Genomic DNA, 57,671 nt, shown 5'->3' with positions numbered 1-57,671 from the left:
GTCCAATCGGTGCAAGAAAAATCGGATGCGGAAATTTCTGTCCAAAGATTTCAATCTCGGTAGAACCTTGCGTCAGGTCATTGAGCAATCTTGGAACGAGTTGAATATTTTGAAATTGTTGTAAATTATTTCTGACACTCTGTTCATCCATTGCACCGCCTTGTAGATAGTGCCATACCATATCAGGCAAATGCTTTTGTGCTTGAATTTCATAATCTGCAATGGTTTGTAAATACGCAGGGATCTGTGTCAATGGCGCGAGGATTTGCTGTGCTTCAGCCATGTTTATAAATCTCCCCATTGACGAAGCAAATTATGATAATGGCTAGTCAAACTCACCACTTCTTCATTGTCACCTAACTGTTGGCGTAGTTTGATAATCGTCATATCTAGATTAAACAACATGGTGCGTTGCCAATCATCTTTGACCATGCTTTGCATCCATGTAAATGCCGCGATACGTTTTCCTGAAGTGACAGGTTCAACACGATGTAAACTGGTCGCAGGGTAGAGGATCGCATCACCTGCATCGAGTTTAACTTCATGACAACCATAGTTATCTTCGACGATCAGTTCACCACCTTCGTATTCTTCAGGATCAGATAAAAAAACAGTCATCGACACATCGGTACGAATCATTTGCCCTGTGAGTGATGAAAATTGCACTGCATTATCTACATGATTACCGTAGTTTCCACTGTCCTGATAGCAATTTAACATCGGTTGTAAAATGTGTTTAGGCAGTCCTGCTGATTGTACCAAAAGATTGTTTTTGAGCGCTTTTAAAACTTGAGTTGAGATCTCTTGGTAGACTTCGTGATGAACATCAACTTGTAAATTATTCTTAATCCGTTGAGCTTGTGAGCCTGCACTTAATTTGCCATTGAGCCAAAGTTTTTCATCTTGTAACTGTGCTCGAAACTCAGCGACTTGTTGTTTTGTTAATACTGCTGGAATATGTAACATCATTGGCTTGGATCACTCTTTGAAACAATATTTTGTACAAATAATAAAGTAGTACACTCGCTAAGAATGTACTACTTTTTGACATTCAACTAAATGTAAATTTAGGAGAATTTGAACTTTTAGAACTTGTAGTTTACCGATAATGCAGCAGAACGAGGTTGTCCAATAGAAACACGACTACCTCCATTATTCAGTGTATTGAGGTACTCTTTATCTGCAAGGTTATAGACGTTTAAGTTCACTGAGGCATTTTTAAAGCTATAACCTGCTAGAGCGTCAAAAACCACATAACCTGGAATAGAAGGCATTGCTGCTGGAGCTGTACTGTCGGTGATTACACGTTTTTGATCATCTACATATCGAGCACCTAGACCGATGTTAAACCCTTTGTATTTGTAAGTAGACCATAAACTTGCAGTCCATTCAGGTGACCAACGAACATTATCAGTTTTTGTCACTACTCCAGTTGTTGCATTGACACTGATTTGATCTTCTTGCTCAGTTTTCATGTGAGCAATACCCGCTGAGATGTTCCAAGCATCGGTTAGTTTACCTACAGCACTGAGTTCAACACCTTTAACGATAGTTTTACCTTCTTGCACAGATTCAAGGGTGATCGCATCTTGAGTAAATTGATTCTCATTGACAGTGTAATATGCCGCCGCATTGACCGCTAATTTGTCATTAAGCAAGTCCCACTTTGTGCCCACTTCATAGTTATGTGTTTCTTGCGGCTTCGCTGCTGAACTATTCGCTCCTGTTGCAGATAAGCTAAAGTTTGCACTGCCTGGAGGTGTCAATGATTTTGCATATGCAGCATAGACACTACTTTTTTCTGTTGGTTTAAACAGTGCGCCTAATTTCCAACTGACTAAAGTATCGTGAGCAGAAAAAGAACTGAGTACGTTGGTTGCGCTGAGTGAATCATAATCTGTGTCGTAATAATCAACACGAATGCCTGTGTTAAACTGTAAGCGGTTATCTAACATTTTTAAAGTATCAAATAAGAACACAGCCGCGGTATCCGTTTGACCATCATTTTTTGCACCTGTATGTGTAACTGGTGCAAATACGTCAGTTTTATAATTTGGTCTATAAAGATTTGCAGGCGTCGTCGTTGTACCTGTTGCAGCAGCCAGCGGTTTTGTGATTTGTTGCTCTTGTAAGAGTTCTAATCCAGCAACTACATTGTGTTCAATTGCCCCAGTTTTAACATTCCAGTTTAAGGTTGACTGGTTTGCTAAAATTTTATTGGTCTGATCTACCCCTTGTCTTGAACGTGTTAGTGTCCATTTTGAAGGATCTGTAGAATTGTTGCGATTGAGTGCACCAGTCCCTGTAAGTACTCGATCCATTTGGGTTTTGCCAAGGCTTGTTAAGTTCGTAAACTTTAAATTGTTGGCTAAATCACTTTCGATTTTTGCACTCACTAAATTAGAGTCAATATCTTCATAGTCATTTTTGCTACCATAATAATTTTCAAAATCTACTTTTGGTGCTGTCGCTAAAATAGAGTCTGCATTCCAGAAACCTTTATGCCCAACGGCAGGGATGCCACCATCTGGAATATTACGTTGACGCACATGTTGGGAATATAGATAGAAGCGTGTATCTGTATCTAAACCAAAGGCGATCGATGGTGCGATGGCATAGCTATTACTTTCTACGACATCACGACCTTCCACACCACCATCTTGTCCCATGACATTGAGACGAACAGCAGTACTTCCATTAATGGCTTGGTTTAAGTCAGCTGATAAACGACCATTTTCTGCGGTGTTATAGCGTGCTGAAACAGAACGGCTGTTAGTCAGAGAAGGGAGTTTACTCACAAGATTGATATAACCTGATGCTGAACCACGACCAGTTTCAGAGCCTGATGGTCCTTTTACAACTTCGATCTGTTCTAAGTTGAATACATCTCGGCTAATTGCACCTAAGTCGCGGATACCATCGAGATAAGTGGAAGTCTGGGTTGAAAAACCACGCATTTGGAACGTATCACCAGCACTGGTATTCCCATTTTCACCCAGCTGTAAAGTAATCCCTGGAGTGTTGCGCAAAGCTTCAACTAAAGAAGTTGCACCTTGTTCTTGAATAATTGCTTTTGAAATAATTGAAACTGTTTGAGGCGTATCAACCAAAGGCTGTGTGTATTTTGCTGAACTTACTTTATCTACTTTATAAGGATTCTCTTCTGTCTTTTCAGCTTTAACATCTATCGTAGGTAGCTGAGAAACATCAGTTTGCGCAGCATGTACAAATAAAGGCAACGATGCAGCAATTGCAATAAATGATGCAGATTTATTGAGTTTTCGGCTTTTGATTTGTGCCATGTTGGAATCCCTTAAAATAATAATTTATGTTCATAAGCACGTCACAACTGTTCTGAAATAAATTGTGCAGAGTTCATGAATACTTTGTTAAATAGTGTAACAATGGTGCGAATAATAATGAGAATGCTTATCAATAACAATGGTGATTATTCTTATTTATATTTGGAAATTATGTTTGATTTTTAAGTTTTGATTTATTAAAACAATAATGAAAACGATGAAATTATGTCTTTAACTATATGAATAATGATATTTTTTAATATTTGGTAAAATTTAACTACTTAAAGACAAGCATAAAAATAGCCCCTAAGAGTAGGGGCTATTTTATAGTTCGATCAGTGTATTGAAAACTTAGTATTTAAAGTTTAAAGATAATACTGCACTACGACCTTCAGCTTCTGTTGCATAATGTGAAGAATATGCTTTAGTGAAGTAGCGTTTGTCTGAAAGGTTGTTTAGGTTAAGTTGTAAATCAACATTTTTGTTTACATTATAACGTGCCATAGCATCGTAACGGACATAACCTGGTACAAATTTAGTATTTGCAGCATTGCCATAGACTTTATCCATTGCAATAGCACCAACACCTAAATTTAACTGTGGAAGTACTTGGTAAGTCGTCCAAAGAGTAGCTGAGTTTTTAGCAACGTTTTGAACTTGTTTACCATTATTGCTACTTGCTACATAGTTTGGTGCAGCTGTAGTTCCTTTATTCTCAAAACCGCCATCAACTAATTCACTGTCTAAATAAGTATATCCAGCTGATACAGCCCATTTGTCAGTAATGTTACCGTTTACACCAAGTTCAAGACCATCTACACGAGTTTCACCGATGTTGCTTGTTAAACCTGTGTCAGTCGTTGCTCGTGTATTGGTTTTTTCAGTACGGAAGATTGCTGCGGTTAAGTTGAGCTTTTCGTTTAGGACATCCCATTTTGTACCAAGTTCAATTGTACGAATTTCTTCGGGTTTTAAGTTTTTAATAGCTGCAGTAATACCTTCAGAACCATCACCACCATCTACACCAACTGGGTTAGATGAAGTTGCGTAGCTTGCATAAATTGAGCCATTCTCAGCAGGTTTAAATGTGATGCCAGCTTGCCAGTTAATAAAGTCTTTATCGTTTTCGATAGAAACTTGGTCACCTGCTTTTGCTGTTGGTTTTGCAGCAGTCACAGCACTATTAAGTGCACCATAAGTCATGGTTTGTTCGGTTTTGTATTTATCCCAACGAACACCTAAATCCAATAACCACTGTGGGTGTAGTTCAATATTGTCAAGGAAGTAAACTGAAGTATTTTTACTTTGAATATTATATGCGTCAGCACCTTCAGTACTGATCGTACCATTCCATGGACCACGGTTTGGGTTTTGAACTGATGTACACCAACCACTAGCAATAGAACCTGTAGGACATGCTTGAGTTGCACTACCAGTAGAATTTAATCCATCGATAATGTATTGAGTACGATCTGTTTCTTGATCAGAATATTCAGCTCCGATATTGAAACGATGTTTTAAAGCACCAGTATTGAACTTACCTGTTAATGATAATTGATCAGTAAAACCATCAGTATCAGCTACACGAGAGTTCGCACGAGCCCACACATTACCTGTAAGAGCGCCTGTTTTTTTATCGTAAAAATTACCTTTTGAATCATCAGGGTTTGTCCAGAGGTAATCATTTTTAGACTTATTATAAACAGCAGTATTACTAATGGTTAGGCTATCAGTTAAATCATGCTCTAATTTGATTGTACCAGATTGATTTTCTTGTTTTTGAAAATCACGCTCAGTCCAACCATAGTATGCACCTTGTTCAACATCAATAGGTTTACCATTTCCGTTCAAACCAGCATTTGCATTGGTTGCTGCAAATGGATTGTTGTAAGGAATACCTGAATCAGGAGTATCGTCAGTTCTTAAGTAATAATAGCTTAACGTCGCACGAGTTGATGTATCTAAACCAAAAGTAATACTTGGTGCAATACCTGCACGTTTGTATTCAGCGCCATCATCTTGACCTGCTTTTTCGTTATGGTGACCCATCACAGCAACACGTGCTGCAACGCCGTTACCAAAGTCTTTGTTACCATCTAAAGTAATACGTTGATAGTTATCTGTACCGCCTGCAACAGAACCTTCTAAAAAGTCACCTTTTTTAGCAACTTTAGAAATCATATTGATGCTACCACCTGAAGTACCAGCACCGCCCATAGCAGATGCAGAACCTTTGGTCACTTCAACTTGTTCTACAGCGAACATTTCACGGTTTTGTGAAGTTGAATTACGTACACCGTCAACATACATAGAGCTTTCAGAGTTATAACCGCGAATGAAAGGACGGTCACCATTTGGATTACCACCTTCACCTGCACCCAAAGTAATACCAGGAACTGTACGAAGTGCATCACTCAAAGTTGTAACCTGAGTATCTTCGATCAATTGTTTTGAGATCACAGAAACTGACTTAGGTGTATCTAGTAAAGGTGCAACAAATTTTTTATTGGCAGATTCATCTACTTTTAAACTTTGTTCAGCAGTCGCTTGTGCTTTAATTGTTGGAAGTTGTGTTGTTTCTTCTTGTGCAATCGCTGCTGTTGCAATAACAGAAAGAGAAGAGGCGATTGCGGTTGAAACAATCTTTTTGCGTGATTTGATAAAAGACATACGTGACTCACAAAGAGTAGTGTAAATTTGTATGCGAATAATAATGATTCTTGTTTTTTATTGCATCTGTTTTTTATTGAAATTGTCGATGGTTTTCTCATTAAAATTCGTCTAAATAAATTAAGGAAAAGATATTTTTAAAATAAAATATTGATATTTATTTAATTTTTTTCAAATTGAAATATTTCAAAATGTTAAAAAAAGGATGATTCATGGATGCTGTTTTATCATTAAGTAAGTTTGTTGAAGATTCAAACAGCTTTTTAAAATGAGGTTTGAGAGAATCTGGAACAATAAAAAATAAAATGGTTTTTTTGCTTTAAGTTATAGTTATTATTGCAAATAAATATAGCCCTGTATTAACAGGGCTATATTTAAAAAACAACTTGTTATTGATTATAGAGTCTTAAAAATCATAAGAAAGTGATAACCAGTAATTTCTACCTGGGAGGTAAGTACCAGACATACCAGAACCAATCACCATGTAATCATAATAAGAAGCAGGGTCACCATTAGCGTCTATATAACTACCATTCTTAGTAAAGTCTTTGTCTAACAAGTTATTTATAGCGCCTGTCACACGAATATTGTCAGAAATTGAATAATTTGCACCTAAATTAAATAAATTATAGCCTTTCAATTTATTTCCAGTCGCTTGATAAATGATGGCAGCATCACCAGAAGTTTGTTCTGTATTATAGCGTTTACGCTCAGACTTATATTCATGTTGTAACCAAAGGTCAAATGCATTGTTGATATGCCATGTTGATGTCATATTGAATGCATTTTTAGGCACATTACTTAAATATGAACCTTTGTTTTCCCCTTTAGTGATTTCAGACTCCATGTAAGTATAGGCAGCTTTAACATCCCATTCTGGAATAATGCTGTACTTCAAACTGAGTTCAACACCTTTAGTCTCTGCTTCATCTGCATTGATACTTTGGGAAAATGTATCTTGTGTGATGTGTGCACCATAGCTCACACAATTTGGTCTATTTGGTGTTGTAGTAAAGGAACAGTTTAATAGGTCTGGGCCATCTGTGATTAGATTCTTAATTTTATTAAAGAAAGCAGTGGTAGTTAGGTCTAAATTACCATTGTTATAGTTAAAGCCTAACTCATAGTTAATAGACTCTTCAGGTTTCAAATTTGGTGAACCAATTTGGAAATTTGCCCCTTGACCACTCACACCAATTACGCCGTCATGTAGTGCTTTTGGTGAGGGTGCTTTGTATCCTGTACTTACACCACCTTTTAGCGTCCACTCATCAGATGCATTCCATACAAAATACCCACGAGGACTAAATTGACCACCAAAACCTGAATGGTCTTCGTAGCGCCCACCGAAAGTAAATGCTAAGTTATCCATAAGATGCCATTCATCTTCTGCATAAAAAGAGTAGGAATCTTTGTCAAACTTAGCCCCCATACCTGCAAGATCATCGGCAACTTCTGCTTTTTTATATTCAGCACCAACTGTTAAGGTGTGATTAGCAATAGGTGCGATAATGTGAGTATCGGCAACAAGATCAGTATTTTTTAGGTGACGATCAGCACCTGCATATGCATTTTTAGCGAATGTACCTGTTGGTATTGTTCGACCTTTGGTTTCCGTTTCAGTCTGGCTAACATAAGAGTTCCATTTACCAAAAGCGTAGTTTCCTTCATGACCGAGTGAATATTGTTCTCGGTTAAATTCTAGCTCATCTTTATATCCACGGGCGCGACTAGCAGTATCTTGAGTTCCTAGACGATCTCCAGCATTACTATACGTTTGGCTTGATTGGAAACCATCAACCCAAAAATTATTCTGATCATTGAGTTTGAAATTAACCTTTCCACCGATATCGTAAACATCTGCTTCAGATGGGCGTGGATCACGTCCCGAAGTACCAGGAATACGCTCAGATTTTTGACGATCGAGGAAGCTACCACGTAACTGTAAACCTAAAACGTCATTAATTAATGGGCCATTCAGGACGAAGCTTGTTTTCCATGAGTCAGCTTCTTTATTATTTTCCATAACATTACCACTTAGAGTAACGTTACCACTCCACGTATCAGTCACTTTTTTGGTAATAATATTGATGACTCCACCCATAGCTTCTGAGCCATAGCGTGTAGCCATAGGGCCACGAATAACTTCAATACGTTCAATTGCTGCTAATGGCGGTAAAAAACCATTTGAAGATTCACCAAATCCATTTGGTGTAACATCTGATGAAGTCGTTTGACGACGCCCATCAATTAAAATAAGGCTATATTCATTGCCTAATCCACGCATTTTTATATTTAAACCAGATGTTTTACCAATACCATCTCGAATATCAATACCTGGAATATCTGAAAGTAAATCTGAAATGCTTGTTGCATTTTTCTTTTCAATATCATCCTTTGTCACAATACTAATACTTGCAGGCGCATTTTTAATATCTTGCTCAAACCCAGATGCAGTAACCACAATCGTAGAAAGTTGATGAGATGTCGTAGTGTTTTCAGGACTGGCTGTATTTGCAAATGCTGAACTTGCAGTAATGCTCAGGATCGCAAGTGCGAGTGGGCAGAGTGGGGATGTACTCATAAATAGAATTCCAAGTGGACGAGATAAATATATGAAAATAAATAAAATATAAAAAACAAACAAATGATAATGATAAAGTTTATCGTTTGCAATAAAAAATATACAAAAATGAGTAATTATTCTAAAACATTGAAAAAAATAATAATGACTAGAAAGCTAAGAAAAAAAACGATAGTTTCGTTATCCTGTTTTGTATATCCTTTAATGTTGTCATATAATGTGGCACTTTTTAAAAAACTGTAATTACTAAATTCTATCGAGGAAGCCATGCAAGTAACTTCTGAAGCGGTTTCGGGCGTTGCCCGTCGTTTAAATGTATCTGTACCGACGAGCCGTGTGAACGCGCAATTTGAAGCTCGCTTAAAACGCACTGCTAAAACTGCGAAAATCAATGGTTTCCGTCCAGGTAAAGTGCCATTAGACGTTGTACGTCGCGAATATGGTGCGGGTATTTATCAAGAAGTAGTGAACGATGTAATTCGTGACACTGTTTTTGAAGCGATTCAACAAGAAAAAATCAACGCTGTTGGTATGCCGAACATCGACAAAGTTGAAAACAAAGATGATGCTTTAGTTTATCAAGCAACTGTAGAAGTTTACCCTGAAGTTGAAGTTAAATTTGACGGTCTTGAAGTAACACGTAAATCATCTGAAGTGAATGACAAAGATGTAGACGTAATGCTTGAAAACCTTCAAAAGCAACGTGCTGAATGGACTGAAACTAAAGGCATGGCTAAAAAAGACATGCAAGTAACTTTCGACTTTGAAGGTACTGTTGACGGTGAAAAGTTTGAAGGCGGCGCTGCTGAAGACTTTAAACTTGTATTAGGTTCTGGTCGTATGATCCCTGGCTTCGAAGACGGTATCGTTGGTATGAAGAAAGGCGAAGAGAAAGTTATCGACGTAACTTTCCCAGAAGACTACCAAGCTGAAAACCTTGCAGGTAAAGCTGCTCAATTCAAAATCACTGTGAAGCTTGTTGAAAAACAAAAACTTCCTGAAATTGATGCTGAATTCTTAAAAATCTTTGGTTTAACTGAAGAAGAAGGCGTTGAAAAATTAAAAGCTGATGTTCGTAAAAACATGGAACGTGAAGTGAAAAACGGTCTTCGTAACCAAGTGAAAGGTGCAACTTTTGATGCGCTTGTTGCTGCAAACGAAGTTGAAGTTCCTGAGTCTATGTTAGCTCAAGAAATTGACCGTCAACGTCAACAAATGATTCAACAATTCACTCAACAGTTTGGTGCTCAAGGTGCAAAAGCATTTGACAGCAGCATGCTTCCAGATGAATTGTTCAAAGAACAAGCTGAAAAATCAGTTAAACTTGGCATCTTAGTAAGCAAAGTATTGGCTGATGCTAAACTTGAAGTGGATCAAACTCGTGTAGATGCTTATATCGAAGATATGGCTTCTTCTTATGAAGATCCAACTGAAGTGATCGAATACTTCAAAAATGACAAACAACAACGTGCTCAAATCGAAGGCGTTGTGTTAGAAGATCAAGTAGTTGATCACATTCTTGCTGCTGCAAAAGTGACTGATGAAGCTGTAAGCTACCAAGATTTGTTAAAAGAACAACAAGCGCGTCAACAAGGCTAAGTTGTTTGATCTAAAAAAGGCGCTTCGGCGCCTTTTTTTATGAAGTTGTAAATAAATTATTCGATTCATTCACAATACTTATGCAAAAAATATCTGATATTTAGTTGGGAATATTTTGCATTTTCAGCAATTATCCCGCATATTGTGAACATGAGTGCAGTTACAAGAATTCAGGAATAAATAACATATGTATGTTCCATCAATTGAAAACGCTTTAGTGCCAATGGTCGTTGAACAATCTTCTCGTGGTGAGCGTTCTTTCGATATTTTTTCACGTCTTTTACGTGAGCGTGTGATTTTTTTAACAGGTGAAGTTGAAGACAACATGGCCAACCTTATCGTTGCGCAAATGTTGTTTTTAGAAGCTGAAAATCCTGATAAAGATATTCATTTATATATCAACTCACCAGGTGGTTCGGTGACTGCGGGTATGGCGATTTACGATACCATGCAATTCATTAAGCCAGATGTTGTGACGTATTGTATGGGTCAAGCAGCATCTATGGGTGCATTCTTGTTGAATGCTGGTGCAAAAGGTAAGCGTTACTGTCTTGAAAATGCACGTGTTATGATTCACCAACCATTAGGTGGTTTCCGTGGTCAAGCATCTGATATTGAAATTCATGCACGTGAAATTCTATTTATCAAAGAACGTTTAAATCGTTTGATGGCTGAACACAGTGGTCAAGATTATGAGCGTGTTGCAAAAGATACAGATCGTGATAATTTCATGACAGCGCAACAAGCCAAAGAATATGGTTTAGTGGATCAGGTGTTAAGCAAACGCCCTCAAGACTAAACATTTAAAGATAAGATTTAAGAATTTGGAGTGAAAATGTCCGATCTTCCTCAAGGACAAAAGCATTGTTCATTTTGCGGTAAAACGCAGTCTGAAGTCGGTAAGCTGATTGCAGGCGAGGACGCGTATATTTGTAATGAATGCGTGGACGTATGCTTAGACTTAGTTCAAACAAGTCAGCAAGTGGAAACTGGTGATTGGGCATCACGTCCTTTACCAAAACCACATGAAATTCGTGCTGCGCTTGATCAATATGTGATTGGTCAAGACACTGCGAAAAAGACTTTATCTGTAGCGGTGTATAACCATTACAAGCGCTTAAAAGTCACTCAATCTGCAAATAAACCTAAAGATGCAATTGAACTTGCGAAGAGTAATATTTTGCTGATTGGACCAACAGGTTCGGGTAAAACTTTGCTTGCACAAACACTTGCACGCTTGCTTGATGTACCTTTTGCGATGGCAGATGCGACGACATTAACTGAAGCGGGTTATGTCGGTGAAGATGTTGAAAACATCATTCAAAAGCTGTTGCAAAAAGCGGATTATGATGTAGAAAAGGCACAAAAGGGCATTATCTATATCGATGAAATTGACAAGATTACGCGTAAATCTGAAAATCCATCAATCACTCGTGATGTGTCTGGTGAAGGTGTACAACAAGCATTGTTAAAAATGATTGAAGGTACAGTTGCATCAATTCCTCCTCAAGGCGGTCGTAAGCATCCACAGCAAGAGTTTATTCAAGTCGATACTTCGAATATCTTGTTTATTTGTGGTGGTGCTTTCGCAGGTTTAGAGAAAGTCGTGCAACAGCGCCAAGAAAAAGGCGGTATTGGTTTTACTGCTGCTGTGAAGAATAAAGATGATACCAAGAAAGTATCTGAATTATTCCGTCAGGTTGAAGCGACTGACCTTGTTAAATTTGGTTTAATTCCAGAGTTTATCGGTCGTTTGCCAGTCATCGCAACACTTGAAGAGCTTGATGAAGAAGCTTTGATGCAAATTTTGACTGAACCAAAAAATGCTTTAACGCGTCAATATCAATATCTCTTTGAGATGGAAGATGTAGATCTATTATTTGAAGATTCTGCATTGCGTGCAGTGGCGAAAAAGGCACTTGAGCGTAATACTGGTGCGCGTGGTCTACGTTCGATTCTGGAAAATGTATTGCTTGAAACTATGTATGACTTACCAAGCCGTACAGATGTGGGCACAGTTGTGATTAATGAAGCTGTGATCAATGATAAAGCTGCACCAGAATTTAAACCAGAACGTCAGCCAAAGCAGGATGATGTTGAAGTTGAAAAAGTGGATTTAAAAGTACTTGATACAAAATCAGCGTAAAAGTTGTTTTTGATCGAATTGACTTTGCAATTCATCCGAAACGTGTAATTAGCTTGACTATTTACACGTTTTTTTATTTTTAAAAAGTCATTGAAATGTTAAGCTGACTGTGGAAAATAGTGTTTATTCAAATTATTTTATTAAATAACGAAAATAAAAAATACGTGGTGAGGGAAAATCATGCGTTACTTAGGTCTAATCATTTTGGTCAGTTGTGGGTTAACAGCTTGCCAAAGTCATAAAGGAATTGAACAGCAATCCACGAAAGTTGTATCAACTTTAAATCCGATTGATTTTAAAAAAGAAGATTCATTTGTTCATGAAAAACTGGATCAATATAAAGTAGGTGGTTTTTCAGTTGGCTCTTGGGTAAATCAAACCCCAGGACAATATTTTAAACTGGTTAAACCTCAAAGTGCTCAAGCTGCTGTGGTTTATTTTTATCGTGCAGATAGTAAATGGAATCGCCAGGAAATTATTCCCACCAATTTCTTTTTAAATGGAAAACGTATTCCAAGTTTGATTAGTAATCATTATTACTGGATTGAGCTTGCACCAGGGGATTATAAGTTAAGTCTGAGTCGCCCTCTGGCTGTTTTCCATTTCCAAAAGCCTAAAGTTGCCTATTTTACTGTTGAAGAGGGTGGGCAGTATTTTGTGAAATATGAAGAAGAAAAATTCCGTGGTGGTCCAAATGGTGAAGCAGGTTTATTGCGTGTTGGACCTTTGATGCAAATGCCAACTCGCCAAGGTTTAAAAGAAATAGCGATGACTCAACTTAAATCACCTGGCTTAAACTTTGTTGCTGAAGTGACTGCTGATGGACGTGTGCTTAAACCGAAGCAAGAAATTAAAGGTGAACCATATAAAGTCAGTGATGATGTGCATTTGGCGACACCATTTAAATTATGGAACCCAATGACTTGGTGATGTGTTGAATAAAAAAAAGAGAGCGTAGCTCTCTTTTTTTATATTTATTTGTTCTTGGCAGCTTTTTTTAACGTATCTAGTTTTTTATTGATTTCCTTAAAATCATCTGCTGTTGTCTGCATACTCGACATCAATCTTGTATTCATAAGTGCCATGGTTTCTTGAGCGACTTGCGGTGTTTTTTTCAGAATAGATTGCCCTACGGTACTCGAATAAAACTCGATTTGTGCTTGAATTTCTTCTGCGCTGTAAACCTCTTTATAAATTTTTTGATAAAGTGGTTTCATTTGATCCCAAGACACGGTCTTCTGGCTTTGAGCGTAAAGTTTATCGGAAAGCTCATTGGCAACGATTTGTTCTTGTGGATTGAGCTGATCTTTCTTTACCGTCATTTTGACAATTTGATACGCCTGTTGATCCAACTGAGGGCGAATTTTTTGTATGGTCTCTTGCAAAAGTGTATCAAGATTCATGACATTGAGAAGCTGTTGTATTTGTTGATCAGATGCAGGTGCTGCAAAAGTTAGATTTGCTGTCAGACATGAACCGATTAAAAGAAGCTGTGGCAATAATTTCATAAAATACCTGAGTGATTGAACGTCATTTTGATTGAATTTACAAAGGTCTTAAGGTTGAGTTGGGAGAATTGGTTTGAGTATGGCTTCCATTTTGGCTTTGAGTACTTTTTGGTTTTCAGGCTTAAGCATTTGTTTCTGAGAGAATAAGGTTGTTTCCTGTAATATCTCAGTCATTAAACTATTCGTTTTATTATTGATGGATTGCCCTAGTGGCGTGCTTAAAAAAGCAATGTTGGCTTGGACTTCTTCCTCAGTAAAAGTCTTTTTGAACAAGGCTTTAAACATATCTGTAAATTCAGGATTGGTGACGAGATTTTGCTGTACTTCTGTATATAGCGCACTGATTTGTAAGACTGCATTTTGCTGTTCAATATTCAGTGTCTGAGCACCTGTAATTTGACGGACAAGGTCTTCAGCTTGCTCATCAAAGTAAGGTTGCATATCTCGAGTACTTTGTTTAAAAATTTCCGAGATATTAGAAAGTTGTATAAGTTTATCGACACTTTTATCGGTTGCAACTGTTGCAAAAGCCGTAGATTGAATTCCCCAGATGAAACATGTAAACAGCATTGGTGCGAAGATTCGTGTTATTTTCATTATTCAACTCAAAATAAAAAAGCACCCTAATCATAGGATGCTTTTTCATTAAGATACAAGTTGTATCTTTCTAAATCTCGGATTAGTTCGCAGCAGCATCAACCACTGGAATTTTTCCAATTTTTGCTTGCCAGATTTTAGGTGCAATGGCATGGATAGACGTACCATTGACATCCACAGCAACAGATACAGGCATGTCTTGTACTTTGAATTTGTAAATTGCTTCCATACCCAAGTCAGCAAAAGCAACGACTTCAGCTTCACGGATTGCTTTAGATACAAGGTAAGCCGCACCACCTACAGCCATCAAATAAGTTGCTTTGTTGTCTTTGATTGCTTCAACCGCAGCAGGACCACGATCCGCTTTACCAATCATACCGAACATACCGGTTGCTTCTAAGACTTGGCGAGTGAACTTATCCATACGCGTTGCAGTCGTAGGACCAGCAGGGCCAACAACTTCATCACCCACAGGATCTACTGGACCAACGTAGTAAATAAATTTACCTTTAAGGTCGACAGGAAGCTGTTCACCTTTATTCAACATATCAACCATACGTTTGTGTGCAGCGTCACGACCTGTATAGATTGTTCCGTTTAGAAGCAATGTATCACCTGGTTGCCAAGTGTTCATTTCTTCTTGAGTGATGTTGTCGAGGTCAACACGTTTAGATTGTGATGAATCCCAAGTTACTTCTGGATAGTCAGAAAGTTTAGGAGCTTGAATGTGTGCAACGCCAGAACCATCCAATTGGAAATGAGCGTGACGAGTAGCAGCACAGTTCGGGATCATACCGACTGGTTTACCCGCAGCGTGGCAAGGGTAGTCTTTGATTTTAATATCAAGAACTGTGGTTAAACCACCAAGACCTTGCGCACCAATACCCAGCGCATTCACTTTTTCGAAGATTTCAATACGAAGTTCTTCAAGTTTGCTTTGTGGACCACGGCGAAGTAATTCGTCCATATCCAACTCTTCCATCAATGCTTCTTTAGCAAGCATCATGGCCTTTTCAGCAGTACCACCAATACCGATACCCAACATACCAGGCGGACACCAACCTGCACCCATTGTTGGAACAGTTTTAAGTACCCAATCCACGATTGAGTCTGATGGGTTTAACATTGCAAGTTTAGATTTGTTTTCTGAACCACCACCCTTAGCAGCAACAGTAATATCAACTTTGTTACCAGGAACAAGTTTGTGATAGATCACTGCAGGCGTGTTATCTTTGGTATTCTTACGACCAAACGCTGGGTCTGCAAGAACAGATGCACGTAGAATATTTGAATTTTCTAGGTAACCTTGGCGGACACCTTCGTTAATCGCATCGTCTAAGCTCATGGTTAAATCAAATTTAACATCCATGCCCACTTCAACAAATACGTTCACAATACCAGTATCTTGACAGATTGGACGATGACCTTCTGCACACATACGTGAGTTAATTAAGATTTGTGCAATTGCATCCTTGGCAGCTTTGTTCTCTTCACGATCATAAGCACGGCTCATCGCTTGGATGAAGTCTTGTGGGTGATAGTAAGAAATGAACTGAAGCGCATCCTTGACCGATGTGATCAAGTCATCTTGCTTGATAATAGTTGTCATATCGAAAATCTCTTGAGCGGGCTGATAGCTAGCGGGCTAAATTATACGTGATAATCCAAGTTTTGTCGGCACTTTGCTTAAGATTTGGTCTAAAGTTTAATAAATTACATCAGACAATTTTTTGTCATATTTCAGCGTGAAAATCGTGAATGTCTGTCATATAAAAGCAGTTTTTTGAAATATTAATGATTTATTTTAGAAATAATTAATTTATAAGTATTTGAAATATATTGATTAGTTTTGTTGAACTAGAAATTTTTATAAATATGACATTGCTGTCATATATTTGTCATAAAACTTTCACATAATAAGCCTGTCCAAAAATGAGTAATGAAATATGACAATTTCGAGTATCTTAATGGTTGTGGGCTTTAGCGTTTATATTGCAGCAACTTGGATGTACGGTCAGAAAGAAGATCAAGCCTAACGCTTTATCTTCTTTTTTTATGTTTCAAACTTTTTAAATACAACAATAAATAATTTCCCCATTTATACTGATCATAAAAATTATTCCTCTATTTTTGACTATGACAGATCAAACTTATCTTTATGAAAATATTATTGAAATTTACAAAAAACATAGTCATGCATGGACTGAACTACGTGGAGAATATCTTTATGAGCGAGCATGGCTTGACCGATTTTTAGCTTTGCTTCCGCAAAAGTCTAATATTCTAGATTTAGGCTGTGGTTCAGGAAAACCGATTGCTCAATACTTTATTGAGAAAGGGTATGATTTGACAGGTGTGGATGCATCCGACTGTATGATCACAATGGCACAGCAGAATTTTCCACAACACTCTTTTCCAAATTTACATTGGATTCAGGCAGATATGCGAACGCTTGAACTTGATCAAAAGTTTCAAGGGATGATTGCTTGGGATAGTTTTTTTCATCTTAGATCCGATGATCAGCGTGCGATGTTCCAGCAATTTACAAAATTTTCAGAACAGGGCACAGCTTTAATGTTCACAAGTGGTCCTGCGCATGGTGAAGCAGTTGGTGATCTGTTTGGTGATGCTTTGTATCATGCCAGTTTGTCACTAGAAGAATATCGTGAATTATTCCAAATTTACGGTTTCGAGGAGGTGTTGATGATCGCGGAAGATCAAGACTGCACAGGGCATACGGTGTGGTTGGTGAGGAAAATAAGAGATTGACCATCGTGACTTGGCACTGTTAAATGTGGAAAGTATTTCATTAAAAGAATAAATCAATGCACTCGATTCCAATTATTGAACCTATTCAGCAGTTATTTGAACAGCATAATATTCCCTACGCAATGGAACAGGATTGGTTGGTTCCATATCAGGATTTCACACAGTATCCAGCAATTCGAGCTTTATGGTTTCCTTACACGGTAAATGGCTGTTTACAGATTGAAGTGTTACATCATGATAGTGAGTTGATGATTGAGTGCTTTGCAGGGATTGGAGAAGACAATGATGCTATTACGGATGCTTTGCAAAATTTTTGCTTAAATTCATTTCATGTATTTGCTGTTGCATTTTGGGATTTACCACAAGGTGATCAGGTCACCATTGAACAATGGGAAATCCAAGGGGTAACTTATCAGGCTTATTTGGGTGCGATGGGAACACGTTTAATGAGTAATGATGAATTCCCTACTTTACCTGAAAATTGGTTCGATAGTTTTTCCTCCGAGATCCAGAAAGAATCAAACTTAGATACTTTGGCGTGGTTTCGATTATTCATCGGAAATAATCAGGGAGATTTGACGGTTGAAGTATTGAGGAATAATGATGTTTGTGAAGAAATACAAAAAGTGATGCGTGAATTAGATTGGATAACATTGGATGGGTATTATAGTATTCGTCATTTTATGATTTTAAAAGCACAGTAAGATAGATAAGATATAAGAATAAGTTAGGTTTGTCTTAAAAGACTTATGTTATCTTGATGTTAATCTATTTAGCAACGATTCAAGGCTCTCTAATTTTGGTTCTGCTAATCGATGCTGTCGTTCTTTTAATCAAAACACCACAAATTATCAGCATTTTTCAACGATTCTTTTTTGTTTAATTCGGCAAAATAACAACAATCACTCTACCGAATATTGAAAATGCCTAATACAAAACAGTTTCTTATTGGTCAATACAAAAAATTAAATCTCAATATAGTGACTTGGGATGGTGTAACAGCAAAGGTGGATTTATCCTGCGGTTGTCTATTTGATCATGAGGTAGATCACGCACCTATACAAGGTGGGCTTGCGGATCTCAACCAAACTTTAAATGGAAAATTGCTACACATTCGGGAGCAAAAACTCTTTCAAGCAGTGCGTTTTGAAACTTTATTATTTGACCAAGCTCAGCCGAATATTCAGTCTGAAAAAGTCTTGTTAATTGGTATGGGAAGTCCAGAAGATTGGAGCACAGCCGATACCGCAAAAGCGGTACAAATCGCATTTAGAACTGCACAACAATTGGGTTTGGAAAGTGTGGCTTTTGCACCGAGTATTTTAGATACAGGCATACAGATCAAAGCAGATTTGAGCGCTGTATTAGTTCAGGCTTTGCTTGATGTTTATGATGCACATCTTCAATTGGAACAGTTGGGCTTAGTGAAGCCTTGCACTGTGCAAAATTGGTATTTTGATGCAGGTGATCATCAATTTGAAGAAAAAGCAAATAACTATATTCAAATATTTAAACAACTCACAACAAAATAATAGAGAGATTAAATATGAGTGACATTCAGCAAAAACTTAAGTTAAGAGAATTGGAAATTGTCGATGAGCATGATCAACCACGGATTCGGCTTAGTGTTGAACAAGGTTTAGCATCAATTCAATTGTTGAATTTACAAGGCGAAGTTGGCGCTCGTATTGAATTAGATCAAGCAGGATTTTCCAAGATTCAACTGGCTTCAATCACAGAGCCTTTGCTAAATGTCAAACTTGAAATAGATCCCAAAGGCTCACACATCAAATTTGATCATCAGAATGGTGCTTCCAATTATTTGTTTTTAAATAATCAAGGTGCTTCAGGTTTGGTGATGTTAGATGCACAGCAACAGCGTAAGTTTGCTGCGACGGTGAGTGAACAAGGTGTTTTAAAGATTGATCAATAGCGTGGATATTGTGGCATGAAGTAAAGGATTGCTGTTGAGTCAACGCCGAATGATTGTGTAGCGTCGTAATATGTCTTTGTACGCTATGGCGTACATGAATTGAAGGCGTTGTCCAATATACAGCACATCTATATTTTTTTATCATGGGGACATAGAGAGCAGGATACTCCGAAAATAAAAAGACAATACAGAACAAGGAATGTGAGGTAAGACAGGAGCCATACCTAAGCATCAAATACGGAAAAAGCCCGACAGGATGTCGGGCTTTTTTTATGTTCAAATTTTACTGATGCGATGTACATTAAAAGGAAGGGATCTTTTAAACTGTTTTAAAGCTTAGTTATCGTTTAGTGAACATCCTGTAACTTGATCCAGAGCATAGAAGTCGTATGGTTTTGTGTGGTGCGACCTGTTATTTGCAGTTGTGTCTTTGGGGGATTTAACTGACCACTGATTTTATATTGGTAACCATTGTCAGGATTTGTCCACAGACCATGGCTAAAGTGACTTTTGTTTGTATTTGAACTAAGCCCTTGTAATACCTCCATACCGATAACAGGTTGGTTTTTAAGGCTTCCAGTACATTTTTGACAGGTTTTTAAATTTTTTGAAGCACCATGCAATTGAGTAATCACGGCACTGTACTGTTGTGTTTTGGAGTTTTTGCGAATCACAATGTCGGAAATATATGCGTCTGTGCGATGATCAATGACTTTCCATGTCCCAATCAGTGGATCGAAAGTATAAGAAAAAGCAGAGCTGCTGAATAAGGCAAATGTGAATGCTGTAGATAAGGATTTAAAATTCATAAATAAAAAACAATCAAATAAAACGTGAATATTATACTTGTTGTGATCGCTATTATTTTTTAAATATTTGATTTAATGTGTCTTTGTTGATTTTAATTTAAAAAAAACCACCCAATTTTTCAATTGGATGGCTGAGTATCAACTTGAAAATCAGATGAAGTGATTAAGCTTCTTGTTGTGCAGATTGAATCGCAGTTAGGGCGATGGTGAATACAATATCATCCACCAAAGCACCACGAGACAAGTCATTGACTGGTTTATTCAAGCCTTGCAACATTGGTCCTACACTCACGACATTGGCAGAACGTTGTACCGCTTTATATGTGGTGTTTCCTGTATTTAAATCAGGGAAGATAAATACATTGGCACGCCCCGCAACTTTAGAATCAGGTGCTTTAGAACGACCAACACTTTCTACTGAAGCAGCATCGTACTGTAATGGACCATCGATCAATAAATCAGGGCGACGTTGTTTCGCAATCTCAGTGGCTTTCGCGACTTTCTCAACTTCGGCACCTGCGCCTGATGTTCCTGTTGAATAAGAAATCATGGCAATGCGTGGGTCGATACCAAACGCTTTTGCAGAATCTGCTGATTGAATGGCAATCTCAGCCAATTGTTCTGCATCTGGATCAGGGTTGATCGCACAGTCACCGTATACATAGACTTCATCAGGCAATAGCATGAAGAATACAGAAGACACCAGTGAATAATCAGGCGCTGTTTTAATCAGTTGGAACGCTGGGCGTACAGTATTCGCCGTCGTATGGACTGCACCAGAAACTAAGCCATCGACTTGATCAAGTGCTAGCATCATCGTACCGAGTACAACCGTGTCTTGTAGTTGTTCACGTGCTTGCAACTCATTGATTTTGCCTTTACGTAATTCAACCATTTTGGTCACATAGTTTTCACGGATCAAATCAGGATCAATGATTTCTAAGTCAAATGGCAATTCGATATTACGCGCTTTAGCAACTTCAAGAACCGCTTCTGGTTTTGCCAATAAAACACATTGTGCAATTCCACGAGATTGACAAATCGCAGCTGCTTGGATGGTACGTGGTTCATCACCTTCAGGAAGTACAATACGCTTTTTCGCCGCAATTGATTTTTGTACCAATTCATGACGGAATGCAGAAGGTGATAAACGTGGTTTGTAATCACCATTGAGCATTTGAATCAGCCATTCTTGATTGATATGACTTGAAACAAAACGTGTCACTTGATCCGCACGATCAGTATCATCCACTGGGATTTCATTGCTTAAATTCGCCAATTGTTGTGCAGTTTCAAAAGTGCTTAATGGTGTATGTAAAATTGGTAAACCATTTTTAATTGCAGACTGACAGAAATCTAGTACCAATGAATTTGGTTCATGGTGCTCAGTCAAAACAAGACCAGCCAGTGGAATACCATTGCTGGTTGCAAGACTACTTGCCAGTAATACATCAATACGATCAGATGCGCTGATAATCAATTCGCCTGCCGTGAATTTATGTAACTCATGTTCAATATTTGCAGCAATCAAACTGCTGTGTAAAACACGACGTGTTTTTGCTTTGCCTTCATTGATCCAAGTTGCTTTGATTTGTTGTGCGAGGTCAGAAATACGTGGCACACTCAAAGTATCGCTAAATGGTACTAAACCAATGATTGGAAACTCAGTTGAACCAATGTGGGCATGGGTTTTATGAATTTCATTTTTGAAATTATTGGTATCTGAAATTAAACGTAAATTCGGATCAATGGTGACAGGAATCTGTGCAGAATCCGCAGGTAAGCCACGCGTACGCATGAATAAAACACCTGCATTACGCGAAGATGATGCACCACCAAAGTTGCGTAGTTGCGCTTCAACTTTTTCAGCTGTTTGTTCTGGTTTAGTAATATCTGCATTGCTAACAAAAATAACTTTGGCATCTAAAGCTTGAGCCAATGATGCGTTTAAATCACTCGCAAAAGAATCACGTGCAGTCGGTACTAAACCTTCAACAATAATAATATTGTGTGACTTCGCGACTTGGCGTTGTAGGCTGACAGCTTCTTCAAGCAGTTCATCAGTTTCACCATTGTTTAATTGCTGAGTCAGCTTCGCATAAGAAATAGGCTCAACTGTATCTAACTTTGAAATATGGCGATACAGTGCCGTGGTACGATCTGGATCGGTATTTAATTCTTGTGAAAATGGTTTTACAAAACCTGCTTTAACACCTTGGCATTCCAAAGCATATACTAAACCTAAACAAGCAGAGGTTAGACCTACGCCTTCTCCAGTTGGAACCAATAAAATCGTTTTCATAGACTATTTCTTTAATAAATAAAAAGCTGTTAATTTTTCAAAGGTTTGTGATGAAAAACTCCGTACAGGATTTGTCGGAGTTCTTCATTTATCTGTTGTGTTTGGGTAAAACCAGATTATTTTCAGTGATGGGATGATGATCAAATCATCCCTTCGACAGCTACAGGTGTTAGGACAGCTTAAGCTGTCGCAATATCAGATTCATGCTTTTTTGCAGCCTGTTGTACCTCATGTTCTACAACGCTTTCAGTTTCTTTAGCAATACGACCTTCTTCATCTGTAGGAACAACCCAGATTTGTGGACCAGTACCTGCATCAATACGACCTTCTGTACCACGTTTTAAACCATCATTGTGTTCTTTGCTGAGGTTGAAACCGAAGTGCGGTAAGTATGCAATGGTTTTTTCACGGATATAAGCAGAGTTTTCACCAATACCACCCGTGAAGAATAAGCCGTCAATGCGTGGAAGACCACAACTTAAAGCTGCAAGTGATTTTGCTAAACGGTAGCAGAATACTTCAATGGCTAAAGTTGCATCTTCATTGCCTTGTTCAGATGCTTCAATCAAAGTACGCATGTCATTTGAAAGATCAGATAAACCTAATAGACCTGATTGGCTGTTGAGCATCTTATCAATTTTATAGATGTCCCAACCTAAGTTCGAAGCAAGGAAGCTGTGAATACTTGGATCTACATCACCACTACGAGTACCCATCACTACGCCTTCAAGCGGTGTTAAGCCCATAGATGTATCTACAGATTGACCATTCCAGATCGCACAAGTCGAGCTACCATTACCTAAGTGTGCTGTTAACCAACCACCGTGTTTGTAGCTACCTGCAAGTTCAGAACCACGCTCAGATACATAAGCGTGACTTGTACCGTGGAAGCCATAACGGCGTACATTGTGTTCTGTATATAAGAATTTTGGCAATGCATAACGGTATGCATGTGCAGGCATCGTTTGATGGAACGCAGTATCAAAAACAGCAACTTGAGGAAGTTCAGGGAACAAACGCATTGTTGCTTCGATACCCACCAAGTGAGCAGGGTTGTGAAGTGGTGCAAGCGGTGTTGCTTCACGAATTTTGTCTACAATTTCAGGTGTTAATAATTCTGCCTTAGTCGAAGTACCGCCGTGTACAACACGGTGCCCAATCGCTTTTGGTTTGTATTGAGACAGACGACCTAAGATCGTTTCCAATGCTTTTTCATGATCAGCATGTGGAATAGAAAGTTCAAGCGGTTGATTACCCGCTGTGACGCCTTTGATACGTGCCTCAGCAGAGCCTAAGTTTTCTGCAAGACCAAAGATTCGATCTTCACGACGTTCAGAAACAAGCGCATATTTGATTGATGAAGATCCGCAGTTAATTACTAATACTGATGTAGACACGTTTTAATACCCGAAATTGTAATTTGAAAAAGTCATCCTGATTGATCTGATTACGCTTCTTTGCAGGGCAATTTAGATCAGTAGTGATGTTGTACCATGTGTAGTTTTTTTGTCCTAGATAGACTTTAGGTGATTAGACTTTTGGATGATCGACCTGAAATTGATTAATATTTAATATTTATCAGTTGATTGCTAAAAATTATCACTCATTTACACGCTTCGCTAGAGTCTTTATGTTTTTCTTGTAAGCAAAAGATTTTTTTGAATATTCACAAAAAAACAGATTGAAAATAAAAAACTCAGCACCTATTGAAATAAATACTGAGTTTATATTGCTAATTTATTGAATTATTGGCGAATTTGCCCATCACCTAAAACAATCCATTTTTGCGAGGTTAAGCCTTCTAGACCGACTGGACCACGTGCATGGATTTTATCAGTTGAAATACCGATCTCAGCACCTAAGCCATATTCAAAACCATCGGCAAAGCGGGTTGATGCATTGACCATCACTGAACTTGAATCTACACGTGTTAAGAATTGACGTGCTAGGCTAAAGTTTTCAGTAATAATCGCATCGGTATGGTGTGAACCATATTTGTTGATGTGTTCAATCGCTTCTTCAATTCCAGACACAATTTTGACTGCCAAAATTGGACCTAAATATTCTTCATACCAATCTTCTTCACTGGCAGGCTTTACGGTATCACCTAAAAGTTTTTGTACTTTTAGGCAACCACGTAATTCCACTTGCTTTTCAGCATAGAGTTCAGCAATGCGCGGTAAGAATTCATCTGCAATTTTTTCATCCACAAGCAAGCTTTCCATGGCATTACATACACCATAGCGATGCGTTTTGGCATTTAGTGCGATTGGCAAAGCTTTATGTAGGTCTGCTTGTGCTTCCACAAAGACATGACAATTCCCATCCAAATGTTTAATCACTGGAATCGTTGCTTCATTGGTAATTCGTTCAATCAAGCCTTTACCACCGCGCGGTACAATGACATCGACATATTCAGACATCGTGATTAATTGACCGACAGCAGCACGATCAGGTGTATTGAGGACTTGCACGCAAGTCTCAGGTAAACCAGCCGCTTTTAAACCATGTTGAACTGCTTCAGCGATGGCTTGGTTTGAGTTCAATGCTTCAGAGCCACCACGTAAAATAATCGCATTTCCTGACTTAAGTGCAAGAGAGGCAGCTTCAAGGGTCACGTTCGGACGTGATTCATAAATCATGCCGACCACACCTAAAGGCACACGCATTTTACCGATTTGAATACCAGTAGGGCGGTAAGCCAAATCTGTGATTTCACCGATTGGGTCAACGAGGCTAATCACATCTTTTAAGCCTTGTAGCATCCCTTTAAAGCGTGTGGGGTTGAGTTCTAAGCGATCAAGTAGGGCACTATCCAAGTTGTTGTCACGACCTTTGGTCATGTCAATTTGGTTGGCAGCTAAAATTTGCGGTTCACTATTTTCTAAAGCAGTATAAATAGCAGATAAGGCATTATTTTTTGCAAGTGTAGTCGCACCAGCCAAAACACGAGAGGCTTGGCGAGCTTGTTGACCTACAGTTTGCATATACTGTTCGATGGAATCTTGCATAGCAGTTTATTTGATCACTTAGAAATTTCCCTTTGATAGTAGCAGTCTAAGCAATAGCAAGGAAGTATTTCTCTGAAATAAACTTGTTCTCAAGCTTACCTATTCATATTTTGAAATTCTTTTTACCATTTAAACAAGATAAGCGGTCAATTTTGCGATTGCGTATAAATCCGACATCTGTAAGAATGAAACAATAAGGACATTGATGTGATACAGAACTTATACGTATCACAAATTTGAAAGAATAATGTAGGTTATATTTCTTGCAGATTAAAAGAATAAAGCAGGGATGGAGGAAGGATATGAATTCCATTATCCAAATGGACACCGAAACGAACCAAACTTTAACAAGCTTTGGTTTTTTTGACATCTATCATAAAAACAGCTTTAAAGAACAGCCTCGAGAGACATGGATTGATGGCTGGAAAGTTGAATATATGGCAATCGCAGATCCTCGAACGATTCACAATACGCCTATTGTGATTGTCGGTGGGGCATTCCAAAATTTTAATTCCTATAAGTATTGTGTTGAGCAATTCTTTGAAAGTGGTCCAGTCATTCTTATTGATTTGCCTTCTATGGGGGCAAATCAACAAATTACCAATGTGGATACGGGGTTGTCTGCAGGTACATTGGCATTACCTGATCTGTCACGTATGTTAGGTCAATGGCTTGATATTGTGAACATTCAAAAAGTTGCTGTAGTCGGTATTTCCTTAGGTTCTGTAATTGCCTCATTCTTTGTAGATCAACGTCCAGAATTGGTAGAACGCATGATTCTGATGGGCGTGATGCAGGAAACCCGAAAAAGTTGGCGCATGCTACTTGAAGAATCTTTGATGTTGATGAAAGAACAACGCATGGATGAGTTTGGGCAAGCCGTCATTCTATATTTGGTCAATCATGCCAAAATGGATAAAACTCGTATGTCGCCAACAGCGAAAAGATTGTTCTTTAAGCAAATGGCAGAGTTTTCCAATACTGAGCAAGAGCGTTATGAAATTAACTGTAATCGCTTGCTGCGTCTAAGTCATGTGCCTGCACCACAAGTCAATACATTGGTGGCATGTGGTCAGTATGATAGTTTTACTTTGCCTCATGAAAATGCAAAATTTGCGATGCAATGCCCAGATATGCAGTTTGCGATGATTGCCAATGCAGATCATGTCCCACAATTGCAACGTCGTAAAGAAACCATGCATCTATTCACAACTTATCTACAAGGTAAATCGATTCAAGGTTTAGATGGCATTATTAACTTTACACGTGAAGAAATGCAAAATATTGAACGTCGTGGAGAGCAACGTATTCAGGTGCTAGAGCCACATCGTCAATTGACACATCGACATTCGAATAAAGTGATCCCTGTAGACATTGTCGATGTGAATTATTTTGGCTTACTCATGAAGCTTAATACGCAAAATGACTTGGATTTTGTGAATGAACATACGCGTGATTTGGCATTGAATTTAAGTGATGATGAAGGTGAATTTGCGATTGAATGTTTGATTTTCGAAACTTCAGAGCAGGGTATTCGTGCCTTATTCAAACATGGTAGTTTTGAAAATGCAGATCGTTTATTGCGTTTTATTGCTCGTCAAAGTCAAGGTCAAGAAACGTGTGAAGTGGAAGAGGAAGCTCTGGCTTAAGTGATGGTTGACTAAAGATTGTGGATGTAAAAAACCAGTCGAATGACTGGTTTTTTTATTGTGTATTGAGATTGGTTATAGACTCGCATCAATCATCCAGACCAAATCACCTAAATGTTCTTCAGGATCTAATCCCACTTTGTCTTTTTTGAAATAAAGGCTGGGTTGAATCACTTGAACTTTAGAAAAGCCTGCCTGTTGCATAAAATTGCGTACTTCTTCAGGAGTAACAAAGTGAAAGCTAAAGGCACTTCGTGACATGACTTTTAACAGCTTACTACTGCTCCAAATGACTTTGGCAAGTTTATTTTTCACTGGCTCAGGATAAAGATCAGTGAGGTAATGTAGTGATTGGAAGTCTTTGCCATAATATGCAATGGATTGAATGAGTTGTTGTAAAAGCTCTTTGGTAAAATAATTAATTAAGCCTTCACTGATCACCACCAATGGACGACTTGGATCGAAAACCTCAAACGCTTTTTGGAAGTCTTCAGTAAATAGATCGACTGAGAGTACTTCAGGGCTATTAGCATCAATTTGTTTGAGCGCTGTTTGTTTAGTATTTGCCATATCGGGCAAATCCAGTTCACGATAGTCAATCATTGGATAATGTTGTCTAAACCACCAGCCACGTGGTGAAAGCCCAGCTGCTATTTCTAGCACTTGTAAGTTAGGATGTTGCTCAATCAATTGGCGGAGATGATCGTCAAGCATGGTATGGCGTTCTTTGAGTGTAGTCCGCATGCTACCACCGACATATTTTTCGCCCCAGCTTTCGATGGGGTGCGCAATCATTGCCAAAGTTTTACCTTTGGAGGTTGCGAGTAGTGGGTGTGAAATCCCCATTTGATACCAGATATAGCCTGTGTAGTGAGCTGTAAATGAAATATGGCGATGCTTCGATAGCGCTTGAGTCATGGTTATCCTTAACTTTTCTTTTTTTAATTTAAAATTTACTTTACAGAGATTAAACGATAATCAAAAAGGAATATGAAAATTTAATTTATTCAATAATACCTTAAATCCTCCCCAACCCTCCTTTTTAAAAGGAGGGAGCTTTATCTTTTTAAAGTGAATTCTTAAAATCTTCAATGACTTTTTTGACAGCCTGCCATTCATTTCCAAGATCGAGAGTTTCGCCAATGTTAATTTGTGGAATTTTCCCACGCATGCGCTCTAAACGCTCTTGATTCGGCATAGGTAAATTTTCGATACCACTTAGTGCTGTGCATGCTGATTCACGATTATTGCATACCAAGCCCATATCACAACCAGCATCTAGAGCTGCACGAATACGAGCATCTGCACCACCTGCGACACAGGCTGCTTGCATGCTTAAATCATCAGAGAATAACACGCCATCAAACTTCAATTCTTGACGTAAGACTTTTTGAATCCAATACGGTGAAAAACCTGCTGGATTTGGATCGACTTTTTCATAGATCACATGCGCAGGCATCAGTGCATCTAACTGCGATTGTAGTTTGATAAAGCTTTGCATGTCATTATCGTAAATATCTTGATATTCACGAGTATCAACCGCTGCTGCAACATGCGAATCTGCTTTTACAGAACCATGACCAGGAAAATGTTTGCCTGTAGTCGCCATGCCCGCACGTTGCATACCTTTCATAAATGCACTTGCAAGTGGCACGATATCTTGTACATTCTTTGCAAAAGCACGATCACCAATCACATCACTAATATCATTGAGATCTAAAACGGGTGCAAAACTAAAATCAATACCGACAGCGAGGACTTCGATTGCCATGAGCCAACCGCATTGTTCAACCAGTTCTAGTGCTTTTTCAGGTTGGGTTAAGTAAAGTTCACCAAACTTACCCATAGCAGGAAGTAGTGTGAACCCATTTTTTAAGCGTTGTACGCGACCACCTTCTTGATCCACAGCGATCAGAATATCAGGTCGAATACGACGCATATGATCGGTTAAGGCACGGACTTGTGCAGGAGATTCTATATTTCTTGAAAATAAAATCATGCCACCGACTTGCGGAGCTTGTAATAGTTCAATATCTTCTTGAGTAAGTTCTGTGCCTGCAATATCAAGCATCAATGCGCCGATCATAGGAATCCACGGTTGTATTTATATAAACTTGGAAACAATACCCGATTTCTGCAATGATTTGCTACATTTACACCGTACAGATTATGATAAAACTACACAACATAAACAGATAAAGTTGTTTAAGATCTTGAAACTGTTGAGTTCAGATTGAAAAACGCTATAGAAATTGGGAAACCTCTAGGAAGTATTAAGAATTTATGAAACTTCAAAATCTCGTTTGCGCCATAGCACTTGTCACTGGTGGTTTATTTTTCACGCATACAATTAATCAAGCAGTGGCTGAAACCAATGCGACTAAAGTGTCTCAATCTATTCAGCCCTCACAAGAACAAGCCTTGGTGACTCGCCAGCTGGCTGCGCTTATTGACCGTCAACATTATTTGAATATGCGTTTGGATGCGAATACATCAAGTCGCATTCTAGATATGTATATCGACAGTCTTGATCCAGAGCACACCTTATTTTTAGCTTCAGAAGTTGAGCAGTATAAAAAAGAATATGGTGCCACTTTAGGTGCAAAATTAAAAGCAGGTGATTTAACGGGGCCATTTGCGATTCATGCACATTATCGTGCGCGATTAAAAGAATTTTATGAATTTGAATTGGCTGAACTGAAAAAAACACAAAATTTAAAGCAGTCTAATGAGTTTATTGATACTGATCGTGAAAAAGCAGCATTTTTTGGTAGTAAAGCAGAATTAGAAAATTACTGGCGCAAAATGTTAGTTTCTCAGTTGATCAATCTAACGATTTCTAAAGAAGAAGATCAAGCTAAACAGAAAGCACTCAAAGATGATCCAACTTTGGCGAATGGGCAAGATCTGACTTCATCTGAGGATTTGACCCCTGCTCAGACATTGACCAAGCGTTATACTCGTCAATTGGCACGTATCGGACGTACCAAAAGTGATGATGTGTTAGAGCGTATTCTTAATGCAATGACACTCACTTATGATCCGCATAGCAATTATTTCCCTCCTGTCGATGCGATGGAGTTAAATCGTCAAACAACCTTGCAACTTGAAGGGATTGGTGTGTCGATTCGTCCTGAACGTGGAAATGAGGATTACACCAAAATTGAAACCATTGTGGACGGTGGTCCTGCAAGTAAAACAGGACAAGTCAAGTCAGGTGACCGAATCATAGGTGTTGCACAAGATGGCGAAGCAATGGTGGATGTCATTGGTTGGCCGAGTTCTGAAATTGTCGGTTTAATTCGTGGTAAGCGTGGCACCAAAGTTTCTGTGAAACTTCTTGGCGCAGGCGCAGCGATGAATCAAGCGCGTGTGGTGACGATTACTCGTGACATTATCCAAGAAGAAGACGCAGGCGTGCGTTCACGTACAGTTGAAGTGACACGTGATGGGAAAAAGCATAAGTTTGGTGTTGTAGAAATTCCATCATTCTATTTGAACTATCGTGCGCGTCGTGCAGGAACAGAATATCGTTCAGTGGCGGAAGATACCAATAATGCTTTGAAATCATTAGCAGCGCAAAATGTTGAAGGAATCATTGTCGATTTACGCAATAACCCAGGTGGTTCTTTAGAAGAAGTTGCCAAAATGATTGGTCAGGTTGTCAAAGAAGGTCCAGTGGTTCAAATCCGTGATGGCAATGGTAATGTCAGTGTATTTGAAGATACCGATGGTGGTGCACAAACTTATGCAGGTCCAATGGCAGTCTTAGTGAACCTGGCATCTGCTTCAGCAAGCGAAATCTATTCTGCTGCATTACAAGATTATGATCGTGCTGTCATTCTTGGAAGTACAACCACAGGTAAGGGAACTGCACAAGTTCAATTGGATAGTTTGGCTTATGGTCAAGCAACTTTGACGCAACGTAAATTTTATCGAATTACGGGTGGAAGTACTCAAAATAAAGGCGTTATTCCAGATATTAAGTTAGTTGATATTTACGACGAAGAGTTTGGTGAACGTAAAGCCAAGAATGCATTGAAATGGGATACTATTCCAACCGCACCATTCAAGCGTGAAGGTTCGATTCAACCTTATGTGGCTCAACTCAGTGAAAAGTCGAAAATCCGTATCAGTACTGACCCTCAGTTTCAATATTTGAGTACGCGCAAGACCATTGCGCAAGAAGCTAAAGATCAAAAGCAAATTTCTTTAGATATTGAAAAGCGTAAAGCGGACTTACTCGCACTTGAAGCAAAAACCTTGGCTGCTGAAAATAAGCGCCGTTCTGAAACAGGTTTAAAACCTTATTCGAATTGGGAAAGCTACCAAGCAAGCTTGGATGCATTAGCAGAATCTCGAGCAAAAATGAAGGTGAATCAGCGTCCTGCATTACCTGAGGAGGAAACATTTGTGAGCGAAGCTGCCAATGTTTTGTTAGATTTAGCACATATCAATAAAAAATAACTAAACACTATTTTTAATTGAATTTAAAAAGTATATCTCGGATATACTTTTTTTTTATTCTGTTTAAAAAATAACTTGACCTTCAATAGGATAGTGATATTTTAAGGAGGACTAACGTTCTTTAAAAAATGTGAATCTTATCGCAGTTATGCGTTGTAAATATTGGAGTTTCCTAATAACAATAACAGGTTCATTACTGGAAGAAAATTTTTATGAGTTATATGAGTTATGATAGTAGTCTCGTAATTGGGTCTGCATGCGTTGCAGTATTCATTTGTTACGTGGCTATTTCATTGGAGCAACTCATATTTGTACCACGTACGCCTCGTGGGCGGAAAATAATATTATGCCTCAGTGGAATGGTTTTTGGATTTGCAATTTGGGCGATGCATTTCGTTGGGATGCTGGCTTGTCACTTGCCTGAAGGTTACTTTTTTGATCCAACCTTAACCGTTATTTCTTATGTAATCGCTGCATTTGCTTCCACCTTTGCAATTTGGTTAACGACTCGAGATACGTTGCCGATCACGCGCCTAGTCTTAGGTGCATTGTTGATGGGATTTGGGATCTCAGGCATGCACTATGTGGGTATGTTAGGGTTAAATCTACCAAACCAGCAGATTCATTATAATTTAATTATTGTTTTCTTCTCAGTTATGATCGCGATTAGTGGATCTGGTCTTTCTTTTTGGTTAGCTTTTAAATACAAGAATACCTTTAACCATAAAATGCTCTATAAATCTGCGGTGTCTATCATGATCGCATTGAGTATCGTGGGTATGCACTATACTGGTATGAGTGCTGCGACGATTTCTTCAATAGACGCAGGGCACTTCTCTGAGCATATTCATGAAGGACAGGGTATTTTATTATTTACGATCCTTTTTGTGGCAAGTCTGGTGTTGGTTTCAGCTTTTTGTGTCGCCATTTTAGAACGACGATTAGAAGAGCGTAGTTTGCAACTCATTCAGGCAAATAAAGAACTTGAATATTTAGTCCTTCAAGACAATTTAACTAAACTTCCAAATCGTCTCTTTTTGGTTCAATACACAGATTCTTTATTTCTAGAACTTAAAGAATCTCCTCATAAAATTGCATTTTTATATATTGATTTAGATCGCTTTAAGTCTGTGAACGATGCTTTTGGTCATCATATTGGTGATGAGCTTTTAGTGAAATTAGCACAACGTTTATACCCTCTTTTGGAAGAGGGGCAGAAGTTGATTCGAATTGGTGGTGATGAGTTTCTGATGATTTTAGAAAATGCTAATCGTCCTCAAGTTGAACAATTGGCAGAGCTTTTTTTGAATAAAATTCAAGACAGTTTTCAAATCTCAGGTAAAGAAATTAATATTTCAGCCAGTATTGGCATTGTATTTTTTCCAGATCATGGACAAAATTTACAAGATCTCCTGATCAATGCTGATTCCGCAATGATGCAATCGAAAGAACAGGGGCGTAATACCTATAGTATTTATAACAACTCTTTAGATCAGCAACACCAAAGCCGAAGTCAATCTAAGTTGATTAATGACTTGTATAAAGCTGTTGAAGAACAACAATTTATTCTATTTTATCAACCTAAATTTACCTCTGAATATAAAATTTGTGGTGTTGAAGCATTAATTCGATGGAAGCATCCGACTTTAGGTTTACTCGCACCCAATATGTTCATTGATGGTGCTGAACAAACAGGGTTGATTATTCGGATGGGTTATTGGGCTTTAGAGCAGGCTTGTCAGCAAATTCAAGCATGGGAAGAAAAACAATTTCAATTCTGTCCAGTTGCTGTAAATCTTTCAGCGGTACAATTTGAACATAAGCATTTGATTGATACTTTAGAAAAATTGATTCAAAAATATAAGATCAAACGTGGTCATTTGATCATTGAAATTACTGAATCTACAGCCATGCATCATATTGACAGTAGTATTCGAACATTTGAAAAATTAAGAAATTTAGGAATTAGGTTGGCAATTGATGACTTCGGTACAGGGCATTCGAGTTTCTTATATTTAAAAGATTTGCCTGTAGATGAGCTGAAGATTGATCGTGAATTCATTCGTAATTTATGTGAAGGTTCGAAAGAAGAAATTATTTTAGAAAGTATTATTCATCTCGCGATTCGTCTAGGTCTTGTTGTAACTGCTGAAGGTGTTGAAACTGAACAACAAGCGGAAATTCTTAAGCGTTTAGGGTGTCAGCAACTGCAAGGCTATTTATTGGGAATGCCGTTGCCTGTAGAGCGATTTGAAGCAAATTATAATATTGAACATACGATTTCTTAACTCCACTTTAGATTTCTAGCCATGTAAAAGCACGTTCATAAAAGCACTGGCATAAAAACTACTATCAAGATTAGCTCGTAGCAGGATGGAATTCTGCTACAATATCGCCAATTTTATATTTGGGTCATTTTTGACCCTTGAACTGCATATTCGCAGTAGGTATTTGCATGAGCTTTCAAAATGAATTAGCGGCACAGGTCGCTCAACGCCGCACCTTCGCGATTATTTCGCATCCCGATGCGGGTAAGACCACCATGACAGAAAAATTACTGTTATGGGGACAAGCGATTCAGGTTGCTGGGATGGTTAAAAGCCGTAAAGCCGATCGTGCTGCGACTTCTGACTGGATGGAAATGGAAAAAGAGCGTGGGATTTCGATCACCACATCCGTCATGCAATTTCCATTCAAAGACAAAATGATTAACTTGCTCGATACTCCAGGGCATGAAGATTTCTCGGAAGATACTTACCGTACTTTAACCGCAGTTGACTCCGCTTTGATGGTGATTGATGGTGCGAAAGGTGTCGAAGACCGTACCATCAAACTCATGGAAGTGTGTCGTATGCGTGACACACCGATCATTTCATTCGTCAACAAAATGGACCGCGAAATTCGTGAGCCATTAGAACTGCTTGATGAAATTGAAAATGTATTAAAAATTAAATGTGTACCGCTGACTTGGCCTTTAGGTACAGGTCGTGATTTTGCGGGCGTATACAATTTAATTGAAGAAAAATTCTACGTGTACAAAGCTGGCTTTGGTTCAACCATTACCGATATTGAAATTCGTGACGGTTATAAGTATGAAGATCTTCGTGAAAAAGTCGGTGAATTGGCGTGGGCTGCCTTTGAAGAATCATTAGAATTGGTACAAATGGCAAATGAGCCTTTGGATCGTGATGAATTCTTAGCAGGTCGTCAAACCCCTGTATTGTTTGGTACGGCTTTGGGTAACTTTGGTGTAGACCATGTGTTAGATGCATTCAGTAACTATGCACCACCACCTAAAGCACACCCAACTGAAGTGCGTACAGTTGAAGCGACTGAAGAGGGTTTCACAGGTTTTGTCTTTAAAATTCAAGCCAATATGGATCCGAAACACCGTGACCGTATTGCTTTTATGCGTATTTGCTCAGGTAAATATGAAAAAGGCTTGAAAATGAAGCATGTACGTATTGATAAAGATGTACGCATTAGTGATGCTTTGACATTCTTAGCAGGCGACCGTCAGCACCTTGAAGAAGCATGGCCTGGCGACATCATTGGTTTGCATAACCACGGTACTATTCAAATTGGTGATACATTCACATCAGGTGAAAAATTACAATTTACAGGAATTCCGCACTTTGCCCCTGAAATGTTCCGCCGTGTACGCTTAAAAGATCCTTTGAAATCTAAACAACTGCAAAAAGGTTTGAAAGAGCTTTCGGAAGAGGGTGCAACTCAGGTCTTTATGCCACAAATCAACAATGATTTGATTGTTGGTGCTGTGGGGGTGCTTCAGTTTGAAGTGGTTGCTTATCGTCTTAAAGAAGAATACAAAGTGGATTGTATTTATGAACCTGTAAACATTAACACTGTGCGCTGGGTTTCTTGTGATGATGAGAAAAAATTCAACGAATTTAAGAAAAAAGCCCATGATCAATTGTCTGTCGATGGTGGTGGTCATTTAACTTATCTTGCACCGAGTCGTGTGAATTTACAGCTCATGCAAGAACGCTATCCAGATATTCAATTCCGTGCGACACGTGAACACTAAGTGATTGCAATTTTATTGGCATAACTTATTTAAAAATGTAAAAACAGCTTCCTCGCGAAGCTGTTTTTGTATCAGAATATGATTTTTGGAATCAAAGGGATTGAGGCAGTGCAGTTTTCAAAAAAAGTAATGACCGTACTTTGTGTAAGCAGTTTGGCTTTGGTTGCCTGTGATTCAAAAAAAGAGCAGGGTAAAAATGATCAAGGTGTTTTACAGTCAGAAAAAGAAAATGCCGATATTCTGCCTTATTTAAATATTCAAGAAGCCCAAGCAGACTATGCTTTACCATTCTGTGAAAAGAAAAACTGTATTGAAATTGATATTCAAACCATCAAAACACAGGATACGTGGTTAAACCAATGGATTGCCAATAATCAATCGCATGTGATTCAAGCACAGATTGACTCTAAGCAAAATATGACCTTGCAACAAGCGATCAATGCATTCGTGAAAAAATCAGATGCTTGGCAAGAGGAATTTCCAAAAAATAAAGCTTTTGAGTTACATATGCAAACGCGAATGGCTTCTCAGCGTAACCAGTATGTATTGCTTCAAGTGTCTATTAATACATTACTAGCTGATGTCACTATAAAAGAGCGACAGTACTTTTTTGTGGCTGATCGAAAGCTCAAGAAAGGTTTAATTATTTTAGATGTGATTTCACCGAATCAACAAAACCAGCTCAATACTTGGGTACAAGAAAAGTATGCTGAATGGTTGGCGAAACAAGATACAGATGTGAAAAAACATGCGCCTAAAAAACTCTATTGGGGACAAGCAGATTGGTTTTTTGATGGTGAAGGTGTGGGATTACATTATCGTGCCAATGAAATTGTAGAAGATGCAACTCAGTTGGATATTTATCTCAGCAAAGAACAAACACAGAAAATTTTAAAACCAGAAGTCTTTCAAAAAATGTTCTAAAAATGGCAGAAATGTGTTTGATATAGTTTGATTTTATGTAGCAAAAAAATGCCAATTAGATACAAATATTGATTGAGCATTTTAATAGAGAAGCATAGTCTAGTCTTATATGGCAACTCAGAAACAAAGTGGATAGGTCGGTTAAATGTTGAATCAAAAAAGCACAATGGCACTTTCTATATTGGTGATCACTTTAGGGTTAACGGCTTGTCATAAACCTGATTCAAAGAAAGCAGATCCATCTATAGATCAAACAGCTGCATCACAAGTTCCTGATACATCATTACAGTTACAAGGCGATACTGAAAAGTTAAAACTAGATATGCCTGAATGTGATGGGAAAAGCTGTCCAGAATTTTCAGTGGAGCGTCTAAAAACCAATCAAGCTTTTGTCGATGAAATCATTGATCAAGCCATTCTTAAAAATTTAGATCAAATATTAGATATTGCTCAGTTGAGTAAAAAAAAGAAAGTACCTGATCAGCAATCATCAACAGCGCAAACAGCAGCCAGTGAAATTCAAGAAAATAGTAATAAAACCCCTGCACAGCAATTACAAGAAAAAGTACAACCTTATGCCAATTCTTTTTTAGAGTTAGATAAAGAATTGAAAACACTCGGGGCAAGTAGCCAGATTAATGTGATGGTCAGCCCTAAAATATTAAATGCTGAAAAGCCTTTAGCCACAGTAGTTCTCAATACCAGTAGCTATTTAGGCGGTGCACATGGTTCGTCTGTGCAACGTTATTATAACTTTGATTTAGTGACCAAAAAACAAGTTACATTGACACAAATTATTGAAAATAATCAAAAAGCTAAATTGGAACAGTTGGCGTATCAAGCATTTAAAACTTGGGTCGTTGATTCTAAACTCGCAGATAATATTGCAGAGTATGAGCAAGTGTGGAAATTTAAACTGTCTGATAATTTCTATTTAGGTAAACAGGGTCTGATTTTACAATATGGTGAATATGAAATAGGTCCTTATGTGGTTGGTTTACCGCGTTTGACGATTCCGTATGATCAGTTAAAAGGTGTCTTGAAAACTCAATATTTCCCAGCCGAAATGCAAATAGATCAACCAAGTGCATCTGCTCCAGTTGCACATAATTAAACGAAATTATAATGACCTTGTCTTTGTTTGATACGCATACTCATTTTGATGTCCCTGATTTTGATCAAGACAGGGAGTTGCTTGCGTATCAAGCCAAAGCAGTCGGTGTTGAGCATTTGGTGTTAATTGGCTTCCTCCAAGAGCGATTTCAAGATTTAATTGATACACATCATTTTCTGAATCAACTCAACAATGCACCACGAAGCCATCTTGCACCTGGTCTACATCCTTTTTATGTTGAACAACATGATCAGAGTCATATAGATGATTTAGAGCATATTTTAAAAACAGAACGATGCTGTGCAGTTGGTGAAATTGGATTAGATACTTTTTTAAAACAGCACAAACAAGCTGAGTTATTTCAAAAACAGCAAGATTTTTTTTCGGCTCAAATTGAGTTAGCACAGCAGTTTAACCTCCCCATTCTTTTACATATTCGAAAGTCACATGCCGATGTATTAGCCATGCTTAAAAAGCAACAATTTAAAAATGGTGGTATTGCACATGCCTTTAGTGGGGGGATTGAGGAAGCGAAAGCGTTTATTAAACTTGGTTTTAAAATTGGGATTACAGGACAAATTACCAACCTCAATGCAAAAAAGTTAATCGGTGTGGTAAAGGCTGTTGGGGTAGAGCATTTGGTTTTAGAAACGGATTGCCCTGATATGACACCGCTGTGTTGTCAGACTTCACATGAACATCGAACTCGTAATACCCCAGTAAATTTGCCTTATGTATTACAAGGTTTGGCAGCATGTTTACAGCTTGATGAATCACAATTGGCAGATCAACTCTGGAAAAATACACTAGATGTGTCGAATGAGTCATTATTGATAGAGTAATTTTTGTATATTCGGGCTTAAAATGACCAGATAGGAAATGAATCGTGTCAAAATCTTATTTTTTATTGAAAAGTCACATAAATTGGCATAATTTATATCAAATCATCTATTTTATTTGATCAATATGATTTTCAATGAGCAAATCCATGTTTGTTGAATGAGAGCAAAGTTAATGAGTTCTCCAAGCCCTGCATTATTGTGGGGCTTTTTTTATGCTGTTATGAGGATTCAAGTGCTGAATATGATTTAACCCAAGCGTAAACTCTAAAAGCAATAAAATATTTTTAGCTTTTAAAGCATGGAGATCAGCTTTGTGGATTCAATTTACATTTTTAGTGTCTATTTTTGATAAAATAGTTTGGATTTTTAGAATTTAGATTTAAACCATGACTGAACTTCTCCACGATGATGAATATGACCGCCGTTTTGCAGGTGTAGCCAAAATTTATGGTGAAGAAGAATTTCAGCATTATGAAAAAAGTCATGTGATGGTGATTGGGATTGGCGGTGTGGGTTCGTGGGCGGTTGAAGCGCTGGCTCGTACAGGTATTGGCGAGTTAACTTTGGTGGATATGGATTCGATCGCAGCATCGAATATCAACCGTCAATTGCCTGCAATGACATCGACTTTGGGACAAGAAAAAATTGAAGTGATGGCGGAGCGTTGCCGTTCGATTAATCCAAGAATTAAAATCAATTTAGTTGATGATTATCTCAGTGCTGAAAATATCAAAGAAATTTTAGAGAATAAGCCTGATATTATTTTAGATTGCATTGATGATGTAAAAGCCAAATTGGCGTTAATGTTACATTGCCGTTTTAATAAAATCCCTTTGATTGTTTCTGGTGGGGCAGGTGGCAAATTAGACCCACTGAAAATCCGCGTGGCGGATTTATCCAAAACTGAACAAGATCCGATGTTGGCAAAATTGCGTACTCAGCTTCGTGGTATGGGGATTTGTAAAAAGCCGAAAGACAAGTTTGGCATTACATGTGTCTATTCGATTGATAATCCATTCTCTAGTGCTGATGTTTGTGCCAGTGCGGGCTTGCGTTGTGGTGGTTATGGTTCTGCTGTAGTGGTGACTTCAAGTTTTGCGATGGTGGCTGTTGCGGAAGTGTTGAAAAAATTAGATCATATAAAAGCGAAACTGCGAGAATAAAATGGCAACATTGATTATCAATCAGAATAAAAATCCAGAGATAAACCAAGATGAATTTGATCTGAACGAATATGGTCAAATTCACGAGATGGCTGATTGGCAAGGCGTTTTAGATATTTATCTACAATTGAAAAAGGATGTTTATCCTAAAAAAGTATTTGTTGTCTTAGATGATGTCGGGCAGGCGATGTATACATCTATGCATGCTACGCAAAATGATGATTTATATTTTGATTTAGAAGAACAATTTAAAGACGTGTCTGAAAATGACTTTAAGCAAATTGAAGCTCAACAGGGGGTGCACGAAGTAAATTATTATGTTAAACAATTGCTTAAAGATAAAAATATTATAGAAATAAAGGATTTAAAAAACTGTCTAAAATATGATACAGATGATTTTAAAGTGATCTGTCAAATGAATCATGCACCATTGGCTGTGTTAGAAAGTGAATTACGCATCAAATTAGTCGATGTTGAAACAGAAGTATTAAAGTTTGCAGTCTTACCTAATGGCTATTTTAGTTGTGATTTACAGCCATTTGAAAGTTTCGCTATTATTCAGCTGTTGGAAAAATTTGGATTCGAGTTTTTAGGTTTGGGTGCAAGTCTGCTTGGATTTGTCAAAACTGAATCCTTTAAAATAGAAAAATCGACAGCATTAATTGATGAACTTAATCAGGTTTATCACTTTGATTTGAGTACTCAAAATACATTGATACAGCATATAAAAACACAAAACTATCTTATTTTAACTTATACAGAATCACCGCAGGAATATGCAGATTTTTATGATGTGTGACAGATCATCAATTTAATTGATAATCAGAGGATCAGTCTTAATGAGGTGGATATAATACGAATGTTAGGTTTAGAAAATCGAAAGAAATTTGATTTAAAAATTATAATGCTTTTAATTTCTTTAATTTTAGCCGTGGGTTATAGCGCTTACGTTACGATTCAATATTTCAAAGCAGAATATCAAGTGAATGAGGCAAACAATATGGTATTTGATGCAAATGTTTTATTCACATGGTCTATGCAACATCATAAAAATGATGTCCAAAAATCTTGTAATTTTGAGATGATTCAGCATATTACAACTACAGAGGAGTTTCAAAATGCAAATAGATTTCTCGAGTTAGAAGTTCCACTCAGACAGCGCGGGCAGTATGTGGAGAGACTGGAGCTCACGCCATCAGTCGATTTAACGAATTGTAATATAACTGCATATTTCAAAACTGGAGGTAGAGTAATATCTGAAGTTTCAGGGAAATATATTACCCGCAGTATAAATGTACAGGATGAAACAAGTCATTGTATTACGAATATTCAAAAAAGACGTTTGGTCAAAGCGTGTATGCGTATATAGAACAATGGGTTACTTGGGATTTTTTGTAAAACCATTGTTCTGAATACATAAATTAATTTATGACTTTATTGAGAAATAAGTTGGTCTTTCAAAGCCTGTTCTTGTAAATAATCCTCAGTCCGTTTCATTGCATCTTTAATATTCACGATTGCATTTTCAACATCAGCAAAAGTTTTGGCATTGCCACCGCTTAAAGCCTGACGCCATTTGCGAGCGCCTGGAAGGTTTTGGAATAGACCTAAAATATGACGGGTAATAATTGAAAGTGGCGCACCTTCTTCCATACGTTTCGCAATGTACGGAAGCATTTGATCGATAATTTCAAAACGATCAGGTAAGTCTAAATTCCACAACTGACCTAATTCAGCCAAAAGGTATGGATTATGATAAGCCTCACGACCAATCATCACGCCATCAACATGCTTTAAATGTTCCTGCGTTTCAGCAAAGGTTTTAATGCCGCCATTGATCTCAATCAATAAATTCGGACGTTCTTGCTTTAAACGATATACATCTTCATAACGCAAAGGGGGTACATCGCGGTTTTCTTTTGGCGAAAGACCTTGGAGCAATGCAATACGAGCATGCACGATAAAATTATCACAACCTGTTTTTGCCACAGTATCAACGAAGTGCAACATTTCTTCATAGGACTGCATGTCATCAATACCGATACGATGTTTGACCGTAACAGGAATATCAACAGCATTACGCATTTCAGCAATACATTCAGCCACCAAATCAGGTTCAGCCATTAAACATGCACCAATTTTATTATTCTGTACACGATCACTTGGGCAGCCCACATTTAAATTGACTTCATCATAGCCCCAGTCTTGCGCCATCTTAGTACAGGTTGCAAGATCTTTAGGATTTGAGCCACCTAACTGTAGAACGATTGGATGTTCTTCATTGTTATAGTCTAAGTGACGATTTGCACCACCATAGATGATTGCACCTGTAGTCACCATTTCGGTATACAGAATGACATTAGGATTAAACAAACGTGCAAAGAATCGGTAATCTTTGGTTGTCCAATCCATCATCGGTGCAACACTGATTCGCGGAGATTGAGTGTTTTCAATGTTTTTGTTAATAGTCATTAAAAATCATACCTTTAATCTATATTTCGCAACCTGCGCGAATCTGTTTGAACCTATATTTAGGTGGGTTAATCGGTTTGCATTTACACCAAATTTTACACCATAATCAAAAAAACAGGTTGTGGTGTAAATTATGGGGTCAATTACAGCAAGGAAAGGTGCAGATGGTAAAGTTAACTATCGTGCTGCGATTCGAATTAATCGAAAGGGCTTTCCTACATTCTCTGAAAGTAAAACATTTCACTCAAAGAAGTTGGCTGAAAACTGGGTTAAGAAACGAGAAGTCGAAATTCAAGAAAATCCTGATATTTTACTTGGCAAAGAAAAGCTGATTGATCTGACCTTATCAGATGCCATAGATAAATATTTGGATGAAGTCGGGAGCGAGTACGGAAGGACGAAACGCTATTCTCTGCTTTTAATTAAGAAGCTACCAATCGCGCGCAATATTATCACAAAAATAAAATCAGTACATTTGGCCGAGCATGTTGCTTTAAGGAAGGGGGGAGTCCCTCATTTGGAACTTGAGCCTATTGCGACTAGTACGCAGCAACATGAGCTTTTACATATCCGTGGTGTACTTTCTCATGCTGCTGTTATGTGGGAAATGGATATTGATTTAAACGGTTTTGATAAGGCTACGGCGCAGTTAAGAAAAACACGTCAAATATCTTCCAGTCAAAAAAGAGACCGGCTTCCTTCAACGGATGAGCTGATTGCATTGACGAAGTATTTCACAGAGCGATGGAAGCTAAACCGTAACGGTTCTAAATACCCAATGCATTTAATAATCTGGTTTGCTGTTTTCTCATGCAGACGTGAAGCTGAGTTAACACGATTATTTCTTCGAGATTATGATTCACATCACTCAACATGGAAAGTACATGATCTAAAAAATCCAAATGGCTCTAAAGGTAATCATAAATCATTTGATGTCCTTGAACCTTGTAAGGAAATGATTAAAAGAATAAAGCAGTCAGAAGTTCGAGAACGGATGTTGATGCTTGTGCATGATGAAAACTTACTGTTGCCATTGAATCCTAAAAGCTTGGGTAAAGAGTTTAGAGAGGCTTGTAAAATGTTGGGTATCGATGATCTACGCTTTCATGATTTGAGACATGAAGGATGTACTAGACTAGCTGAACAGAGCTTTACTATTCCTGAGATTCAGAAAGTAAGTCTGCATGATTCTTGGAGCAGTTTACAGCGTTATGTGTCAGTGAAGGCGAGAAGGGATGTTATGCAGTTAGAGGAAGTACTACGCCTCATCGATGAAACGTAGCATAATCTTTAGAAGCTTCTAAATACTTACTATCTAAAATATCTGCGAGATCTTTAATGTGCACCAAAAAGGTGCACGTTTACTTTGATCTATTTTAAACACTGAAAAAGGGAATTCTTGATTATTCGCCTTTCTTAAAGCTTCAGCTTTACTAAGATGAGGGTAATAGTCAGCAACAATTGTCATCAGTTCGACAATCATAGAGCGATATTTTATAAAAAGAAGGTCAGTAGTATTAATTTGAAAGCAACTCATGAATTCAGGTACTCCATACCAGAACAGTTTTAAATTCAAATGGGATACCTTTTGACTGAAGGTTAACCATCTCGATGCCTTCATCCTATTTTTTTTACATAGATTTTTATGTAATCCTAATAATTAAAAATAATATTTTACTAGAATGTTGATATAAGATACTGAAAAATATTATTTAGAACTGAAAATGAAAAATTGCACTCTTTTTGATTTTGAGCAACTGAAGGTCGAAATTCTGAATTGCTTTTTGGATCATGCTGGACGCTTTTTAAGAGAACATAAAATAATGAGTGATCCTGACCCAAAGACTGAGTTTGACGCGTCAGAACGCAAATTGTTGGTTGAACTGATGGTAGAGTGCCAGCAAATGCAGTTTTTAGGGGAAATGTATACGGTACAGGATTTACTGAATTTACTTGATCAAATGAGTACGGTGACAACAGGAATTAGTGACTATAGACAGCAGCAGGTTAATGAAAAATATTCAGAAATATTAAATAAATACATAGAATTGGTTGAAGATGAAAGTGGGAAAGTCTACACCTATAACCCGAGTTTAAAGCGTAGAATTAATGGAATTTTAAATGTACGTAAACGATATGCGCCGCTGTTGCATAAAAAGCTTGAGATATTCTATTCAGAATTAACTAGTTATGCACAGAAAAATGGCAGATTCAAAAATGCTTCGCAGGCTGTACAGCTGATTTTACCCACACTGCAAATAAAGTTTAGAGCGTTTGATTTGCAGTGGGTTCAAAGCAGATTAGAGGCGAATAAACAGAAAATTTTAGATTTAACTGAAGCCAAAAAAAACAATGAAAAGAAAGAAATCTGTGAAGATGGTGATTTTGATGTGTCATTTAAAATTCAGGATCGCACTTATTTAAATCAAATTAGAGAATTACAAAACGAAAATAAAAAATGGCAGCAATTTTTACAATACCCTGATCGATATTTTCCACAGCAGAAGCAATTGCCGTTTAATACGGCATACTGTGATGAAGTACTGGTAAATCACTTAAGGCGTCGTCCTGATTTAATACGCGAAATAATACAATGTTGCAGTGAAACTTAATACTTTTTAGTCAGGGTGGTAAATTGATACGCTCAAGGCTTAGACTGAAATTCACCGTCATTTTGTACGGTATTACTATATTGATTATGTTGATCAAACCCTAAAGCAATATTGGTATTTGGTTGATTTTTCATTGTTAAAAATTGTTTTTGTTCAGCACATTCATTTCTCAATTGGGTTTCAATTTGGCTAAGAGCTTCGGGTGCAAGAGTTTCATTTATTGTCTGCTGATCCTCTTCGGAAATTTCACCCAAAAAAGCCTTAATTTTCTCCAATTCAATAGTCTTGCTTACAGCTGTTTGTATTAAGTAGTCCTCAAATTCTTTTGCTGATAAGCGCATGTTTTCTTGAATGGTATGTTTTTGCTGCCCAAGCTCTGTTTTAAGTTGATTAATTTCTTCATCCTTTAATTTCAGCTCTTGTTTTAATTGGGAATCATTGTTTTCGATGAGTGATTTTTGAAGCTTTGATATTACTTTATCCTTTTCTGTTAATTTAAAATTATGTTGATCAATTAAAAAGTCTAAGCAGTTTTGCAGGCTTTTTAATTTGTACTTCTCTGTGATTCTCTCTAGTTCTTTTAATGTCTTTTGATCCAGTGTGATTTGTTTATTGATACGTTTATCTTTTTTATTTGTGTAGTTATATTTAAATATACGGTATCTCTTTTTTAAAATTTCAAAGTGTTCATTATTTGTTTTACAAATGAAATTATCAACTGAAAATTTAAGTGGGTTGGTGAATAGTTCGCTTATATCAGTCGAATTATATTGGTTATGCTGAGGAGATATTGCTGAATTTTCATTGGGTTTAATCTGTGGGTGATTTATAGAATAAAAAATTTCCTTTTCACCTGATTTAACTCGCTTATTGATTTCATTTGGTCTTAGTAAAATTTCCTGCTCTAAGAATATTTTTTTTAGATCTGTCTCAGTAGATAACCATTTCTCTAAAGTTAAATGTGGTCGTGTCATTTTATATTTTTCATAGATATTAAATAAATGTTTATATATCAATAAATAAACATTAAGTAAATGTTAATTAAATATTAAATGTTGATTATTATATTTTTAATTATCATTTTGTGCCTATCTTAATTTGTGTATGATATCTCTGCATGGGGTATGGATTGATGAAGTGGAGATTTTTATTGTGGATGAGAAGCTTTCTGAGCATGATTTCTTGAGCCTGTTTTTAGCTTTCTATCAGAGAATAGATGGGGAGCTTTCAGCCAAAGCTGTTTGGGCTCTAATCACTTTTATTAGAAATTTTGGGGTAGAGAGTACATCATTGCCGCTTGCCCAATTGGCAAAAGTCACAGGCATACAGATTAAAAGATTACGTGATGTACTTAATGAGTTGGAGCAGCAGGGGATTTTAAAAATAGATTTTCCCGAAACGGGGAAGAGGGCTCGTGTTCGTCACTTACGCCTTAATCTCGATTATATTGGTGTTGATTTAATAATGCCGGCTAGCTGGATGGTAAATAGTACTAAAAGCATGTACAAGAAATTTCCTTTATTAAATTTTATTTCAATTCTATTTATAAAAAGTGATGGGATAAGCATCAGCAATTTACCTAAAAAAATAGAGACCGATTGCAATCTTGATTATCGAAGTTATCTTGTTTTATTGCGATTGCTTTACAGTGCAGATTCATTTGGGATTGTTAGAGGCTGTGGAATTGGTGAAATCGAGCAGGCAACGGGTTTAAAAAAGCAGTCTATTTACCGTGCTATACAACAGCTAAAAGAAATGGGATTTATTCGAAGTCAGGCCGATGGAGCAATTCGAAATAGTTTTATTCAAACAGAGTCTCCAATATATGCTTTAAACCTTTCGCATCAATTTTGGGGTGATGCTGCAATTTATGGGAAGTTTTATATTTTAAAGTACCCGCAGCCTCATGTTTTTGAAGTTCAGAAAGTGGCGTCTATTTTTACTATGCTGAATCCAAAGAGTGACTTGGTGTCAAACACTAAAAGTGAAGATTCAGATGCTGGCTTGAAAGTATTGAATTGCAAAAACAATTATCTGCTACATGATCCTTTGTGCTGGATGAAACCGTTTATTCCTCTGCCTCGTGAAGCTGTAGGTTATGCAAATTATGTTGTGTTACAACAGCAGGAAATAATGAAGTTGTATGATCATTATTTAGAGTTAAAGAAACTGCATCCAGAAAATCCATTATCAGCTGCGTTTTATTTAAAGCCGCATGAAAATATTTTGAAGGATGAAGTAGCTTTAGACAGTGTGGAATGTACACAGCCTATTAAACTCAGTGGAATGCATAACCGCTTAGGTCTTTTTCAGAGTTTACTTGAGCAGTGGTGCTGCCAGATATATAGCCAGAATAAAACGCTTTTTAAGATGCTGAGAGATGCTAACCCAGTAGTAATCGACGAAGAAAGTTTTGAACGCTTAGGGTGTACAGATTTTCTCTACCCATATTCATTGCAAGCGACTCAAATCAACAGAATTAGAGAAGATCTCACTCAAAAAAATGAGTCTGACAAAAATAAATCGATCACATTCAGATTAAAGGTTGAACAGTCTAGAGTTCATCAGTTTTTAATGGCTCTTATGGACTTGATTGCATATAACCAAATTTACTTTTTTCAGCAATGTATACGGAAACATTCTGATATTGATGACAAACGCAAAGCTGCTAAGACGGGCCTGGGCCGGGCATTTGCAGAGGCAGGAGAAGTGGTGATGCCTTTTAGAATCCTGCCTCGTTCTTTTATCCAGAACACTTATAGCTGCTGCTTTGTACCTGATCAGCATGCAAAAGCTGACGAGTATTTCTTATGTGAATTGGAATTTCAAAAACCGTTGCAGGATGGAACTCCCTTTGATTTTCCTGTACAGCACATGACAGAAATTTCACCAACACTGGACGAGCTTAAGGATTACGGATTAATGCATCATCGATGTTTATCGTTATTTAAATAGATGATCTAGCTTAATGATTGGAAAATCATTTTTCTGACCTAACTATCGTAACGCTGAAATATATAAAAAGCCTATTCTAGCCAAAGGTTTGGAAATCCTGCTGATCGGCTGGACTATGGTTATTGCATTTACGCTAAGACGGTTTTTATATTATTAATATAGAGATTAATACTAATATTAGACTTGTTGCTATAGATCATAGAACTATAAGTACTCTATATATCAATACAATCACTATTACTCATACCTATAACAAGAACAGTTGGATATGTCATATAGACTGAATAGATATCTCTATATACATGACGCTATTGATCAATAGCCTATGCAGGATGAGAGCACGATTCGATACATGGGAATATCGGATGACTAATCCTTACTCTAGATCTGGGTGTCATTTAAAAAAATAAGTCCATTGCTTAACTATGACGCTCATCATAGTTAAGGAAGTTCAACGTGCTGCAATTCGATTTAGATCATCAGGCTGGGGTGCTGTATGCCATTCATGCCTGTGTAGATGTATGTCTTAATTTTGATATGACGAATGAAGATTTCATTTTCAATCTGGAACGTCTGTACTGTGCATTCGAAGCTTTTAAGCAAGAAGGGGTTGAGTATGCAGCCTCAATTAGGGCATTTATTGCAGTCACTGAACATGTCGATAGCCAGCGTGGAATGCTCAGCGTTGGTGAATATCTATCAGGGTTGTCTATAGGTGCAATTAAGGCTCTAAGACGAATCTTACATGCGCATCGAGGGATGATACGCGAGGAGATCAAAAGCTTTACAAGACGGAAAGGATTGAATCGAGTGGCATTACTTGAGGAGTTCGAAGGTGCAATTAAGGGATATTATTCGGTTTTGGTGATCAGAGTGGATTTGAGCTATAGCAAGGACAGCATGAGTGAGATTACGGTGCATGACTTCTATCAGCATATCGATAGCTTCCGTGCTGTGATTACTGATAAAAATGGCTGTTTTGATGCATTAGTAACCTATGCAATCGCACTGGAGCAAGGGATTACAAAGGGTTTTCATGCTCACTTGGCATTGGTGATTAATCGGTCTGAGCACCAGAGCGATTATAAGATTGCTGAAGGGGTCATTGAGAAGTGGAATGAGATTACTTTAGGCAAAGGGACGGGATGGAACATCAACACGACAGAAAATAAAGAAAACTACGAGAAGCAAGGTTGTTTAGGCATTGGAGATATTCGTCGAGCAATACCCGAACAAGGCAATAATGCTTTGGGTGCAGTTGCGTATCTCAGTGACCCTGATAAATACGAGCAGACGTTATTGGTTAAACCACAAGGACGTAAAACGTTTTATAAAGGAGATTATCAGCATCATGGTCGCCCAATACCTGATACAGAAGAAAATAGAAGAATCAAAGAGTGGAATGCGCAGACTGCTTTAGCAAAGCTGGAAGAGGAGATTTGGTTTAAAAAATTATGAAGATGCCAGTTCTATGAAATCAATTCATTCATAGGACAGCACATGAGTCATTCAGAGTTAGAGTCTGCAGCAGTACGTTTAGAACAAGACGTTTTAGAGCATTACCAAACGACTCGATTTGCTCCAATTCCAGAAGGTACTGATTACGATGCTCATCACAAGAATATCGATGATGAGTTTAAACGCAAGCTGTCTGACTATTTTTCATCGTGGCGCAGAATGATGGCCGTTGGCATTCATGAGCATTTATCTTTTTCCTTTTGGGCAGACAAGTTCTTTCAGGCTTACTGCAGTGTATTACAGGAAGAGCAGATTCGGTTCTTTGAGGTCACGGCGCAAAGAAGCGCTGGTTTTTATATCAATAAGATCGTAAAGCGGTTGAGAATACTGTTTGAAAGCACCAGCTTGACTGAAGAAATGCACAAGCAGAATGAGCGTTATGAAAAGCAAATTGAAAAGCTGAGAGAATCTTATTGCAATACCAGTCAAATCTATCCAGATGCTGCGGATTTGAAACTAGAACTGAGCTTAAATGAGGCAGGAAATGAAATGATCGACATACGGCAGTTAGAGCGGTATTTATTAAATTTCCAAAAAAGTCTAGCGGCTGAGTATTGGTATAGAACACAAGTCGTTTACCGCTTTTATCAGGTTGTACGGGATGATGTTCAGCAGCGCTATGTGATTCACTTTTATCTGAGCTTTAACCGATCACTCTATTCTGACCCTTTGGGATATTGCAATGAGATCAGAGAGCACTGGATGAGAGCGACTGGATATTTGGGCACATGCGTTTATCCAGAAATGCATCATCAGCTTTCCGATGCTGATGCACAAAACGCGCTGCGGATTGACCGGATCATGCAAGAAGAAGCGGGCTGTCCTTTGGGTGCATTAAATAGCATGCCGGAGAATCAAACGGGTCAGTTTGGGCTTCCGAGTAGAATCTGCATCTACCCGAAAGGATTTAAATGGTTTGATGGAGCCCCGGTACGGCGCTGAAAATTCATATTGCATTCCAGCACTTGCTTGACGCTCTACACCGTGCAGATTATCCTTAGCCTGCTGACCTACATCGTCAGCGGGTTTTAGCAGACCCATTAACAAAGACAATATGCGAAATCTGATTTTGCATGTTGTGGACCCGTTCGTCCCCCTTTCTTTGCGGTAGGGCGGAGGGGGGACGCGCTTGCGCGTGCTGGTTTCTTTGTTACCAGTCTGCTAACCCTTCTTCGTTCTGCCACCATCATATTAGCAGTGAATTGGCAGAATTCTTTTAAAACAAAGGAGTACGCCATGCGCTTACATCAATATCATCCCTTATTTTTCTCTTTTTCAGTATTTGTGCCGATGGGTCATTAGGCCCGCGTGCTGTGCATAGCTGTGTTTATAGCTTTTTAAGAATAAAACTTTTTCAAATACATATTACCGATATGAAGATGAATCTCTAATGCTGTTTTGAGCTAAGTAGATCTGTACGCTTTATCGTCTATAAAAAATTCAAAAACTTAGATATTCATTCCAACAAAGATTGCATGGGGGACACCGGATCTGCTGAAGACCGGTGATGCCTGTAAAAAGAGAAAATGACTATGTTAAAAACTTTCCTAAAAACTGCCCTGATTTCATCACTTCTTGCAGGCGCGTCATGGGCGCAGGCAGGCTGGTTTGCGCAAGCCAGTGAATCCTATTTTGTGCAGGCTCGAAATTTAGGTGGAGGCGTGTATCAGTGCATGTATAAAACCAATCCGGGCAACCGCGGCTGGCGTAATTTCACTGTGAACTTTCAGGGCGGCTGCCCGCGTGTTGTCCACTTTAATGCCAATAATGCTCAAGTCTCTGTACCGAACTAAATGGTGGGGAGATTTGAGATGAACCAAAAAACCATATTGGCCTTAGCCGCTCTTCTTGCCTTGACCATTGTGATTGTGTCTGGATTTTATTTTTTCAGTGCCAAGTCCAGCGTTCAGAAACCTGTGCAAACAGCTGCAGCTGGCACGAGTGATATTCCAGCGTCAGAAGCTGCTGCTTCGGAAGGCATTCCTGCTGCGGAAGTTGATGGCATTGATGTAGAGGAATTGACTGCTGGCAGCAAGGGCTCAAGTTCGGCGCAGCATGAACCTGAATTGCTGAGCTTTGAGTTTGATCAAAATTTGAAAGCTGCAGATACCTTGCTGTCCATGCTTCCTTATGCAGACCTGCCTGAATTTGAGCAAAAAAATGTAGATAAGTACCAGCAGCTCGTCTTTGCCAAAGCCTCTCAAGATACCGGTAAGCCCGTGAGCGGTTTTAGCTTGCAGGAACACGGCGCATTAGAGTCGGAACAGGCGGGCAACCGTTACTACGTCTATAAATTTGATAATGGCGCAGACTGTGAAATTCATCTGGTCAGTATTGATTTAGAGACCGGTGATTACGGCGTGAGCTACAACTACTGCTGAGGATAAATTTTATGAAGCAATATTTAAAACCCATCCTGCTGGCAGTAACGGTTGTTGCAGGCATGATGCTGTCAGGGTGCAGTTCTAGCCTTGATCCTAATACTTTTACTGTTGAAATGAATGTAGTAGATACCAGCAACTGGTATGCGCAAAACCAAGCGGCAAATGTCATCACCATTCGTTCTAACAGTCCAGATCCAATTAATGTCACCAATGTGCTGATTAATAACGGTGAATGCAGTTATGAAGGCTATCGCAGATCGTTGGAGTATCCGCAGCATTTTAAAATGGGCTTGCGTTTAAGGCTGAAATTAACTGGCTGTGGCTATGACAATGTCGTACGTGTCGATGTTGAAACAGAACAGGGAACAGCGAGCTATAGCTTTCAATAGCGGTCTTTAACTCTAAAAGACGAACTTAAATCTAAATCAAACCGTGTCCTCAATGGGCACGGTTTTTTTATGCCTTCAATTCAGCTCATCGTACTCAATTAATTTCACAAGGAATATTCAATGTCCTTAATTCAATGTCCCTATTGTCAGTCCACTCATGTCAGACAAATGGATTCAAGTCATGCAAACGCCAACTATTTCGAACAACTGCAACGCTGTATTTCACCGACACAGATGGCGCTGTTCGGCATGCGGCTTGCCAAAAAAGCAGGATTTCCACCTTTTACAGGCGCAGCTATCGGTGTTGTTGTGGGCGGTGTATTGGTCATCGTCAGTCAGTACTGCTATGAAAAATATTACAGCAATGCCGAGCAGTATATCTGTCAGGACTGCCATCAGCATTTTGTTTGGGCCAAGCTTTAACAGATTTTACAGCTGATTATTTTTAAATATTTTAATTCAATCAATTTATAGGTACAGGAATTAACACTATGGCACATCAAATTGAAAAAATGGCTTATGTCGGAGACACCCCTTGGCATGGTCTTGGCAATCAGCTCGCGCAAAATCAGCCGATTGAAGTCTGGGCGAAACAGGCTGGTATGGATTGGCGTATTGAATCCTCTAATGTCAGCTACATGGCACAGAATGAACGCGGGCAAAGCATCATCATGCCTTATGAAGAACAGCGCGTACTTTATCGTTCCGATACCCATGTACCTTTATCTGTGGTCAGCCAGCGTTATCAGGAAGTGCAGCCTGCAGAGGTATTGGAGTTCTACCGAGATCTCACTGAACAATCAGGTTTTGAGCTGGAAACCGCAGGTGTATTGAAAGGCGGCAAGAAATTCTGGGCATTGGCAAGAACAGGACAGACTTCAGCCTTAAAGGGTAAAGATGTCAGTAATGGCTACATTCTCTTAGCTACGGCTTGTGACGGTACACTGGCAACTACAGCACAATTCACCAGTATTCGAGTAGTGTGTAACAACACTTTAGCGATTGCTTTAAAAGGACAGAGCTCAAGTACAGGCATGGTCAAAGTGCCGCACAGTACCAAGTTCGATGCTGAGAAAATTAAACAGCAACTCGGTATATCCGTCCGTGTATGGAATGAGCACATGTATGAAATGAAACAACTGAGTCAACGTAAAGTCACTCAACAGGAAGCGGCTGCTTATTTCGATGCTGTGTTTAATAACACGAGCCTCAGTCCAACCGAACAGGATGACAGTATTATTCAGTTTTATCGTAATGTGGCAGCACAAGGAAGCCAATCCAATAAAGCTGAGAACAAGACTGAACCTAATAGACGCGCGATGTCGAAAGTCATGACCATGTTTAACGGACATGGCCGCGGGGCAGAACTTAGTTCAGCTAAAGATACCGCTTATGGTTTGTTATGCAGTATTACCGAGTTCTGTGACCATGAAAGAAGAGCCATGAGTCAGGATCATCGACTCGATTCAGCTTGGTTTGGTGCAGGTGCCGCCCTGAAGCAGCGTGGGCTCGAACAAGCGCTGCGAATGCTTGCTTAAGCTCAATAGTTCTCCTTTTTATAAATTAGCCTAAGTATTACAGAACAAGGCCAAATATTTTTCTTCACTTATGAATCAAATACCAAGTTCTTAAAGCTGTGTCTTTGGACACGGCTTTTTTATGCCCAAAATTTAAATTAGAGGAATTCACAATGAATCATTTATCAAATCTACCTGCAGCATCTGCACAGCCTAAAGTATTCAGTCCCCCTAAACTTCTCAATGCGAAACGTTTTGTGGAGACTAAGAAACTCAGTCAGGCTGAATGGCTGGAAGTGCGCAGGCAGGGCATAGGCAGCAGTGACTGTGCTGCAGCCTGTGGGCTTAACCCTTATATGTCGATGCTGGAATTGTGGATGATCAAGACTGGACGGATCAAGCAATCGATTGAAGATGAAAGCGAAGGCCATGCTCCGCTGTATTGGGGCAAGCGTTTAGAGCCCTTAGTGGCTGAGTATTACAGCATGCATACCAACTATAAAGTCCGCCGGGTTAATGCTGTGCTGCAGCATCCTGATCCAGACAAGCATTTCATGTTAGCAAACTTGGATTACTCTGTAGTGGGTGACGCAGATGTGCAGGTTCTAGAATGCAAAACCGCAGGGGAATATGGCGCTAAGCTTTGGCGGGATGGTGTGCCTCTATATGTACTGTGTCAGGTTCAGCATCAATTGGCTGTGACGGGGAAGAAGGCAGCACATATCTGTGTGCTGATCTGCGGACATGAAACCCGCATATTTAAAGTGACCCGTTCAGAATCGGTGATTCAGCATATCGTGAATGCAGAGCGTTACTTCTGGGAGTGCGTGGAAAAGGATACACCGCCTGATGCAGATGCTAGTGAATCGGCCGCTAAAGCTTTGCAATTACTGTATCCAGAGCATGTACCGCTAAGTACGACCGATCTCTCGTTAGATGATCAAGCCAACCAACAGTTTGAGCAGCTGATTCAAGCACGCAATCAAATTGAAAAGCACCAAGAGCAATTCGATCTGCTGAAGCACCAGCTGCAGGCCAAGATGCAGGAGGCTGAGCGCGCAACCTTCAAAGCAGGTTCTGTCACGTGGAAAAAGGCCAAAGACTCGATTAGCTTAGATAGCAAAGCACTACTAAAACAGTACCCTGAATATCTGAACCAATTTCCGCAAAGTAAATCTGGTTCAAGACGCTTCAATATTTACCCAGATGATGAATGAGATGAATTCATTCTTCGAGATACATAAGCAAATCAATTTAAGGCCATAACGATCCCATGCCAAACAGCATGGGATTTTTTTATGCCGATTTCATTGTTAAAAAGAGAAATATCATGATTAAAGGTTTAGCAATCACACCGCCTATTTTAGGGCGAATCAGCATTGGCCGAATGGTCGAAAAGAACGGCAAGCGTCTGCCTGAAAAGGATGACCAATTCACCATTACCAGTCAAATCCAAAGTAAAGATAGTGGTTGGATCAAACATCCGTTAGATGAACAGCTGCGGGCTAAAGCATCCAATCAAAAACTCCGCTCAATTCCTGTGCGGATGATCTTCAATGATCCTGAGCTGAATCTGCGTGCAGAATACAGCTTATTTGATCGTCAAACTGGACGACCCGTTTGTGTGGGTAATGGTGAAACCTGCCAGCGCTTAACTAGTCAAGGTGTAGAGCAACATCCATGCCCATCGCCTGATTTATGTTCAATGGCTCAAGGTGGACAATGCAAGCCTTATGGGCGTTAGATGAGTCGGATGAGCTTGGCACCTTCATTTTTAGAACCACAGGCTTTAACAGTATAAGAACCTTGGCCGCACGACTGAGTTACTACCATGCAGCATCGAATGGTTTACTTTCATGCTTGCCATTGCAACTTACCCTTCGGGGTAAATCCACGACCCAAAGCTATCGCCAGCCTGTGTATTACGTGGATTTAACTTTACGTGAAGGCGTTGATTTAAAGCAAGCTATACAGACTGCTAAAGAAATTGATCAACAGAGTAAATCGAGTGGTTTTAATCAGGCAGCTTTAGATCACAAGGCAAGACAGGGTTATGCAAATGCAGTTTTTGAAATGGATTCAGGTGATGGGGTAGACGTCATTGAAGAGTTTTATCCATCTGATGAAGGCATCGATGATGCTCAACAAAAGAAAACCACAAGCTTGAATTTACAGAATGAGTTGCAGCGTTCTGTTCAAACTTTGAATTGAATGATTGTTGAGGCTTAAGGAGATTAAATTTTTACGGAGCTGCATATCATTTGAGCGAATAACCGCTCGCATGAATGATTAGGAGTAAACTCATGAATGCGTTTGTTGGTCAAACTTTTCAAATGAATCAACTCATCAATATTAAGCAGGTTGTAGAAATTGTAGGTGTTGCACGTTCTACTATCTATGAAATGATGGATGAAAACTCACCGTATTACGATCCGACATTTCCAAAGAAAGTAAAGATCACCCAAAACCGTATCGGCTGGTCAGCTTTAGAGATCCATCAGTGGATTGAAAATAAGTTGGCGAGTCGAGAATAAGGGATGCTTTGCTCCCTTATTTTTTTGATACTTTTAAGGCACAATCAACCTTATAAATTTCAAGTGTTACAGCTTCTTCGCTGGCGGTGTTTCTCAATGACAAATAATAACTTTTCACAGACAGCAGCCTTCATTTGGTCGGTTGCAGATTTGCTTCGTGGTGACTTCAAACAATCACAATACGGACGTGTGATTTTACCGTTTACATTATTACGCCGTTTAGAGTGTGTACTTGAGTCAAGTAAAGCAGATGTATTGGCAGCCAACGAAAAAGTAAAACAAATGCCGTTGCCTGAAGAAGCCAAAGAAAAGATGCTACTTAAAGCCACCAATGGCTTATCGTTCTGTAATACCTCAGAATTGAGCTTAGTGAGCCTTGGGCAAAAGGACATTCGTGCCAATTTGGTGAATTACATTCAGCACTTTTCTAAAGATGCCCGTGAGATCTTTGAGCATTTTAAGTTTGATGAATTTGTTGGACTGCTTGATGATGCTAACTTGCTGTATAAAGTGGTACAAAAGTTTGCTGCAACAGACTTAAGTTATAACGCTGTATCCAACCATGAAATGGGTTTGGTGTTTGAAGAGTTGATCCGTCGTTTTGCTGAAGGTTCAAACGAAACCGCAGGTGAACATTTTACCCCACGCGATATTGTGCGTTTAACAACAGGCTTAGTTTTTGGTAAAGATGATGATGCTCTGAACAAAGAAGGTATTATCCGTACCGTATATGACCCAACGGCGGGTACAGGTGGTTTCCTATCATCAGGTACAGAATATGTGCGTGAGCATAATCCTGATGCATCTATTGTTGTTTATGGGCAAGAGCTAAACCCTGAATCCTATGCCATTTGTAAAGCAGATATGTTGATTAAAGGTCAGACAGTTGCCAATATTAAATTGGGCAATACGCTGTCGAATGACCAACTTGCCTACGACAAATTTGACTACATGCTTTCAAACCCACCGTTCGGTGTGGATTGGAAGAAAATTGAAGATGACATTAAATCTGAGTATGAGCAAAAAGGCTTTGAAGGTCGTTTTGGTGCAGGCTTGCCACGTGTGTCGGACGGTTCGTTACTTTTTTTAATGCACTTAATGAGCAAGATGCGTCAGCCAGATGCCGACAATCAACAAGGTAGCCGTATTGGCATTATCCTGAATGGTTCGCCATTATTTACAGGTAGTGCAGGCAGTGGCGAGAGTGAAATCCGCCGTTATATTTTAGAAGCCGATTTGCTAGAAGCGATTATCGCCCTACCAACCGATATGTTCTATAACACAGGCATTGCCACATACGTTTGGGTACTGAGCAATAAAAAAGACGCTGAGCGCAAAGGCAAAGTACAGCTTATAGACGGTAGTAACCTGTATAGCAAAATGCGTAAGTCACTTGGCTCAAAACGTAATGAAATGAGTGAAGATGATATTGCCCTGATTACACGCACCTATGGCAATTTTGAGGTGATGGATGCTCGTGAGCTGGATAAGCCTGCCGATGTAAAATCGAGTCGTGGTCGTCAATCTGCGAGCCCTAAAACTGAGACGGCGAAGACTTTCTCAAGCAAGATTTTTAACAGCTACGAGTTTGGCTACCGCCGTGTGACCATTGAGCGTCCGTTACGTTTATCGGCTCAGGTGAGTGATGAGCGTATTGCCACTTTACGTTTTGCACCAAAGCCGTTTAATGCCGTAATGCAAAAGCTGTATGATGATTATGGCACGACATGGACAGAAGTAACTTATGGTCAATTGGCGGAGTATGAAGCCGAGATTCGTACGCTCATTAAAGCTGAATTTAGCGAACTGAAAGAAAAAGACATTAAAACCATCCTTGAACCAAAACTGTGGTT

General features: G+C 38.6%; 47 protein-coding genes and 2 pseudogenes (2 of these 49 only partly in view). 32 read left to right on the top strand and 17 right to left on the bottom strand.

All coding sequences use genetic code 11. From position 1 onward, the window contains the following. The 5 genes from EXE09_RS03915 to EXE09_RS03895 form a co-directional block, all read right to left on the bottom strand. Positions 1 to 283: the start of an alpha-hydroxy acid oxidase gene (locus EXE09_RS03915; protein WP_130116408.1), read on the bottom strand. It extends 824 nt beyond the left edge of the window; only the first 283 of its 1,107 coding nucleotides appear in the window; it begins with the start codon at positions 281 to 283; its stop codon lies off the left edge, out of view. 2 nt (positions 284 to 285) lie between these two features. Beyond that, positions 286 to 969: a Fe2+-dependent dioxygenase gene (locus EXE09_RS03910; RefSeq protein ID WP_068973061.1), complete on the bottom strand. Its 684-nt coding sequence runs from the start codon at positions 967 to 969 to the stop codon at positions 286 to 288. A 116-nt stretch (positions 970 to 1,085) separates the two neighbouring features. Continuing rightward, on the bottom strand, positions 1,086 to 3,302 hold the full coding sequence (locus EXE09_RS03905) for a TonB-dependent siderophore receptor (protein ID WP_130116407.1): 2,217 nt from the start codon (positions 3,300 to 3,302) through the stop codon (positions 1,086 to 1,088). 351 nt (positions 3,303 to 3,653) lie between these two features. Beyond that, positions 3,654 to 5,972, bottom strand: a complete 2,319-nt coding sequence (locus tag EXE09_RS03900; protein WP_130116406.1) for a TonB-dependent receptor — start codon at positions 5,970 to 5,972, stop codon at positions 3,654 to 3,656. Positions 5,973 to 6,378: 406 nt separating this feature from the next. Continuing rightward, positions 6,379 to 8,556, bottom strand: a complete 2,178-nt coding sequence (locus tag EXE09_RS03895; RefSeq protein WP_087552389.1) for a TonB-dependent receptor domain-containing protein — start codon at positions 8,554 to 8,556, stop codon at positions 6,379 to 6,381. Positions 8,557 to 8,823: 267 nt separating this feature from the next. Here EXE09_RS03895 and tig point away from each other — a divergent pair, with 267 nt between their 5' ends. From tig to EXE09_RS03875, 4 genes are all read left to right on the top strand, one after another. Next, on the top strand, positions 8,824 to 10,155 hold the full coding sequence (gene tig, locus EXE09_RS03890) for a trigger factor (protein ID WP_087552390.1): 1,332 nt from the start codon (positions 8,824 to 8,826) through the stop codon (positions 10,153 to 10,155). A gap of 187 nt (positions 10,156 to 10,342) precedes the next feature. Further along, complete coding sequence (clpP, locus tag EXE09_RS03885) at positions 10,343 to 10,954, top strand: ATP-dependent Clp endopeptidase proteolytic subunit ClpP (protein ID WP_068973066.1); 612 nt, start codon at positions 10,343 to 10,345, stop codon at positions 10,952 to 10,954. Between the two features lie 36 nt (positions 10,955 to 10,990). After that, positions 10,991 to 12,301 (top strand): ATP-dependent Clp protease ATP-binding subunit ClpX, encoded by a 1,311-nt coding sequence (clpX, locus tag EXE09_RS03880; RefSeq protein WP_130112880.1) that lies wholly within the window; start codon positions 10,991 to 10,993, stop codon positions 12,299 to 12,301. Positions 12,302 to 12,481: 180 nt separating this feature from the next. Beyond that, positions 12,482 to 13,231, top strand: a complete 750-nt coding sequence (locus EXE09_RS03875) for a DUF2846 domain-containing protein (RefSeq protein WP_130116405.1) — start codon at positions 12,482 to 12,484, stop codon at positions 13,229 to 13,231. 44 nt (positions 13,232 to 13,275) lie between these two features. Here EXE09_RS03875 and EXE09_RS03870 read toward each other — a convergent pair whose 3' ends face one another. The 3 genes from EXE09_RS03870 to EXE09_RS03860 all read right to left on the bottom strand — a co-directional run bounded on the left by EXE09_RS03870 (position 13,276) and on the right by EXE09_RS03860 (position 16,015). Further along, positions 13,276 to 13,809, bottom strand: coding sequence for a DUF2059 domain-containing protein (locus tag EXE09_RS03870; RefSeq protein ID WP_130116404.1), 534 nt, complete (start codon positions 13,807 to 13,809; stop codon positions 13,276 to 13,278). A gap of 48 nt (positions 13,810 to 13,857) precedes the next feature. After that, entirely contained in the window at positions 13,858 to 14,406 is a 549-nt protein-coding gene (locus tag EXE09_RS03865; protein ID WP_228255437.1) for a DUF2059 domain-containing protein, read from the bottom strand. Between the two features lie 82 nt (positions 14,407 to 14,488). Continuing rightward, positions 14,489 to 16,015 carry a fumarate hydratase gene (locus EXE09_RS03860; protein ID WP_087552393.1) on the bottom strand — a complete coding sequence of 509 codons (1,527 nt, stop codon included), beginning with the start codon at positions 16,013 to 16,015 and terminating at the stop codon, positions 14,489 to 14,491. A gap of 527 nt (positions 16,016 to 16,542) precedes the next feature. Between EXE09_RS03860 and EXE09_RS03855 the strand changes: the two genes are divergently transcribed. From EXE09_RS03855 to EXE09_RS03840, 4 genes are all read left to right on the top strand, one after another. Next, the gene (locus tag EXE09_RS03855; RefSeq protein ID WP_130116403.1) at positions 16,543 to 17,175 is read left to right on the top strand and encodes a class I SAM-dependent methyltransferase; all 633 of its coding nucleotides are present in this window, start codon (positions 16,543 to 16,545) and stop codon (positions 17,173 to 17,175) included. 56 nt (positions 17,176 to 17,231) lie between these two features. After that, positions 17,232 to 17,879, top strand: a complete 648-nt coding sequence (locus EXE09_RS03850) for a DUF6348 family protein (protein ID WP_130116402.1) — start codon at positions 17,232 to 17,234, stop codon at positions 17,877 to 17,879. Between the two features lie 219 nt (positions 17,880 to 18,098). Beyond that, positions 18,099 to 18,707: a M17 family peptidase N-terminal domain-containing protein gene (locus EXE09_RS03845; RefSeq protein WP_130116401.1), complete on the top strand. Its 609-nt coding sequence runs from the start codon at positions 18,099 to 18,101 to the stop codon at positions 18,705 to 18,707. A 14-nt stretch (positions 18,708 to 18,721) separates the two neighbouring features. Beyond that, positions 18,722 to 19,108, top strand: a complete 387-nt coding sequence (locus tag EXE09_RS03840) for a hypothetical protein (RefSeq protein WP_130116400.1) — start codon at positions 18,722 to 18,724, stop codon at positions 19,106 to 19,108. Positions 19,109 to 19,455: 347 nt separating this feature from the next. Here the strand turns inward: EXE09_RS03840 and EXE09_RS03835 are convergent, their stop codons facing one another. The 4 genes from EXE09_RS03835 to EXE09_RS03820 form a co-directional block, all read right to left on the bottom strand. Then, positions 19,456 to 19,917: a DUF2147 domain-containing protein gene (locus EXE09_RS03835; RefSeq protein ID WP_130116399.1), complete on the bottom strand. Its 462-nt coding sequence runs from the start codon at positions 19,915 to 19,917 to the stop codon at positions 19,456 to 19,458. Positions 19,918 to 20,080: 163 nt separating this feature from the next. After that, complete coding sequence (gene pta / locus EXE09_RS03830; RefSeq protein WP_068973077.1) at positions 20,081 to 22,219, bottom strand: phosphate acetyltransferase; 2,139 nt, start codon at positions 22,217 to 22,219, stop codon at positions 20,081 to 20,083. Positions 22,220 to 22,398: 179 nt separating this feature from the next. Beyond that, positions 22,399 to 23,616, bottom strand: coding sequence for an acetate/propionate family kinase (locus EXE09_RS03825; RefSeq protein WP_130116398.1), 1,218 nt, complete (start codon positions 23,614 to 23,616; stop codon positions 22,399 to 22,401). 348 nt (positions 23,617 to 23,964) lie between these two features. After that, complete coding sequence (locus EXE09_RS03820; RefSeq protein ID WP_130116397.1) at positions 23,965 to 25,230, bottom strand: glutamate-5-semialdehyde dehydrogenase; 1,266 nt, start codon at positions 25,228 to 25,230, stop codon at positions 23,965 to 23,967. 302 nt (positions 25,231 to 25,532) lie between these two features. On the opposite strand from EXE09_RS03820, the gene EXE09_RS03815 reads away from it, so the two are divergent. Beyond that, positions 25,533 to 26,879 (top strand): alpha/beta fold hydrolase, encoded by a 1,347-nt coding sequence (locus EXE09_RS03815; RefSeq protein WP_130116396.1) that lies wholly within the window; start codon positions 25,533 to 25,535, stop codon positions 26,877 to 26,879. A gap of 75 nt (positions 26,880 to 26,954) precedes the next feature. On the opposite strand, the gene EXE09_RS03810 is transcribed toward EXE09_RS03815, so the two are convergent. Both EXE09_RS03810 and nagZ read right to left on the bottom strand, forming a co-directional pair. Then, positions 26,955 to 27,797 (bottom strand): class I SAM-dependent methyltransferase, encoded by an 843-nt coding sequence (locus EXE09_RS03810; protein ID WP_068973081.1) that lies wholly within the window; start codon positions 27,795 to 27,797, stop codon positions 26,955 to 26,957. Between the two features lie 148 nt (positions 27,798 to 27,945). Continuing rightward, positions 27,946 to 28,965: a beta-N-acetylhexosaminidase gene (gene nagZ, locus EXE09_RS03805; RefSeq protein WP_068973082.1), complete on the bottom strand. Its 1,020-nt coding sequence runs from the start codon at positions 28,963 to 28,965 to the stop codon at positions 27,946 to 27,948. A 197-nt stretch (positions 28,966 to 29,162) separates the two neighbouring features. Here nagZ and EXE09_RS03800 point away from each other — a divergent pair, with 197 nt between their 5' ends. From EXE09_RS03800 to EXE09_RS03760, 9 genes are all read left to right on the top strand, one after another. Continuing rightward, positions 29,163 to 31,346 carry a carboxy terminal-processing peptidase gene (locus EXE09_RS03800; RefSeq protein ID WP_130116395.1) on the top strand — a complete coding sequence of 728 codons (2,184 nt, stop codon included), beginning with the start codon at positions 29,163 to 29,165 and terminating at the stop codon, positions 31,344 to 31,346. 212 nt (positions 31,347 to 31,558) lie between these two features. Continuing rightward, positions 31,559 to 33,634 (top strand): EAL domain-containing protein, encoded by a 2,076-nt coding sequence (locus EXE09_RS03795; RefSeq protein WP_130116394.1) that lies wholly within the window; start codon positions 31,559 to 31,561, stop codon positions 33,632 to 33,634. A 167-nt stretch (positions 33,635 to 33,801) separates the two neighbouring features. Further along, positions 33,802 to 35,394, top strand: coding sequence for a peptide chain release factor 3 (locus EXE09_RS03790; protein ID WP_087552403.1), 1,593 nt, complete (start codon positions 33,802 to 33,804; stop codon positions 35,392 to 35,394). A gap of 129 nt (positions 35,395 to 35,523) precedes the next feature. Beyond that, positions 35,524 to 36,318: a hypothetical protein gene (locus EXE09_RS03785; protein ID WP_130116430.1), complete on the top strand. Its 795-nt coding sequence runs from the start codon at positions 35,524 to 35,526 to the stop codon at positions 36,316 to 36,318. Positions 36,319 to 36,463: 145 nt separating this feature from the next. Beyond that, the gene (locus EXE09_RS03780; protein WP_130116393.1) at positions 36,464 to 37,432 is read left to right on the top strand and encodes an RsiV family protein; all 969 of its coding nucleotides are present in this window, start codon (positions 36,464 to 36,466) and stop codon (positions 37,430 to 37,432) included. An 11-nt stretch (positions 37,433 to 37,443) separates the two neighbouring features. Further along, a complete protein-coding gene (locus EXE09_RS03775) occupies positions 37,444 to 38,274 on the top strand; it encodes a TatD family hydrolase (protein WP_130116392.1) in 831 nt (276 codons plus the stop codon). A 386-nt stretch (positions 38,275 to 38,660) separates the two neighbouring features. Then, a complete protein-coding gene (locus tag EXE09_RS03770) occupies positions 38,661 to 39,437 on the top strand; it encodes a ThiF family adenylyltransferase (protein ID WP_130116391.1) in 777 nt (258 codons plus the stop codon). 1 nt (position 39,438) lies between these two features. Continuing rightward, positions 39,439 to 40,236, top strand: a complete 798-nt coding sequence (locus tag EXE09_RS03765) for a hypothetical protein (protein WP_130116390.1) — start codon at positions 39,439 to 39,441, stop codon at positions 40,234 to 40,236. Between the two features lie 60 nt (positions 40,237 to 40,296). Continuing rightward, a complete protein-coding gene (locus EXE09_RS03760) occupies positions 40,297 to 40,806 on the top strand; it encodes a hypothetical protein (protein ID WP_130116389.1) in 510 nt (169 codons plus the stop codon). A 65-nt stretch (positions 40,807 to 40,871) separates the two neighbouring features. Here the strand turns inward: EXE09_RS03760 and dusA are convergent, their stop codons facing one another. Further along, complete coding sequence (gene dusA, locus EXE09_RS03755) at positions 40,872 to 41,909, bottom strand: tRNA dihydrouridine(20/20a) synthase DusA (RefSeq protein WP_130116388.1); 1,038 nt, start codon at positions 41,907 to 41,909, stop codon at positions 40,872 to 40,874. A 133-nt stretch (positions 41,910 to 42,042) separates the two neighbouring features. Here dusA and EXE09_RS03750 point away from each other — a divergent pair, with 133 nt between their 5' ends. Further along, positions 42,043 to 43,191, top strand: coding sequence for a site-specific integrase (locus EXE09_RS03750; RefSeq protein WP_130116387.1), 1,149 nt, complete (start codon positions 42,043 to 42,045; stop codon positions 43,189 to 43,191). Here the strand turns inward: EXE09_RS03750 and EXE09_RS03745 are convergent. Then, positions 43,175 to 43,446, bottom strand: a pseudogene (locus EXE09_RS03745) (pyocin activator PrtN family protein). The gene EXE09_RS03750 and the pseudogene EXE09_RS03745 sit on opposite strands and share 17 nt — an antisense overlap. A gap of 187 nt (positions 43,447 to 43,633) precedes the next feature. On the opposite strand from EXE09_RS03745, the gene EXE09_RS03740 reads away from it, so the two are divergent. Beyond that, complete coding sequence (locus EXE09_RS03740; protein ID WP_004723232.1) at positions 43,634 to 44,521, top strand: hypothetical protein; 888 nt, start codon at positions 43,634 to 43,636, stop codon at positions 44,519 to 44,521. 32 nt (positions 44,522 to 44,553) lie between these two features. On the opposite strand, the gene EXE09_RS03735 is transcribed toward EXE09_RS03740, so the two are convergent. Further along, entirely contained in the window at positions 44,554 to 45,495 is a 942-nt protein-coding gene (locus tag EXE09_RS03735) for a hypothetical protein (protein ID WP_004723231.1), read from the bottom strand. A 130-nt stretch (positions 45,496 to 45,625) separates the two neighbouring features. Between EXE09_RS03735 and EXE09_RS03730 the strand changes: the two genes are divergently transcribed. From EXE09_RS03730 to EXE09_RS03670, 12 genes and pseudogenes are all read left to right on the top strand, one after another. Then, the gene (locus tag EXE09_RS03730) at positions 45,626 to 47,476 is read left to right on the top strand and encodes a hypothetical protein (protein WP_322873881.1); all 1,851 of its coding nucleotides are present in this window, start codon (positions 45,626 to 45,628) and stop codon (positions 47,474 to 47,476) included. A 456-nt stretch (positions 47,477 to 47,932) separates the two neighbouring features. Next, positions 47,933 to 48,934: an inovirus-type Gp2 protein gene (locus tag EXE09_RS03725; protein ID WP_110975193.1), complete on the top strand. Its 1,002-nt coding sequence runs from the start codon at positions 47,933 to 47,935 to the stop codon at positions 48,932 to 48,934. 42 nt (positions 48,935 to 48,976) lie between these two features. After that, complete coding sequence (locus EXE09_RS03720; RefSeq protein WP_130116386.1) at positions 48,977 to 49,936, top strand: hypothetical protein; 960 nt, start codon at positions 48,977 to 48,979, stop codon at positions 49,934 to 49,936. 590 nt (positions 49,937 to 50,526) lie between these two features. After that, the gene (locus EXE09_RS03710; protein WP_130116385.1) at positions 50,527 to 50,787 is read left to right on the top strand and encodes a hypothetical protein; all 261 of its coding nucleotides are present in this window, start codon (positions 50,527 to 50,529) and stop codon (positions 50,785 to 50,787) included. Between the two features lie 18 nt (positions 50,788 to 50,805). After that, entirely contained in the window at positions 50,806 to 51,375 is a 570-nt protein-coding gene (locus EXE09_RS03705; protein WP_130116384.1) for a hypothetical protein, read from the top strand. Between the two features lie 11 nt (positions 51,376 to 51,386). After that, the gene (locus EXE09_RS03700; protein WP_130116383.1) at positions 51,387 to 51,767 is read left to right on the top strand and encodes a hypothetical protein; all 381 of its coding nucleotides are present in this window, start codon (positions 51,387 to 51,389) and stop codon (positions 51,765 to 51,767) included. A 120-nt stretch (positions 51,768 to 51,887) separates the two neighbouring features. After that, positions 51,888 to 52,190 carry a hypothetical protein gene (locus EXE09_RS03695; RefSeq protein ID WP_130116382.1) on the top strand — a complete coding sequence of 101 codons (303 nt, stop codon included), beginning with the start codon at positions 51,888 to 51,890 and terminating at the stop codon, positions 52,188 to 52,190. 68 nt (positions 52,191 to 52,258) lie between these two features. After that, positions 52,259 to 53,305: a DUF932 domain-containing protein gene (locus EXE09_RS03690; protein WP_130116381.1), complete on the top strand. Its 1,047-nt coding sequence runs from the start codon at positions 52,259 to 52,261 to the stop codon at positions 53,303 to 53,305. A gap of 152 nt (positions 53,306 to 53,457) precedes the next feature. After that, positions 53,458 to 54,501, top strand: a complete 1,044-nt coding sequence (locus EXE09_RS03685; protein WP_130116380.1) for a YqaJ viral recombinase family protein — start codon at positions 53,458 to 53,460, stop codon at positions 54,499 to 54,501. A 113-nt stretch (positions 54,502 to 54,614) separates the two neighbouring features. Next, a pseudogene (locus EXE09_RS03680) lies at positions 54,615 to 55,495 on the top strand (hydrolase or metal-binding protein). 92 nt (positions 55,496 to 55,587) lie between these two features. Continuing rightward, positions 55,588 to 55,818 (top strand): helix-turn-helix transcriptional regulator, encoded by a 231-nt coding sequence (locus tag EXE09_RS03675; protein ID WP_130116379.1) that lies wholly within the window; start codon positions 55,588 to 55,590, stop codon positions 55,816 to 55,818. Positions 55,819 to 55,914: 96 nt separating this feature from the next. Continuing rightward, positions 55,915 to 57,671: the 5' portion of a type I restriction-modification system subunit M gene (locus EXE09_RS03670; protein ID WP_130116378.1), read on the top strand. 565 nt of this gene lie beyond the right edge of the window; 1,757 of the gene's 2,322 nt are visible here — the first part of the coding sequence; it begins with the start codon at positions 55,915 to 55,917; its stop codon lies off the right edge, out of view.

The organism is Acinetobacter sp. WCHAc060025 (assembly GCF_004209355.1).
GTDB lineage: Bacteria > Pseudomonadota > Gammaproteobacteria > Pseudomonadales > Moraxellaceae > Acinetobacter > Acinetobacter wuhouensis.
Note: the sequence above shows the minus strand (reverse complement) of the source record. Positions and strands in the feature narration are given on the sequence as shown.

Bases quoted from the DNA above. Each gene is read 5' to 3' on its own strand.
- EXE09_RS03910 (WP_068973061.1), bottom strand. From the start codon at position 969: ATGATGTTACATATTCCAGCAGTATTAACAAAACAACAAGTCGCTGAG.
- EXE09_RS03905 (WP_130116407.1), bottom strand. From the start codon at position 3,302: ATGGCACAAATCAAAAGCCGAAAACTCAATAAATCTGCATCATTTATT.
- EXE09_RS03900 (WP_130116406.1), bottom strand. From the start codon at position 5,972: ATGTCTTTTATCAAATCACGCAAAAAGATTGTTTCAACCGCAATCGCC.
- EXE09_RS03895 (WP_087552389.1), bottom strand. From the start codon at position 8,556: ATGAGTACATCCCCACTCTGCCCACTCGCACTTGCGATCCTGAGCATT.
- tig (WP_087552390.1), top strand. From the start codon at position 8,824: ATGCAAGTAACTTCTGAAGCGGTTTCGGGCGTTGCCCGTCGTTTAAAT.
- clpP (WP_068973066.1), top strand. From the start codon at position 10,343: ATGTATGTTCCATCAATTGAAAACGCTTTAGTGCCAATGGTCGTTGAA.
- clpX (WP_130112880.1), top strand. From the start codon at position 10,991: ATGTCCGATCTTCCTCAAGGACAAAAGCATTGTTCATTTTGCGGTAAA.
- EXE09_RS03875 (WP_130116405.1), top strand. From the start codon at position 12,482: ATGCGTTACTTAGGTCTAATCATTTTGGTCAGTTGTGGGTTAACAGCT.
- EXE09_RS03870 (WP_130116404.1), bottom strand. From the start codon at position 13,809: ATGAAATTATTGCCACAGCTTCTTTTAATCGGTTCATGTCTGACAGCA.
- EXE09_RS03865 (WP_228255437.1), bottom strand. From the start codon at position 14,406: ATGAAAATAACACGAATCTTCGCACCAATGCTGTTTACATGTTTCATC.
- EXE09_RS03860 (WP_087552393.1), bottom strand. From the start codon at position 16,015: ATGACAACTATTATCAAGCAAGATGACTTGATCACATCGGTCAAGGAT.
- EXE09_RS03855 (WP_130116403.1), top strand. From the start codon at position 16,543: ATGACAGATCAAACTTATCTTTATGAAAATATTATTGAAATTTACAAA.
- EXE09_RS03850 (WP_130116402.1), top strand. From the start codon at position 17,232: ATGCACTCGATTCCAATTATTGAACCTATTCAGCAGTTATTTGAACAG.
- EXE09_RS03845 (WP_130116401.1), top strand. From the start codon at position 18,099: ATGCCTAATACAAAACAGTTTCTTATTGGTCAATACAAAAAATTAAAT.
- EXE09_RS03840 (WP_130116400.1), top strand. From the start codon at position 18,722: ATGAGTGACATTCAGCAAAAACTTAAGTTAAGAGAATTGGAAATTGTC.
- EXE09_RS03835 (WP_130116399.1), bottom strand. From the start codon at position 19,917: ATGAATTTTAAATCCTTATCTACAGCATTCACATTTGCCTTATTCAGC.
- pta (WP_068973077.1), bottom strand. From the start codon at position 22,219: ATGAAAACGATTTTATTGGTTCCAACTGGAGAAGGCGTAGGTCTAACC.
- EXE09_RS03820 (WP_130116397.1), bottom strand. From the start codon at position 25,230: ATGCAAGATTCCATCGAACAGTATATGCAAACTGTAGGTCAACAAGCT.
- EXE09_RS03815 (WP_130116396.1), top strand. From the start codon at position 25,533: ATGAATTCCATTATCCAAATGGACACCGAAACGAACCAAACTTTAACA.
- EXE09_RS03810 (WP_068973081.1), bottom strand. From the start codon at position 27,797: ATGACTCAAGCGCTATCGAAGCATCGCCATATTTCATTTACAGCTCAC.
- nagZ (WP_068973082.1), bottom strand. From the start codon at position 28,965: ATGATCGGCGCATTGATGCTTGATATTGCAGGCACAGAACTTACTCAA.
- EXE09_RS03800 (WP_130116395.1), top strand. From the start codon at position 29,163: ATGAAACTTCAAAATCTCGTTTGCGCCATAGCACTTGTCACTGGTGGT.
- EXE09_RS03795 (WP_130116394.1), top strand. From the start codon at position 31,559: ATGAGTTATATGAGTTATGATAGTAGTCTCGTAATTGGGTCTGCATGC.
- EXE09_RS03790 (WP_087552403.1), top strand. From the start codon at position 33,802: ATGAGCTTTCAAAATGAATTAGCGGCACAGGTCGCTCAACGCCGCACC.
- EXE09_RS03785 (WP_130116430.1), top strand. From the start codon at position 35,524: ATGACCGTACTTTGTGTAAGCAGTTTGGCTTTGGTTGCCTGTGATTCA.
- EXE09_RS03780 (WP_130116393.1), top strand. From the start codon at position 36,464: ATGTTGAATCAAAAAAGCACAATGGCACTTTCTATATTGGTGATCACT.
- EXE09_RS03775 (WP_130116392.1), top strand. From the start codon at position 37,444: ATGACCTTGTCTTTGTTTGATACGCATACTCATTTTGATGTCCCTGAT.
- EXE09_RS03770 (WP_130116391.1), top strand. From the start codon at position 38,661: ATGACTGAACTTCTCCACGATGATGAATATGACCGCCGTTTTGCAGGT.
- EXE09_RS03765 (WP_130116390.1), top strand. From the start codon at position 39,439: ATGGCAACATTGATTATCAATCAGAATAAAAATCCAGAGATAAACCAA.
- EXE09_RS03760 (WP_130116389.1), top strand. From the start codon at position 40,297: ATGTTAGGTTTAGAAAATCGAAAGAAATTTGATTTAAAAATTATAATG.
- dusA (WP_130116388.1), bottom strand. From the start codon at position 41,909: ATGACTATTAACAAAAACATTGAAAACACTCAATCTCCGCGAATCAGT.
- EXE09_RS03750 (WP_130116387.1), top strand. From the start codon at position 42,043: ATGGGGTCAATTACAGCAAGGAAAGGTGCAGATGGTAAAGTTAACTAT.
- EXE09_RS03740 (WP_004723232.1), top strand. From the start codon at position 43,634: ATGAAAAATTGCACTCTTTTTGATTTTGAGCAACTGAAGGTCGAAATT.
- EXE09_RS03735 (WP_004723231.1), bottom strand. From the start codon at position 45,495: ATGACACGACCACATTTAACTTTAGAGAAATGGTTATCTACTGAGACA.
- EXE09_RS03730 (WP_322873881.1), top strand. From the start codon at position 45,626: ATGATATCTCTGCATGGGGTATGGATTGATGAAGTGGAGATTTTTATT.
- EXE09_RS03720 (WP_130116386.1), top strand. From the start codon at position 48,977: ATGAGTCATTCAGAGTTAGAGTCTGCAGCAGTACGTTTAGAACAAGAC.
- EXE09_RS03710 (WP_130116385.1), top strand. From the start codon at position 50,527: ATGTTAAAAACTTTCCTAAAAACTGCCCTGATTTCATCACTTCTTGCA.
- EXE09_RS03705 (WP_130116384.1), top strand. From the start codon at position 50,806: ATGAACCAAAAAACCATATTGGCCTTAGCCGCTCTTCTTGCCTTGACC.
- EXE09_RS03700 (WP_130116383.1), top strand. From the start codon at position 51,387: ATGAAGCAATATTTAAAACCCATCCTGCTGGCAGTAACGGTTGTTGCA.
- EXE09_RS03695 (WP_130116382.1), top strand. From the start codon at position 51,888: ATGTCCTTAATTCAATGTCCCTATTGTCAGTCCACTCATGTCAGACAA.
- EXE09_RS03690 (WP_130116381.1), top strand. From the start codon at position 52,259: ATGGCACATCAAATTGAAAAAATGGCTTATGTCGGAGACACCCCTTGG.
- EXE09_RS03685 (WP_130116380.1), top strand. From the start codon at position 53,458: ATGAATCATTTATCAAATCTACCTGCAGCATCTGCACAGCCTAAAGTA.
- EXE09_RS03675 (WP_130116379.1), top strand. From the start codon at position 55,588: ATGAATGCGTTTGTTGGTCAAACTTTTCAAATGAATCAACTCATCAAT.